Origin of the sequence: Nesterenkonia flava (genome assembly GCF_031432335.1) — a bacterium.
Classification (GTDB): Bacteria; Actinomycetota; Actinomycetes; order Actinomycetales; family Micrococcaceae; genus Nesterenkonia; species Nesterenkonia flava.
Window position 1 is genome coordinate 1 of the sequence record NZ_JAVKGT010000021.1, and the last position, 56,467, is coordinate 56,467.

The window sequence follows — 56,467 nt, forward strand, 5'->3', positions numbered from 1 at the left end:
CTTCTGAATCCCCTGGACACGCCCGGACCAGCAACACATTTATGGCCTATAACCCGGCTTCCACTCCCTGATGACTCAGGGAGTGGAAGCCTTTCCTTCATCCGCGGTGACGGTGGGATTTGAACCCACGGTACGGGGTTGCCGTACACAACGATTCCAGCGTTGCTCCTTCGGCCGCTCGGACACGTCACCTTGGTGACTCCAGCGCGGGATGAATGCTCATCCTTCATGCGCAAGAGCAGACTATAGCCTAGCCGATGCTGAGGTGTTTGCGCCAATCGACGGGTGTGCCCTCCCGGTTCGCCAACGTGGCGCGCCTCGGGATACCATGGACTCCGGCCCCACGCGTGGTGTCATCCTGCTGAACTCCCCCAGGACCGGAAGGTAGCAAGGGTAGGTGGGCTCTGGCAGGTGCGCGTGGGGCTCTTTTATGCCGTGACACGCCTCTGAGGCTGCAGTGCGTATCCGTCCCAGGGCTGATGCGCGCGCTATCGCCCTTCTTTACGCTGAGATGCCATGAGCACTCAGAATCATGACAGCACTCAGAACCAAGACACTGCGGGCCGTGCTGGTCGCTACGACTTCTGGCGGGATCCTTGGGCTCAGGGTGCGCTGAACGGAGCGCTGGCCCTGATCCCCGCCCGAAAATACCCCCGCTGGCTCCGCCGCACCCTCGTGTGGGGACCGCCTGTCGCAGGCGCGTTGGGGCTGGGCTACCTCGCGTCCAATCCCGAGCTCCTGCGGAAGCTGGGGGAGCGGTACGCAGATCCCCAGGACGCGTCCTCGGCAGAGCCGGCGGAGGCGGAGCCCTCTGGCCCCCAGGCATCCCCTGAGCCGCCGACCGGCGGAGACGCTGGAGGAGAGGAGCAGAGTCAGCATGAGGTGGCGCGATGGAAGCGGGGCGTCATCGGGGCGGTTCCCGGCGCCTTCCTCGGAACCCTGGTGGGGGCGACCTTCGCCGGGGGATTCTGGGTGGACGAGAAAGTCGACCGTGCGCTGCGGCGCTATCACGTTCCCTTCCCCCGTGTGGTCATGGGGTACTCCTCGGCGGCCCTGGGCTGGTGGCTGACGCACCAGATGAACGTCTATGAGGAGCGTCAGAAGGTGAAGGAAGCGGCCAAGCCTGCGTCCTGATCGACGGCACCCAGGAGGGTCCCGAAGGCTGCGCTGCTCGCCTCCTAGGCGACTTATACCCTGGTCGCTATGTCCAACGAGCGCTTTCAGCGTCACCTGACGCGTCATGTGAACCGTGCGGCTCGGCGGGGTATCCGCCGGAATCAGCGCGCTGCGCGAGGGCGGTCGCCGCGGCGCAGCGGCACCGGAGGTCAGGGCATCCTGGCGTGGCTGGGGCTGGTGATCCTGGGAATCGTGGCCGCGGCAATCATCAGCTGGTGGCAGCAGGCCGACCCGGACCCGCAGGATTACGCGGACGGCCAGACGGCCGAGCTCGTACGAGTCGTCGACGGCGACACCCTGGTGGTGGACGTTGAGGGTACGGAGGAGCGGGTCCGTCTGCTCAATATTGACACCCCCGAGTCGGTGCACCCTCAGCAGCCAGTGGAGTGCCTGGGGCCCGAGTCCACGGAGCGCATGGAGGAGCTGATCTCACCCGGGGATGAGCTCCGTCTTGAGTTCGATGAGGAGCGTCGAGACCGGTACGACCGGCTGCTGGCTGCCGTTTACCTCGACGACGTCTTCCTCAACGAACAGATGGCCCGTGAGGGGTATGGCGAACCGGCCTACTTTGCGCCCAATGACCGCTTTCTGCCTCAGATTGAGGAGGCGTGGGCACAAGCAGAGGCCGCCGGCGTAGGTCTCTTCGCCGACGGCCTCCACTGTGAGCCGGGCCAGCCGGTGGGCTGATTCCCGGTGATAGGCGTCTGATCTGCCCTAGGCGTTGGCCTTCTTCCAGCGGCGCGCGGCCAGGAAGCTGCGTACGCCCAGGATGAGGTAGACCACCAGCACCAGGAAGGTGATCAGGGCGGTGACACCGGCTGCGGTGTTGTCACCGTCGCCGACCAGGTTGCCGAAGATGGGATGCAGCTGGGCGATGGCGCCCAGGAGTGCGACCAGCAGGGCAATGTGGATGCCAGCCATGAGGCTCTTCAGGGCGATGGCGCCGCTGAGAAGCAGCACTGCCCCCACAATGGCGGGAATCAGGGCGGTCCAGGAGGAGAACTCGGTGACGATGTAGGCAATGACGCCCACCACCACGAGCAGGCCGCCGGTGATGAAGGTCAGACGGGGCATGGGGCTAGCGGAGTAGTCACGGGCCATGGGTGCTCCTTGTGTTGTGCGGTTGAGGCAGACTTTCTTCGCTCCAGTTTACTTCTACAGGGCGTAGAAGAAAGGGGCGGGGCGTCGTCGTCGCGAATGAGGTGTTCCTGTTCTTTCTTCCGAAGGATGGGAGCAGCCCTTGCTGTGTCATGCGTCACGTGATGTGACGTGTTTCTCAACTTCTTCGAATTCCCGAAGAAATGCAGATCTTTCCTTCGATTCGGGTGGCGAAGGGGGTTGCAAAGGGCCAAAACTGGAAGAGCCCCAACGATGTGGACGTCGAATCAAAGGAGATTCACATGACTGAGACGCTGACCAACTCCGCAGAGAAGAACGGAACTCTACAGCCGGAGAGCCGCGATGCTTTCGAGCAGAAGGTCCAGGACCTGCAGAAGGACTGGGACTCCAACCCGCGGTGGCAGCACATCACCCGCGACTACTCCGCAGAGGAGGTCGTGAAGCTCCAGGGTACCGTCCAGGAGGAGCACACCCTGGCCAAGCGCGGCGCCGAGAAGCTGTGGAAGCAGCTGACCGAGGAGCATGCTGCGGGCAAGTACACGAACTCCCTCGGCGCTCTCTCCGGCAACCAGGCCGTGAACTACGTCAAGGGCGGCCTGCGTGCCATCTACCTCTCCGGCTGGCAGGTGGCCGGTGACGCCAACCTCTCCGGCCACACCTACCCGGACCAGTCCCTGTACCCGGCCAACTCGGTGCCCAATGTGGTGCGCCGCATCAACAATGCGCTGCTGCGTGCTGACCAGATCGAGTACCTCGAGGGCATCAAGACCGTTGAGGACTATCTGGTGCCGATCGTGGCGGACGCGGAGGCCGGCTTCGGCGGCCCGCTGAACGCCTACGAGCTCATGAAGCAGATGATCGGTGCCGGTGCTGCAGGTGTGCACTGGGAGGACCAGCTGGCCTCCGAGAAGAAGTGCGGTCACCTGGGAGGCAAGGTGCTGGTTCCCACCAGTCAGCACATCCGCACCCTGCAGGCCGCTCGACTGGCCGCTGACGTGCACAACGTCTCCAGCCTGATCATTGCCCGCACCGACGCTGAGGCTGCCACGCTGATCACCTCCGATGTGGACGAGCGCGACCAGCCCTTCATCACCGGAGAGCGCACCGCGGAAGGCTTCTACAAGGTGCGCAACGGCATCGAGCCCTGCATCGAGCGTGCCAAGGCCTATGCTCCCTACTCCGACCTGATCTGGATGGAGACCGGAACCCCCGACCTCGAGGTGGCACGCCAGTTCGCCGAGGCCGTGAAGTCTGAGTTCCCCGACCAGATGCTGGCTTACAACTGCTCACCGTCCTTCAACTGGAAGAAGCACCTCGACGACGAGACCATCGCCAAGTTCCAGAACGAGCTGGGCAAGATGGGCTTCACCTTCCAGTTCATCACTCTGGCGGGCTTCCACTCCCTGAACTACTCCGCCTTCAACCTGGCCAAGGGCTACAAGGAGGAGCAGATGAAGGCCTACGTGGAGCTGCAGGAAGCTGAGTTTGCCGCCGAGGCAGATGGTTACACCTCCACCCGCCACCAGCGCGAAGTCGGCACCGGCTACTTCGACGCTATCTCCACCACCCTGAACCCGGAGTCCTCCACCGTTGCACTGAAGGGCTCGACTGAAGAGGGCCAGTTCCACTGAGCCCAGCCACCCACCGGCTAATGCGTTGACAAAGGAGTCAGCACCATGAACACCCCCAGCTCGATCACGATCAATGGAATCACTCTCGCTGCCCCGCGCGCAGCACGTCAGAATGAGCTCTTCACCGCAGATGCGCTCGGTTTTCTGGCGGCCCTGCACCGCGAATTCGGCCCTCGTGTAGCCGAGCTCGACGCCGCGGGCGAGGCCAGCGATCAGGCCGAAGGAGAATCGGAGGCGTTCGCTGAGTCCTGGCAGAAACTGCTGGACAAGCACCTGAAGGAGCCGCCGTGCACCTTCATCACCCCGCGCGGCCTGGCGCGGCGCGAGTCCCGCATTCTCTTCGACGGATCGCCGCTGTCGGCCGGACTGGTGGACTTCGGTCTCCACGTTCACCGCAACGGCCTCCGGCTCCTGGGCGAGGGGCGCGCTCCGTTCGTGTCCCTGCTGGGCCTGGAGTCTGAAGAGGAGCTGCAGCTCTGGCAGGACGTCTTCGTCCGCTCCGAGCAACTGCTCGGACTGCCTGAGGGCACGATCCGCGCCATCCATTTCGGGGACCGTGACCCCGAGGCCGGAGCAGTGCTCGCGGAGCGCAAGCCGGTTGCCGCCGCCTAGCGGACTTACCCGCTAGGGCCGGCCGGCCCACCAACGACTGTCGCCCGGGGGTTTTCGAGGTCCCCCCGGGCGACAGTTTCTTTTATGCCTTCTTCGTATCCTGAAGCGGTACCTCAACCACGCGGTGCTAAGCGAAACTGCGGATCTGCACTCCGGCAGATTCCAGAGCCCCACGCACCGCACGCGCCATCGCTACGGCCCCCGGGGTATCACCGTGAGTACAGATGGACTCAGCCTCCATCTCCAGGCGGGACCCGTCCCGGGCAATGATGACGCCTTCCTGGGCCAGGCGGAGCATATTGTCGACCACCTCCGAGCTCTCGTGCAGCACCGCACCGGGCTCACGGCGGGAGACCAGCGTGCCGTCCGGGTTGTAGGAACGGTCCGCAAACGCTTCACCTACTGCTCGCAGGCCCTGTTCGCGCGCATAGTCGAAAGCCACTCCGCCGGGCAGCAGCAGGAGCGGCAGTGCGGGGTTGTACTCAGCGAGCGCATCCACGACCACCTTGGCCTGTGTCCGATCGGCGGCCATGGCGTGGTAGAGGGCCCCATGAGGTTTGACGTACCGGACGCTCGTGCCGGCAAGGCGAGCCAGGCCCTCGAGTGCGCCCACCTGATAGACCACCTCGGCGGCAAGCTCATCCGGAGCATAGTCGATAAACCGCCGGCCGAACCCGGCGAGATCCCGGTAGCCGATATGTGCGCCGACGCTCAGGCCGCGGGCTGCGGCACCCACCACCGTTGAGCGGATGGTTAACGGATCACCGGCGTGGAAGCCGCAGGCAATATTCACACTGGAGACAATGTCCAGCATCTCGCCATCACCGAGGCGCCAGGTCCCGAAAGACTCGCCGACGTCGCTGTTGAGGTCGATAGCAGGCATGTGGTCAGTGTCTCACGCGCGCCAGCGCCCCAGGAGAGCAGCGCTTCAGGCGTTCCGCGGTGCGTGATGCTGCAGGAACTGGTAGACCTCGGTGGGATCAACCCCGGGAAAGGCACCTTGCGGCATGGCCGCGAGCAGGTGGGTGTTGGCGCGGGCAGCCGGCCAGGCCTGGCCCTCCCAGACATCGGCAAGTTCGGCCGGAGGCTGCCGGCAGCAGGTCGGGTCATCGGGGCAGCGAGACTTTGAGCGAGCGGGCGTGTCCCGGCCGCGGAACCACTTCACGTGCTCGAAGGGCACCCCGATCGACAGCGAGTAGATGCCGGAGGAATGGGCCTCGGTGCGGGCGGTGCACCAGAACGTGCCGGCAGAGGTGTCGGTGTACTGGTGGAATGAACGGAACTTGTCCTCCACGTCGAAAACCTGTCGGGAAGTCCACTGACGGCAGATGGTCTGCCCCTCGATGGCCCCGGAATGGTCGGCAGGGAACTTCACACCATCGTTCTCGTAGGCCTTGTGAATGATCCCGGACTCGTGGACCTTCTGGAAGTGGCAGGTGATACCCAGGTGCTCGGTGGCGAAGTTGGTGAAGCGGTGGGCCGCCGACTCGTAGGAGACGGCGAACGCATCCCGCAGGTCCTCGATCGCCAGTTCCTTGGCGTTCTTGGCCTGGCGGAGGAACTCCACGGTGGTGCGCTCGGGCATGAGCAGGCTAGCGGCAAAGTAGTTGGTGTAGACCCGCTGGCGCAGGAACTCTGAATAGTCCTCGGGCTCGGTATGGCCCAGGACGTGATGCCCCAGAGCCTGCAGCAGCACCGACCTGGCGTCCCAGTCCCGCGACCGCCCCTGAGTGAGGTAGATGATCTTGTTCTTCTGATCGGTCACCGAACGGGTGGAATTGGGGAGGTTCGGTACGAAGCGCAGTGAGAAGCCCAGATGCTCGGCAATATCGGCAGCCACGTGATGGCTCAGCGGCCCCGAGGTGTGCCCCACGGCGTCGAGCAGCTTCTGGGCTTCCGCTTCGATCTCGGGATAGTAGTTGTTGCGCGCTCTCATCTCCTCGCGCAGTTCCGTATTGGCCCGCCGTGCTTCCTCAGGGGTCGCGGCCTGCTGCTCCAAGCGCCGCTTCAGTTCCCGCTGGAGGGAGACCAGCGACTCCAGGACGTCCATAGGAAGTCGGTTGGAGAGCCGGACGGTGGGCAGGCCCAGTGCCGCATACAGAGGACCACGCTGGGCCTTTTCGATCTCAATCTCGAGGGCGGCTCGTTTGGAGGGCGGTTCTGCGCCAAAGAGGTCATCCAGCGTCACTCCGAAGACTCGCGCCAACTGATTCAGCTGCGAGAGTTTGGGCTCACGCTTGCCATTCTCCAGCAGTGAGAGCTGCGACGGGGCGGTCTCCAAGCGTTCGGCCAGATCGTCCAGCGTCATCCCCTGCTGCTTGCGGAGGTGGCGCACTCGGCGTCCCAGAGCAATGAGGTCCACGCCGTCGTCGTCGTGGTCAACAGCGCGAAGATGCGCGCCGCCCGGGGCTGGTGCTCCGGCCGACGTCGGTGTCAGGACCTCACGCGATGCGCGCATGCTCTCCAGTTTATGACAGGGCAGTGGCCTAGGTCATATGCACCTGCCTAGGTATCACCGGGTACAGCTCACCAGCCCACCCTCGCGAGGTCCGCTGACGGGTCAGACTGTAGGCATAGTTCCGGTGCGCGGAGGTTCTTGGCCCTTCTTGGGCCCCCGGCGCGGCACGCCCTGGCGAACATCGTGACGGCCGTGGACCCACCAGTAGATCAGAAGCGTGAGGACCACCATGATGGTGCATCCGGTGTACATGACCTGATAGCCGCCGGCTTCCACCAAGGGACCCAGGAACAGCGGGGCGAACCCGAAGCCGATGTCCATCATGATGAAGTTCGTGGAGATGCCGATACTGATGCGCGGCGTTGGCAGGCGATTGGCGATGGCCGCCTGCAGAGCCGGAAGCATGGATCCGAAGCCGGCCCCGGCCAAAGCCCCAGAGGCGATGATCGCCCACTGTCCCGGCGCCCAGGCCAGCAGTCCCATAGAACCGATGAACACGGTGATCGCCGGGTAGAGCACCCAGTTGTCACCGAAGCGATCTTGGATGCGTCCGGTGACCAGGCGGGTGGCCAGCATGCAGACGGAATAGACCAGGAAGTAGATGCTGGCGGCATCGAGCATGCCCAGACTGCGGGCGTAGCCGTTGAGGAATGTCATCACCGAGGCGAAGACGATGCCCACGAACATAGCCACCAGAGCGATGCTGAAGGCTCGCGGCTCAATAATGTCCCGGGGCCGCAGCATCAGTCGTTGCCGCATGGAGGCGCCCACGGGCTTGACCTCGGGGACTCGCATGAAGACCGCGAAGAGAAGCGCGGCGCCGGACATCGCCGTGACGGCAACGAACATGGTTTCGAAGCCGTAGGCCTCGCTGAGCTGAATAGCCAGCAGGGGGCCGAGTGCCGGGGGCAGAGCATTGGCCAGCAGATAGTATCCGGAGCCCTCGCCGCGTCGGGACTTGGGAATGATGTCGAAGACCGCCGCGGTCAGCGCGGTCTGGCCGAACCCCAGCCCGATGCCGTGCAGGAACCGCAGGGCGATGAGCAGCTCGAAGCTGTTGACCCAGATATAGGCCAGGGACGCCAGCGTGTAGAGGAGCATGCACAGGATCAGTGTGCCTCGGCGGCCAAGGGTGTTGACCCACTTGCCGGCGAAGATACGAGCGAAGAGAGCGCCCACCACAAACGCACTGGCAGCGAAGCCTGCCGCCGTCTCCCCGGCACCGAACTCACTGGCGGCGTAGACGGCCATGCCGGTGACCAGGGTGAAAAACCCTGTGGTCATCATCAGGTTGATGAGGGTGGCGAACAGAAAGTCCCTCGTGAAGAGCTTCTCCTTGTGGGAACCGCGGCGGGACTCTTCTGCACCTTGATCATTCGGGGAAGTATCCTGAGCCACAGAAAGATTCTTGCACGCGATTCTGGAAGCGAAGGACGTCAATGGTCAGTGCTGTGCACTGGGCGGGCCAACGCGCCCTCCTGCTGGAGTTTGACAGCCTGGCCGAGGTGATGCGTTTCCACGCCCACCTCACCGCCGAACCTCTGGCTGGACAGCGCGAGGCCACCGCAGCGGCTCGGACCGTGCTCTTGGACTTCCGACGCCGTCAGGATGCGGTCGCTGCGGCGCGCCAGGTCAAGCGCATCAAAGCCAAGGCGGCCGAGTATCCGGCAGCCCGCGAGCTGACCCTGGACGTCCACTATGACGGTGAGGACCTGGACTCCCTCGCGGAGGACTTGGGCATGAGCCCACAGGCGCTCGTGGACTGGCACACCTCGACCACCTGGGTGGGGGCCTTCGGAGGATTCGCCCCGGGCTTCACCTACTGCGTGCCGGAGGAGCTGGTGCGCGGAGAGAGCGGACGACGCCGGCGCGGCAGGAAATCCGAGCGCGGGAGCTTCACTGTCGCGCGGCACTCAAGTCCGCGCACCTACGTGCCGGCGGGGGCGGTGGCACTCGCCGGAGAGTTCTCCGGGATCTATCCGAGGGAGTCTCCCGGCGGATGGCAGCTGATCGGCACCACCGACGCGCCCCTGTGGGACGTCAGGCGCAGCACCCCAGCTCTGATTCGCCCCGGTGACACCGTCCGGTACCGGCAGCGGTCTGAGAAGATCGTGGTCTCGTCCCCGGCGGCGAGTCCGACGCCGTCTCCGGCGCCGACGGACACCGTAGTGGAGGTGGTGTCCCCGGGACCGCAGACGCTTATTCAGGATTTGGGCCGACCTGGTCTGAGCGATCTGGGCGTCCCCCGCTCGGGTGCTGCGGACCCGGCATCGCTGCGTCAGGCCAATCAGCTGGTGGGCAATGAGGAGGATGCTGCCGGATTCGAGGTGCTCTACGGCGGGCTGGTGCTCAAGGCGCATCAGACTACGGTGCTGGCCGTGACCGGCGCGGAGACTGAGCTGACGGTTGAGACTCCGGCCGATACGCAGCGCTCCAATATGGCGGTCTCCGGAACCGGGGCCTCCGGTGAACCGCAGGCACCTGAGGTTTCCACTCGTGAGGTGACCATGCGGGCGCCATTCTGGCTGTTCCCGGGCGAGCGGCTGCGACTGGCGGCACCCGCCCGCGGCATCCGCAACTACATTGCGGTCTCTGGGGGAGTGGCGCGTGAACGTGTGCTGGGCAGCGCCTCTACCGACGTGCTCTCTGGCCTCGGGCCGGCGCCTGTCGACGCGGGACAGCGCTTCGGTCTCAACGGCGCAGCCTCCCGTTTTGTGGGCATCGCCGACGTCTCGCGCAGCCGCCTGCCCGCTGCCGAGGGACCGACGGTGCTGCGCTTCGTGCCCGGACCGCGTGAGGACTGGTTCGCGGGACCGCGGGGCAGTAACCCGGGGCTCCACGCTCTGCAGACCATTCCCTGGCGGGTCTCCCAGAAGTCCAACCGCGTGGGGTTGCGGTTGGAGGGAGATGGCCAAAAGCTCGCGCGCACCCGCGACGGGGAACTGCCCAGTGAGCCCGTGGTAGATGGCGCACTTCAAGTGCCGCCCTCTGGAGAGCCGGTGCTGTTTCTGGCCGACCATCCCGTCACGGGAGGCTATCCCGTCATCGGTGTGGCGGTTCGAGAGGACCTCCCGCTGGCGGCCCAGCTTCCTCCCGGCACGGAGATCCGCTTCACCGCCGTGGACCCGGAGACGCTGCTGCCCGTGAGCTAGCCCCTTGACCGCTGCGAACTTTATTCAGGGTGTGGCCATAGCGCGCGGTGCAGAATGCCTCGAGTCGCTGGGCCAGTCGACTAATGCTGGCGGCACCGTGGTGTTCCGGTCGCCACGCGGCGTGGAGATGAGCGCGCAAGGGCGCGCCGTTGACCCTGATCTTGACAGGGCGCAGCTGAAAGTAGGGATCGTCGGTGACTACGGCGGCCCCGCGGCCGGCCGCGGCGAGAGCCTGCGCCAGCCGCCCGTGACTCACCTCGACCCTGCCGCGTGGCGCGAGGTCAGCGAGGTGGAGGGCAGACTCGATAATCTGGCGCGACTTAAACTCCTGCGGTACCACGATGAGCTGTTCCTCACAGAGCTCCGCGATGTCCACTGATTCCTGCCCCGCCCACCTGTGGCTTTCGGGGACGTAGGCCCACACTGGCAGGGCAGCTAGTGGGCGTGACGCGACTCGGTCTCCTGGCGGCTGGGGAGCCACCACCAGGTCATAGTCAGCGGTGATGGTCTCCTGGCGAGCATCAGCCACAACCTCGGAGACATAGGGCGCGGGATCCTCCGGTGTGAAGGTAGCGACGAAGGGCGCGACCACATCGATCAGCGTGGTGCGGGGCGCAGCGATAGCAATGCTGCGCATGGCACCTGCTGCCAAAGACTCAGCGATCTTCTCCGCCTGGGCGTGAGCCTGGACGATCTGTTTGGCCACCGTGAGAAACTCCCGCCCTTCCGAGGTGAGGACCAGACGGACTCCCGATCGTTGGAAGAGCCGCAAGCCCAACTCAGCTTCGAGTTTCTTGATTTGGCGGGACAATGCTGGCTGAGTGATGTGCAGGTGAGTTGCGGCCGCGGACACTGTCCCCTCTTCGACCACCGCTACGAAGTAGGTCAGCAGGCGATGTTCCATCGGATCATTCTATGCCCCATAGACATGCAATTAATGAAGATTAGGCATTAGACAGCATGGAAATGGGGCGGGAAGATCGAGGGGTCCTCGTGACGTCGTCGACCTTCAAGGAGCCCCCATGGCAGATGCACCCGTTCACGCTACGATCGAGCAGTCCCGGCACCTGGTGACCGAACTGCCGGGCCCGAAGGCTCGTGAGTTGGCGCAGCGTCGCAACGCCGCCGTGGCCAAGGGTGTCTCCTCGGTCATGCCCACCTACGCGGTACGGGCCCAGGACGGGATCATCGAAGATGTTGACGGCAATCGGCTGATTGACCTCGCGGCAGGCATCGCGGTCACCAATGTGGGCGCTACCTCCCCCAAAGTTGTCGAGGCCGTCCAGCGGCAGGTCGCTGAGTTCACACACACGTGCTTCATGTCGACCCCCTACGAGGCTTACGTTGAAGTGGCCGAAAAGCTCAATGAGCTGGCCCCCGTGCCGGGGGAAGCTCGTACTGCCCTGTTCAATTCCGGGGCTGAAGCCGTAGAGAACGCGGTCAAGATTGCGCGCGCATACACGGGGCGGCCCGCGGTAGCAGCCTTCGACCATGCCTACCACGGCCGAACGACCCTCACCATGGCGCTGACGGCAAAGTCCATGCCGTATAAGCACAGCTTCGGTCCCTTTGCCCCGGAGATCTACCGTGTGCCGGGATCCTACCCCTACCGTGACGGACTCACAGGTGCTGCTGCCGCGGAGCGGGCCATTGACCAGCTGGAGAAGCAGATCGGGGCCCAGAGCCTTGCGGCCGTCATCATCGAACCCATCCAGGGAGAAGGCGGCTTCATCGTTCCCGCTGACGGGTTTCTGCCCGCCATCGCTCAATGGTGCCGTGCGAACGGTGTGGTGTTCATCGCGGATGAAATCCAGACAGGCTTTGCGCGCACCGGCAGCTGGTTTGCTTCCCAGCATGAAGACGTGCAGCCGGACCTGATCACGACCGCTAAGGGGATTGCTGGTGGTATGCCGCTCTCTGCGGTTACCGGCACGGCAGAGATCATGGACGCCGCCCACCCCTCAGGGCTCGGCGGCACCTACGGCGGCAACCCCGTGGCCTGTGCTGCGGCTCTGGCCGCGATCGAAACGATGGAAGAACAGCAGTTGGCGCAGCGTGCCCGCCGTGTGGAGGAGCTCGCCCTGGCTCAGCTGCGGCAGACGCAGCAGAAGGACCCCCGTATTGGGGATATCCGAGGGCGCGGGGCGATGCTCGCTTTTGAACTGGTGGATCCGGAGACCGCAGCCCCCAATGCTGAGCTGACCAAGGCGGTTGCCTCGGCAGCGCACCGCGCGGGAGTGGTCACCCTGACGTGTGGGACGTACGGCAACGTGATTCGACTGCTGCCACCCCTGACTATCAGCGATGACCTCCTCACCGAGGGCCTCGGAGTGCTCCTCGAAGCCCTCACTGCAGCCTGATCTGGCTGCCCCTGCCCTTACACCCCCACGTACGGAAAGACCCCCAGTGTCCCAGAGCTTCACCGTCACCAATCCCGCCACCGGCGCCACGCTTGAGACGCTGATTGGCGTCACCCCCGGCGACGCCGCCGCTCAGGTGTATCAGGCTCACGCCGCCTTCTCCGCATGGCGGCAGACTTCTCCGCGTCATCGGGCTGATGTGCTGATGCGCGCCTACCAGGGCATGATGGATCAGGCCGACCGCCTAGCGGAGCTCATCGTGGCTGAGAACGGGAAGTCCCAGGTTGATGCCGCGGCTGAGGTGAAATATGCCTCCGAGTTCTTCCGCTGGTACGCCGAGGAGGCGGTGCGAGCGCCCAGCCAGTTCGGAGAGGCTCCCGCCGGCGGCGTCCGCAATGTAGTGATCCGCCAGCCAGTGGGGGTGGCGGTGCTGATCACTCCCTGGAACTTCCCCGCCGCCATGGCTACCCGAAAGATCGGACCTGCGTTGGCTGCCGGATGTGCAGTGCTGCTTAAGCCCGCGGCCGAGACTCCGCTGACGGCGCTGGCTATCGCCGATATCCTCCTGGAGTCCGGTGTGCCTGAAGGGACGGTGCAGGTAGCCCCGACCACGGATGCTGCCGGGGTGGTCAGTGCCTGGCTGGCGGACTCCCGGGTCCGGAAGCTCTCTTTCACCGGGTCTACCCCGGTCGGCCGGCGGCTACTAGCCCAGTGTGCAGACCGGGTGGTAAACACGTCCATGGAGCTGGGCGGCAACGCGCCGTTCATTGTCACCGAGGACGCCGAGATCGACGCTGCGGTGGAGGGCGCGATGCTCGCCAAGTTCCGCAACGGCGGCCAGGCCTGCACAGCAGCCAACCGGTTCTACGTCCACGCTGACGTGGTGGAGGAGTTCACCGCAAAATTTGGTGCACGCATCGAAGCCCTACGGGTGGGGGACCCCTCTCAGGGCGCCGACATCGGACCGGTCATTACTGCTAAGGCCGCGGCGGGCATCCGTGCCCTCGTGGAGCAGGCCGTGGAACAGGGCGCACAGATCAGGCACCAGGCCCAGCTGCCGGCTGAGGCGCAGGAGACCTTCGTGACTCCGGTGTTGCTCAGTGGTGTGCCCCAGGACGCGGACATCCTCACACAGGAGATCTTCGGGCCTGTCGCTCCCATTGTCAGCTACACCGACGAGGAGGCGATGCTCCGGATGGCCAACGCTGCCGAGGTGGGGCTGGCTTCCTACGTTTATGCCGGGGACCTGCGCGGTGCCATGCGGCTTGGTGAGCGTCTGGAAGCTGGGATGGTGGGGATCAACCGGGGGATCGTCTCGGACCCCGCGGCTCCCTTCGGTGGAGTGAAGCAGTCCGGAATCGGACGTGAAGGTGGGGCTTTCGGCATCGAGGAGTTCACTGAGGTCCAGTACCTCAGTGTGGACTGGAGCAGTTGAGGGGAAGCTAGGGACGGTGGCGCAGAACGACCTCAAAGGATGCGCCCCGGCGCGCCCGAATACCGACGCAAGGTTGCACAGTTCTTCCTCGGACTCGCACCTTTGCTCAGCTCTATTCGCCATAAGGAATGCTGTCTGGCATCCTCGAGGACCGGCATGGTATTCGGAGGAGTGCCCGCGCTGACCGTCGCCTATCTGAATGAAGAGGTTCGACCACGGGCTGTAACCTCACTTGGTGAGCAGTGGGATGCTTTCCGTGACGATCTCGGCCTTGGTCTGCGTGATCCTGTTCATCCGTCTAGCGCCTGCGTCGGTGCACTTTACTCGGGCGCGTAGCCGCCTGCGGGAGGCCTGAGGCACATTGGCAGGTAACCTCTCTGCGGAGTCTGCTTCTCTCTATATCCTTAGCTACTATGGTGGCTCATCCGTCCTGGGTTACGGCGGAGGCTGGTTCTACAGCTGGGCCGGTTGGTCCGGCAGCGTGGGTATGGTGGCAGGATTGGTGTTCCTCGCGGGATTTGTGGTGGCCGTCGTGCTGTCTCGTCAGACGTCACATCCGCCCACGCAGGGCTTAAAGACCACAGGAGTCAGGCAAGGCGCAGCGAAAGCATGAGAATTGCTCGATTCTGTCCGTTCTGGAGATCCATGCCGAGCAGTTCCTCGATTTTGCGCAGCCGGTAGGACAACGTATTGCGGTGAATAAACAATTCATCACAGATAGCGCTCTTGACTCCGCTGTGCTTGAGGTAGCTCTCCAGGGTCTCGCGCAGCGGGTGATGTTCAGGGCTGTTCAGGGGCGCCAGCAGCCGACGTGCCAAGCTCATGCTTCCCGGATGGCTCAGAGTGTCGACGACGGCATCGAAGTTCATGGGGGGAGCAGTCGTCACCCCGGGCGCTCCTAGACTCCGGCGGAGATGGCGCAGCGTCAGCCCGAGTTCCGCGGAGTTCTCCACCACATCAATAACGCAGGAGGTCGAAGGCGCGTTCCCCAGGGATTCGGAGACGATCAAGCTGAGCTCTGTCATCGTCATCTTCCCCTGGACGAGCACTGTAGATAGGTCTGCGTCCTCCACGAAACGCATCGTGGGGAACTCTGCTCCGAGGCGTGTGCGGATACGCCAGGACAGTGTACGGAGATAGGTGACGGACATTCCTGAATCCACTTGAAGGAGGACGACGCCGATGGGCCGGAAAGGGTCTAGCTCTGCATCCCGGGTCAGGGCCAGCAGGTCTTCTGTTTCGATGGTGGAGCGCGAGTAGATAGCTTCGACCAGCCTGCCGGCACTGCGGGAGTAGGCCATCGCCGTGGAACCAAGTGTTGCCGCCAGCTGCAGTGCCAGCACTGCGGTGGCAGGACGGATCAATGAAGTGACGAGTTGCGATGTCTGTGAGGCTTCGATGACTAGGCGGAATGCATCATTATCGGGTGAAGGTAGTGTGAACTCTGCACGCTGGATGATAGGACCAGGGCCTCCCGCGCGTAGTAGTTCTGCCCCGGTTCGGTCTTCGATGAGGGCTCGCTCGCCGACCGTGGAGGCGATGTGGTGCAGCACATCGTGAAGCGTGCCTCCGCGTGCGACGAGTTCACTGCATTGCTGGGCCAGCTCTGAACCTCGTCGGATCATGTCGTATCGCTCCGCGGTCACCCGGTCCTGGACTTCTCGCTGAACCAGGGGAAAGGGAACCTCCGGAGGGACGAGCAGGAGGGGGAGACCCTGATTTTGGCATGCATCGATCAGTCCTTGGGGTACCTGGGGATGCGCGGGGCCCACGCCGAAAACCAGGGCTGCGGCTGGAACTCGGGCTAGTCGCTCCACGTAGGCATCCCAGACCCGGACATCAGTGACGTTCATGCCGACGCCTGATGTGAGGACCAAAGTGCCCGGGGTGAGGAACTCTGTGGGATCAATTGATTCGGTGGGTACAGACCACGTGAAAGACCGTCCTAGAGCACCCTCTGGTCCTGGGACGGCGACGTCGATGTGGAACTCCGAGGCACTCACTACATCCGAAACACGCATGTAACAAACCTAGTGCAGTCTGCATTACAGCTGCGTGAATCCTGATGCACGTTGCCTAATGATTTTTTTGAGACGCGGCTCATAGACTCACTTCATGGCTGAGAGCGACATTTTCATCAACGCGGACATGGGTGAAGGTCTGGGCCTCCATTCGTTCGGTCACGACGAGACCCTGATGTCCAGTGTTGATGCCATTAACCTTGCCTGTGGTTTTCACGCCGGTGACCCGCACATCATGGCGGCCACAGTTGAGCTCGCTGCTTCATACGACGTACGAGTCGGTGCCCACCCAGGCTTGCCGGATCTTGCAGGCTTCGGCAGGCGGAGGATGCTCTTAACCCCTACTGAGGCGGCAGATCTGGTGAGGTACCAGGTCGGAGCCCTCACTGGCTTCCTCGGGGCATTTGCGATGCCGTTGAACCACATCAAGCCCCACGGAGCCTTTTACGGCATGCTCGCCGCTGATGAGGAACTCATGGCGGCTGTAGCGGAGGTCAACCTGCAATATGGCGTTCCGTTCTTTGGTTTGGCAGGAACGGCCCACGAGACGGTCTGTCGACGCAGGGGCGTGGAGTTCATACCTGAGTTGTATGTGGATCTGAACTACTCGGCCGCAGGCGAGCTCATTATTCAGCGCAAGCCAGAGATGGCAGACCCCGAGGCTGTTCGGGAGAGAGTCTCTCAAGCAGTTTCAGGTCAGCCGATCCGCGCAGTCGACGGTACAGAGATCACGATTGAATTTCAGAGTGTCTGCGTGCATTCGGATGCACCAAACTCACCTGAGGTGGCCGCCGCTGTCCGTCAAGCGCTCGCCGCCTGACTCCTTAGTTCTGTTCTTTCCAGGGCCGTCCGGTCCGGAATATCTTCACTGACGAAAGGCCGTTGCATTATGGCAGACATCATCTCTCCCCTTCCTGGTGTTTTCTACACGTCGCCGGGCCCGGACAAACCGCCCTTTGTGACAGTGGGCGACTCGATCGATGCAGGTCAGGCAGTAGGGCTCGTGGAGGTGATGAAGCAGTTCACGGAGATCCGCTCCGAGGTTTCAGGGACGGTCAAGTCGGTGGAGGTTGAAAACGGTGCCACGGTGAACCCGGGGACGGTGCTTGTTGTCGTGGATGAGGGCTGAACCACCGATGCAGAAGCTTTTGATCGCCAACCGCGGTGAAATTGCGGTGCGCATTATCCGTACCGCCCGCCGTATGGGCATTGCTACTGTGGCCGTCTGCAGCGAGGCCGATGCCGATTCCCTCGCCGTCGCGGAAGCGGACGAGCACGTGGTCATTGGTCCAGCCCCTGCCCCGAAGAGCTACCTCAATCAGGAAGCTGTGCTGCTGGCGGCCGCTGAGACCCACGCCGATGCGGTTCACCCTGGCTTCGGGTTCCTCTCCGAGAACGCATCATTTGCCCAGGCTGTGACAGAGGCTGGCCTGGTGTGGGTGGGCCCTTCGGCTGAGACTATCCGCCTCATGGGAGATAAAGTGGCTGCTCGTGCAGCGGCTGCTCAGGCCGGAGTGCCGACACTCGCTGGTTCGGAGGGGCCACTGGATCCCGACGATGATCCCCTCGGCTTAGCGCGGCGTACCGGCTTTCCGGTGGTCATTAAAGCCGCAGCCGGTGGCGGTGGCCGAGGTATCCGCGTGGTGGAGAAAGAGAGCGAGTTCCTCTCCGCTTTGGACATTACGCGGGCAGAGGCCCGTGCTAGCTTCGGCGACGACACTGTCTATCTTGAGCGTTTTGTACCCAAGGCCCGGCACGTGGAGGTACAACTGCTCGGCGACGGTATTCGCGTGGTGCATCTGGGGGATCGTGACTGTTCTATGCAACGGCGATCCCAGAAGGTTATGGAGGAGGCACCGGCTCCGGGGCTTCCTGACCATGTCCGTCGCACTATTGCTGAATCTTCTGTGCGGCTGGCTGAAGCGTGTGGGTACACCGGCGCAGGCACGGTCGAGTTCCTTTACGATCCCGAGAGGGAGGAGGCGGCATTTATCGAGATGAATACCCGCCTCCAGGTGGAGCATCCTGTCACAGAGGAGATCACCGGCATCGATATCGTCGAGCACCAGCTGCGCGTTGCCGCTGGAGAACCGCTCGCGCTGGAACAGGAGAGCATCCGCCTCTCGGGGCATGCCTTCGAGTGCAGGATCAATGCCGAAGATCCCAGCAACGGTTTCTTCCCCAGCCCAGGGACCATTAGTGAGCTGAGATGGCCGCAGTCTGAGGCAGTACGGGTCGATTCAGGGGTGACGGCGGGCTCTGTTGTGGCGCCATTCTATGACTCGATGGTGGCCAAGCTCATAGTTTCAGGCCCTGATCGCGAGAGTGCGCTGGAACGGCTCCGTGCCGCCCTGAACGGCATCGTTGTCGAGGGTATTTCCACCACGGTTCCCCTCCATCAGGCATTGGCCTCTCTGCCGGAGCTGGCAGAGGTCGCCCATCACACCAAGTTCATCGAAGACTCCGGAATCCTTACCGCATTGGAGGCATCATGAGCGTCCCATCACTTCCTGAGAAGGCCCGCTGCACTTACGGCGGGGACGAGTTCCTGTTCGTTGAGATCGACGAAGCCATGAGCCTCGCCGCCAATGTACGAGCGATGACCATTGCCCGCGGCCTGCAGGAGCAACGACCGGAGGGCCTGCTGGAAATCTGCCCGGCCAACGCCTCCCTGCTGCTGCGTGTGGACCCGGATGTGCTCGACCCTCGGCAGTTGGAGACCTTAGTCCGTGAGCTGGAGGAACAGGCCCGGCAGGCGGTCGGAACGCCCTTGCCTACGAGGATCGTTGAGGTGCCTGTGTGGTACCAGGATCCATATACTGACGCCGTCGTGAAGCGATTCCGTGAGGGGTATCACCAGGACCCTTCAGGCACTGACTTGGACTATGCAGCCGCTGTGAACGGCCTCTCTGGGCCGGAGGAGTTTATCCGCCGGCACCATGAACAGCCGTGGCTGGTCACGATGGTGGGCTTTGTTGCTGGCCTGCCGTTCATGTTTCAACTGGTGGACCAGGAAAAGCAGCTGCAGGTGCCCAAGTACCTCAGCCCGCGCCCCTCCAGCACGCCACAGCTTACCGTTGGGCACGGTGGGTGCTTTGGGTGCATCTACTCGGTGGAGGGAGCCGGGGGGTATCAGATGTTTGGGCTCGCAGCCGGCCCAATTTTTGATCCGTCGCAGCAGGCGGCTGATTTGAAAGAGTCCATGATCTTCTTCCGTCCCGGAGACATTGTGAAGTTCCGGCCGGTTGACGAAGAGGAATATCGGCTACTTCAGCAGCAGGTCGAGGCTGGTACTTTCACCTACCGCACAGCTGCCGCGGAATTCGATCCTGACGCTGCCCTGACCAACGGGGAAGCGTACAATCGCGTCCTTTTGGAGGCTCTTTCATGAGTGTGACAATTCACCAGCCTGGTCTGGCCACCACGGTGCAGGACCGTGGTCGCACCGGCTATTACCATTTGGGTCTTCCTCAGGGAGGAGCGCTGGACCAATACTCGTATGAGCTGGCCAACGCTCTGGTAGGAAACACCGCTGGGGAGGCAGTGCTGGAGTGCACATACATGGGCCCGGTGCTCTCTGTCTCGCAGGCAGTGAGCATCGCAGTGACCGGGGCCCCGGTAGAGATCAAAGTCAATGGGGAAATCCAGCCGATGTGGTCTCGTCTGCAGTTGCAGGCTGGGGACGAACTCAGCTTCGGCATCATCTCCGCCGGCACCCGGTTCTATATCGCGTTCGCCGGAGGAATCGATGTGCCGGTGGTGATGGGGAGCCGTTCCACCTACCCTCTGGGGGCTTTAGGAGGGTTCAACGGAAGGAAGTTAGAAGCAGGAGACGTCCTTCCCCTGGGCATCCCTGCACAGCGGATGGGTCCGGCAAGCCTGGCCGAGAATCACCGTCCGGAGTTTGGCGGAGCACAGACCGTGCGGGTGGTGCTGGGGCTCTATGACCATCGGCTGACGACGACCGGGCTGAAGAACCTGACGGAAAAGGAGTGGACGCTTAGTCCCGTCGCGGACCGCATGGGTATGCGTTATGACGGGCCAGGGGTTGAGTGGAAGGAACGTGAGCAGCCCTTCGGTGCGGGATCAGACCCGTCGAACATTGTCGATGCGGGATATGCGGTCGGGTCCATCCAGATACCGGGCGGAACCCAGCCCATCATTCTGCACCGGGACGCTGTTTCGGGTGGAGGCTACGCGATGGTGGCCACGGTCATTAGTGCTGACATGGATCTGGTGGCACGGGCTGCCCCAGGGACCGTGACACGATTCGAGCCGGTGGACCTTGACGAGGCACTCTCTGCTCGTCGTCACCGCCGGGAGACATTGGACGCAGCACTGGCGTCTCTCCGGTAGGCCGGGTTGGCGGGACGGGCAGGAGACCCGCAAGCGGTTCTCAGCGCTGAGTGGAAGAGCGGATGATGAGCTCAGGCTCCAGGAGCACGGGCTCACAGTCTTCGCCGGCGATGAGACGCATAAGGGTCTCCAGAGCCTGTCTGCCCATCTGGTGCATGGGGGAGTGAACCGTGGTCAGGGGGATGCCCACGGATTCTGCCAGCGGAGTGTCGTTGTACCCCACCAGGACGACGTCGTCCGGTACGCTCCGGCCCTGATCTTGCAGTACTCCCAACGCACCGATGGCGGCAAAGTCGTTGGTGGCAAAGACGGCGTCCGGTTCCAGGCCGGTCTCCAATACTTCTGCCATGGCCAGACGTCCAGCCATAGTGTCGAATCCCCGGAAGATGATGTTCTTTTCCGGTACCTCTATCCCGGCATCGCTGAGCCCGTCGATGAGTCCCTGAGTGCGATCCTGCGCGGTGGAGGCGAATTCCAGGCCCGCCAGCACCACGATGGACCGGCACCCCAGGTCCGCCAGATGCTGGGCCACGAGGCGCCCGCCGGCATAGTCATCCAGCGTGACGGAAATATGTCCGTCCTTGCGGCGCGAGGTCAGCACGAATGGCACGTGGCGCTGAGCGAGGTTTTCAAGAAAGTCATCATCCAGGTGGGCATCGCCGAAGATTAGCCCGTCTACCCGCCGTTCCAGCATGGCCTGGGTTCGAGTGCGCTGGAGGTCGACGTCGTCGTGGGAATTCATGACGTAGGTATTGACCCCGTGCTCCACCCCGGCTTCTTCGATGCCTTCATAGATGGTGGCCAGAACGAGGTCCTGCAGGCGCGGGACCATGACGCCTACGAGGTTGGAGCGGGCCGTACGCAGACTGGCCGCGTGAGGATTGCGCGTGTAGCCGTGTTCCTCAGCCAGCGACAGGATTTTTTCCACCGTGGTGGCCGAGGCCCAACGGGTGCGCTGATCGGCCGGTGCGCTGAGAACCCGGGAGACGGTGGGGACGCTGACCCCCGCTAGGGCAGCGAGTCCCCGCTGCGTCATATTGCGCTTGCCGTGCTCAGTCATCCGCTACCTCCTCCTGCCCCAGCCTACCCGGCAGAATCCCTTGCTTCCGTTGCTGACCTGGGAGACTCTTCGGCCTGAAGGATGCATCCCGCCGCAGGGCGAGCAGATGTCACAAGGAATTTACACAAACGTTATCGGCAAACGATTGCCGTAATCGATTGTGTGATGGAATCTTGTGTGTACCGATCATGACGGCCATCACACAGAAAGAGGTTCTCTTGCTCGCTGAAGCTCCCGCCCGCGTCGCTCTCCTTGCCACAGGGGGCACCATCTCGTCTCGGGCCTCGGCCTCCGGGGCCCGGGCGCAGGACCGGGCGGAGGAGCTGATCGCTGCGGCAGAACTCCATCGTGAGTCAGTGGAGGTGGAAGCTCACGACTTGGCGGTCGAGAACTCGTTCAACTTTGGCTTCTCCGACCTGGCTGCTATTGCGAGGGAAGTTGCTCGGCTGAGCAGTCGTGACGACGTCGACGGTGTCGTGGTGACTCACGGCACCGACACCATGGAGGAGACTGCAGCGATCCTGGCTCTCACACACCAGGGCGAGACGCCGGTGATCATCACCGGCGCTCAGCGAAGCGCCGATCAGTCCGACACAGACGGTCCTCGAAACCTCCGGGACGCGGTCTTGACTGCAGCATCTCCGGCGACCCGTGGGCGGGGCGTCATGCTGCTCTTCGCTGGAACTCTTCATGCCGGATGGGGAGTGCGGAAGCACCACACGCTGGCGGTCCAGCCCTTCGCGCATGTCTCCGGGGGACTCCTGGGAAGGGTTCAACAGGGTCGGCCGCAGTACTACGCGGTCAGCGATCCGCTGCCCCAGTTGCCCCTTCCTTCGGTCTCCTTCGAGAAGCTGCGTGTAGACCTGGTGATGGCCTATCCCGGGGCGGACGGTCTTCTGATCAACGCGGCTCGGGAGGCCGGTGCAGACGGAATCGTCGTCGCCGGGCAGGGAGCGGGCAACCCAGGACGATCTATGGTCCGGGCGATCGAGGATGCCGTGCAGGCGGGAGTGCTCGTGGCCGTGGGAACCCGGGCCTTCGCGGGTGAGGCCGCGCCCATCTACGGAGGGGGCGGGGCCGTCGACGCCCGGACAGCCGGAGCCTCGTTGCTTACCGATGTGCCAGTTACCCAGGCCCGTCTGCTGCTGGCATTGCTGCTAGATCATTCATCCCTGGCGGAGGCGCGCGCGCAGCTGGAATCCTGGCAGACATCCGGTCGCGGAGTGGTCCGGAGGCAGAAGAAAGAACCTCACATGCAGGACAAGTCCGGTGCTCAGTGGGAGCTGGCGCCGCTGAATCTGCAGTGATGACAGTGGAGAACCGAGAGAAGAGGAAGAGCATGCCCAAGGAGATCTTTGTAGCATTCGGCATCGACGTCGACGCGGTTGGCGGTTGGCTGGGCTCCTACGGAGGAGAGGATTCCCCCGGTGACATCTCCCGTGGAATCTTCGCCGGTGAGGTGGGTGTTCCCCGTCTGAACCGGCTGCTGGCCAAGTATGAGCTGCCCAGCACCTGGTTCTGGCCAGGGCACTCTGTCGAGACCTTTCCTGAGCAGTTCGACGAGGTCGTCGCGGCAGGCCATGAGATTGGGGTCCACGGATACAGCCACGAGAACCCCATTGCCATGACTCGTGAGCAGGAGACTGAGATCCTGGACTATTGCGTGGATCTCATCGAACGCCGCGCCGGGCGTCGTCCCACCGGCTATGTGGCGCCATGGTGGGAGTTCTCCCCGGTGACCAATGAGCTTCTGCTGGAGAAGGGCATCAAGTATGACCACTCACTGATGCACCGTGACTTCGAGCCCTACTACGTGCGCGTGGGGGACAGCTGGGAGCAGTCGAAGATCGACTATGACAAGCCCGCCAGCACCTGGATGAAGCCGCTGACCCGCGGCGAGGAGACCGATTTGGTGGAGATTCCCGCGTCCTGGTACCTCGATGACCTTCCACCGATGATGTTCATCAAGTCCAGCCCCAACAGCCACGGATTCGTTAACCCGCGTCACATTGAGGAGATGTGGAGGGACCAGTTCGACTGGGTTTACCGCGAGTCCGACTATGCGGTTTTCACCATCACCATTCACCCTGACGTCTCCGGTCGTCCGCAGGTGCTGCTCATGCTGGAGCGTCTGATCGAGCACATCAATAAGCACGACGGCGTGAAGTGGGCCACGTTCGACCAGATTGCCGATGACTTCATCCGCCGCTCACCCCGCAAGAGCTGAGGGCGGGTACGAAGAAAAGAAAAGTAAGGAACGGCCGGCGGCTGACACGGCGCCACCGCAAGCCGCCGGCCACCTCACCCACGATTGGAATCACACACCGGAATGAGGAAACCTCATGTTAACATCCACCCCTGAGCAACCGCAGCGCTTGCCGAAGATCTCCGGTAAGCAGACCGTCATTGTGGCCATCATTTGCTTTGTGGCCTGGTCCATCGCGGTCTATGACTACATCCTGTTCGGTACCCTGCTGCCCCGTATCGAAGAGAGTTTTGGCTGGTCTCAGAGCTTTGCGCTTCTGGTCTCCACCCTCGCCAGTGCCGCCATCTTCGTTGTCATCATCATCTTTGGCCCTCTCGTGGACCGCATGGGACGACGCCGGGGCATGATGGCCTCGGTGGGCGGCACCGCAGTGGCGGGCGTGGCCACCGCCGCCGTCCAGGGCGCGACCTCCGTGGTCGCTGTCCGCGGCTTCACCGGGTTGGGCCTGGCGGAGCAGAACGTCAACGGCACCTACCTCAACGAGGTCTTCGCTCAGACAGAATCCAAGAAGATCCGCAAAAACCAAGGCTTCTTTTACGCGATGGTGCAGGCTGGTTGGCCCGTGGGAGCTCTGCTGGCTGCAGGTTTCGTAGCTCTGGTCAGCACCTGGTTTGGGGCCGAGAACTGGCGCATCGCCTTCTTGCTGTCCATCATCCCCTCCATCGTGGTGTTCGCTTTGATCTGGGTCTTCCTGAAGGAGACTCCCCAGTTCACGACCATGAAGCGGATTCGCGAGCTGCGGAAGGCCGGACGTGAAGACGAGGCTGAGGCGCTTTCGGCTGTCACCGGGATCACTGTGGAGAAGGAAGTCCCGCTGAAGCGGATCTTCAATGCCAAGCACCGCCGCAACACCATTGTGCTCTCCGTAGCGTGGACCTTGAACTGGTTTGGTATTCAGACCTTCTCTGTCCTGGGAACCACTGTTCTGGAGTCCGGCAAGGGAGTCGATGCCGATAGTGCGCTGCTGATGATCGTTGGGGCGAACATCGTCGGTGCGCTGGGCTACCTGACGCACGGTTTCCTGGGAGACCGCCTGGGCCGCAAGAACGTGATTGTGGGAGGCTGGCTCATTGCCGGTATCGCCTTCGCGGTCATGATGTTCGGACCGGATAACCCGGGCTTTGTGCTGCCCCTGTACATGATCGGCCTGTTCTTCCTGCTAGGCCCCTACGCGGCCATCATGTACTTCCAGGCCGAATGCTACGACGTGGACTGCCGGGCTACCGGTTCCGCCTTCATCAGCGCGTTCAGCCAGCCCGGTGCTGTGATCGGTGGTTTCATCCTCACCGGTCTGGTTGCCGCGGCATTCAGCTTCTCCACTGCAGCTCTGGTGGTCGGCGCCCTGGGTACCTTCGCCTCGGGCCTGGTCATGCTGGCTGCCAAGAAAGTCACCCCGGAGATGCCGGCCGAGGACGCGCCTCTGCCTGCTCTCCGTCCCACCGAGGACGTCGTTCAAGGAGTGAAGGGATAACACCTATGACGCAGATGCCAGTCACACTGATCAGCGGTGCCGCCTCAGGGATCGGTCGGGAGACCGCCGCGCTGCTGGCCAGCCGCGGGCACCGGGTGGTCATCGGCCACTATGCCGCAGACCCGCATGATCCGGACCAGACGCTGAAGAAGGTGCATGAGGCAGGCGGCGAGGGGATCGTCGTCGATCTGGATGTCGCCTCCACCGACTCCGTCCAGGCCTTCGCCGAGCGTGCCATCGAAGTGTACGGGCGCATCGATCACGTGGTGGCTAACGCAGGTATCCTTCGGCAGGTTCCGTACGCGGAGATGTCGGATGATCAGTGGGACGGCATGCTGCAGGTGGACTTGCACGGAGTCATGCGGATGATCCGTGCCGCCGCTCCACATTTCAGCCGTGGTAGCAGTATCGTGGCGATCTCATCCATCGCTGGAGGGGTTTATGGATGGGGAGAGCATGCCCATTATGCGGCTGCCAAGGCAGGACTGCTGGGGTTGATCCGAAGCGTGGCGGTGGAGTTCGGCCCCCGCGGCGTACGTGCTAACTCCATTATCCCGGGCCTGATCGAGACCCCTCAGTCCTTGGACCCAGTGAACTCGCTGGGTCCCGACGGGCTCCGGGAAGCGGGGAAGGATATTCCCTGGGGGCGCGTGGGGCGTCCGGAGGAGATTGCCAGTGTCATCGCCTTCCTGCTTTCGGAGGATGCCGCGTACGTCACAGGGCAGGACATCGTTGTCGACGGCGGCCTCACGGTCGCCATGAAAGGGTGAGCCACGTGAGTACTGCCTATGAGGTTCCCTCCTACGGGGGCATCCTGAGCGGCCGCCGGGCCCTCGTAACCGGGGCTGCCAGCGGCATTGGCGCTGCCATTGCCGCGCATATGGTGGCTGCAGGAGCTCACGTGGTCCTTGCCGATCGTTCAGAGTCGGTGCGCCAGGGTGCCGCTGCCCTGGGTGAGCAGGCTGCTGCGGCCGCAGCAGCCCAGCCGGAGGCAGTGGTCTTCGATGCTACCGATGAGCAAGCAGTGGAATCTGGTGTTGCCCGAGCCCAGGAGCTCATGGGTGGACTGGATGTGCTGGTCGCCTCCCACGGCATCGCCACCCAGTCACCGTTGGCACAGATGTCTCTGCAGATGTGGAACGAAACGATCCAGGTAGATCTGACCAGCGTGTTCCTGCTCAACCGGGCAGTGCTTCCCGGCATGCTCGACGCCGGGGAGGGACGCATTATCAATGTGGCCTCTCAGCTGGGACAGAAGGGCGGTACCGATGTGGCGCACTACGCAGCCGCTAAAGCGGGTGTGATCGCGATGACGAAGTCCCTAGCTCAGGAGGTCGCGGCACAGGGTGTCCTGGTCAACGCCATCGCGCCTGGTCCTGTGGAGACCCCATTGGTGGCAGGGCTGAGCGAGGAATGGAAGCGGGCTAAACGAGCGGAACTGCCTCTGGGTCGTTTCGGCACGGTGGATGAGGTGGCCCCCACCGCAGTGATGCTGGCCTCTTCACCAGCCGGGAACATCTATGTGGGACAGACGCTGGGTCCCAATAGCGGCGACGTGATGCTGTGACGAGGGCTTTCGCTTAAATGTGTGGCGCATGCGGTTCAAACCGGCAGGACTGGGCGGCTCCCGTGCTGGCCAGTTCCTATGCGCGGCCGGTGGTGGCCCGGATGCTCAGCGGCATCTCCCCGCAGATGAGCATCCGGGCCACGGCCGCAGGCTGGACGCTGACTGCTCCGGGTCGTGCTCTGGCGGTGGCCCAGTCCGGGGCAGATCTGCTGGAGCGGGTGGCGGTAACACTGCAGCGCCAGGGTACTGGGGCTGGACAGGTGACAAAAGCGCTTGCCGGAGTCTCCGCGCACCGGCCTCTGGAGCTGCGTCGGGAGGCTTTCCCCGCCTCGCGTGTGGGGAATGCGGAGCGAGGTTCTCCCGCGGTTTCCGCGGACCAAGTGATCCCTGCTTTCCTGGGGACGTCTCTCGCCGCTGCGCTCGCAGGGGACACCGCCCCCGCCGTCGTCGTGCTGGAAAGTCCTGCCGGCCTGTGGTCTCTGGACGTTCATCTTGAGGGAGGGTTTGCTTCTCTAAAGGCCTAGCAGAGGCAGGGCATTCGTTCCTCGTCCACGGAATCCGGGCGGGGCGCGCTGGGTTATGCTGCCATCCGTCGGCTCTGAACTCTACAATCTTCCGGCTCCGCACGAGTGCAGGCTGAGAGTTCGGGCCACTGAGGTGAGCCAGAGAAGTGGGAAGATGCTCAGCTCAAAGAACCGGTTTGTCCTCCGCCAGAGCTCCTTCGAGGAGGCGCCCTACCGTTTCGGTGAGCATTGAGACTCCCGCGATCAGATCCTCATCCCGGGTGAACTCCCGGGTGTTGTGCGAGATGCCCTCCACCGACGGCACAAAGAGCATGACCGTGGGCACAATGTCCTTCATATTGGTGGAATCATGACCGGCCAGAGTCTTCACTCTGCTGTTGGAGAGCCCCAGGTCGGCTGCGGACTTCTCAGCCAGCTCCACACCTTCGATCTGATACGGCGTCACGGGCCAGCAGTGTGAGAAGAACTTCTCAATACGGACGTTGGCGGCCTTCTCGATCTTTGCGAGATGTGCGTGTAGCTCGGCGTCGGCCTGGGCGAGAACCTCTTCATCCGCGGAGCGCAGGTCCAGGAGAAGCTCCACCTGCGAGGGCACCACAACGGGGGAGTTCGGATAGACCTTCAACTGCCCCACCGAGGTGTGCACTACCCCGGGGTGAGCATCGGCGATCTGCCGTGCCGCAACCACCAGCATGGAGGCCCCCAGGAGGGCATCCTTTCGGTCCTCGATGAGCGTCGAACCGGTGTGAGCCTGCTCGCCGTGCACCCGGAAGCCGTACTTATTGGCAGCCCAGTTGGAATCCACCACTCCGATCGTGACGCCGGCGCGTTCCATGCCCCGGCCCTGTTCGATGTGAATCTCGGCGGCAAAGGCCGCTTCCGGGCCTTGTCCCGTGCCCAGACAGCCGATCGTCTCCAGCGCATCGCGCACCGTGATCCCGGCTGCGTCTGTGGTCTCGAGAGCCTTCTCAAGCGGAAGTTTCCCCGTATAGACGGAACTTCCCATCATGGAGGGCTGGAACCGAGACCCTTCCTCGTTGAACCAATTCACCACCGCGAGGTTGTATCGCGGGGAGCGCAACCCCTGCTCGACCTCCTCGACCAGCCGGAAGGCGGCATGCGCGGCAGCCAGAACACCGTAGGCGCCGTCGTACCGTCCCGCAGTGGGCTGAGAATCCAGATGGGAGCCGACGACGACGTAAGGGGCTCCGGGGACGAACTCCTTCAGCCCGAACTGGTTGCCCACATGATCGAATTCCACGTGGAAGTCGTTCTGCCGCAGCAGCTGGCTGAACCATGCTCGCTGCTGGCCGTCTGCCGGTGTTCCTGCCTGCCGGTCGACGCCTCCATCCTCAGTGGCGCCGAAGGTGCACAGGACGGCGAAATCCTCGATGAACAGGGCGTCCTGTCCGGTGAAGTTAGTGGGGTTGGGTTCTGGATGGGATGCCCCCATGACAGTCTCCTCATGATTCATAGGAATGCGGTGCTGATGTGCGAATCCGCGTCAGTCGGAAGCAGTACGGGGAGAGCGTGTCCTCGGATCCTGCAGGAGGTGGATGATGGACGGGCGACCGCTGGCCGCGGCTCTGCGGAAGGCCTCCTCGAAGTCTTCCGTGCGCTCGACCCGTTCGCCGTGGCCGCCGTGTGCACGGGCCCATTGGGCATAGTCCGGGTTGGTGAGGTGGGTGCCGCTGGGGCGCTCGGGGTAGTGCAGTTCCTGATGCTCCCGGATGGTGGCGAAGCACTGGTTGTCGACCACCAGAACGATGATGGGGCAGTCATAGCCCACGGCAGTGGCAAACTCCTGCCCGTTCATGCCGAAGTCTCCGTCCCCTTCGACGGCGAGGACTTGCCGACCTGGAAACCGCAAAGCAGCAGCGACCGCTGCGGGGACGCCCATTCCCATGGCACCGTTGCGCGGTGCCGCGAGCGAGTCTGCGGTGGTGTGCTGCAGATAGCGGGCAGCCCACAGGGCGTGGTTCCCCGCCCCGTAAGTAATGACGGCATCATCGTTGAGTTCCCGCTGCAGCACTTCCATGCACAGTCCCATATCGGCCCCGGCCCCGCCATCGGGACGTGGGGAGGTATAGGCCAGATACGCCTGGCGGCCTTCTATTAGCCACGCTGGATCAGCGGAGGTGCTGGCCGGGACAATGCCCAGTGCGCGGGCGAACTCCCGGACCCCGGCAACGATGTGCTGATCAATGCGTCCAAAATGTCCCAGGGGATCTCCGGGAAGGACGAGCACCGTCTCTGCCTGCAGGCCCTTGGTATACCCGTCGCTGAGCACATCCGTGCGTGCGCATCCGACAAAGATCAGCAGATCAGCGGCATCGTACCGCGCGGCGAGTTCGTCACTGCGGCCATATCCCAGGGAACCGATATAGCTGTTGCCGCCCTCCAAGATGTGCGGAACAGCGTCGTAGGCTCGGAAATCAGCGGCAACAGGAACACCGGCGCTGGCGGCCCAACGGACCAGGGCCTCCCCTGATGACTGATCCCATCCTTCGCCTCCCACCACCAGCAGGGGGCGTTGCGCCTCACGCAGCCGCTGGGTGAGTTCGGCCAGATCATCGGGGGATGGACCGGGGGCTGCCACGGTGCGGGGTGGTACGGCCTGGCTGCTGACGGGCTCCACGAGCAGGTCCTCCGGCAGCCCGACGACTACGGGCCCCGGACGTCCGGCGGCAGCAGTGTGAAGAGCATCCGCGACCACTTCTGCAGCGGTTTCGGCATGATCCAGCGTGATGACTTTCTTGGCCGTGCTGCCGAACCATCCGGTCAGATCGAACTCCTGGAAGGACTCCCGCCCGCGGTCTGCTCGGGGGATGAGACCCACAAAGAGCACCAGGGGGGTGGCGTCCTGATAGGCAGTGTGGACAGCGATGAACGCATTGGCTGCCCCGGGGCCTCGGGTCACCATAGCGACTCCAGGAACCTCGCTCAGGCGCCCTTCAGCCAGTGCCATGAAGCCTGCTCCGCCCTCGTGCCGGGCCACCACCGTGGTGATAGAAGAGTCATGGAGTCCGTCCAAGACATCCAGGTAGCTTTCCCCGGGAACCGCATACACGCGCTCAACGCCTGCGCGCTCCAGCTGGGCGACGATTAAGTGGCCCACCGAGGTGGTCTTCGGCTCGGGGAAAGTGGTGCTCATAGAGTGTGGTGCCTCCCTGGGGAAATCGGTGAAACCCGCGCTGCGGGCCGTTTTCATCCTGTCACTCTCCGTCGTCGAAGGGATTAGCCATTAGCCTCGGCATTCCCTGGTTATGATGTGCACATGCACACTCCGGAGCTGCCAGAGGATCGTTGGCGTGAGCTGGTCAACCGGCTGCGGGGGTCTCTTCCGCGGATGCAGGACGAATTCGTGGAACGGGTTGCCAAGGTGGCGGAGTATTCGGACGAGGCGGTCTCACTGCCGGATCTGCGGGAGACGGCCGCGGTCTCGATCGGACTGATTATCGACGCGCTCTCCGGCAAGCAGCACTACCCCCGAATGCTGCATTTTGGTAGTGAGCTGGGCACTCGTCGTGCCAGGCAGGGCCTTTCGGCCGACGCCGTCATGTCGGCCGTACGACTGGACTTTCCAGTCATCTGGTCAACCTTGCTGGAAGAGGCTGAGGACGAGGACGCGGTGCTTCTGGCCTCTCGCGCAGCAGATGTGTGGAGGGTGGTTGAGGACTACGCCCACGCTGCGCGCTCCAGCTACATCGAGACCAGAAGTCAGATGGCTCAGGAGGAGGCTGGGGTCCGGCAAAAGTTCATCGCCGCACTTTTCGGGGCGCAGGGGCGACTGCAGGAGACCCGGGAAAGATTCGCCAAGACGTTCGAGGTTCCTTCAGAGTGCCCCTATGAGATTGCGGCGGCAACAGGAAGAGGTGCGGAGCAGCTGCGCAGCATGGCCAATCTTCCCAACCGACGCTCCCGGATCTTCACCTATGAGGCTGAGGACTATGTCTACGTGTTCTGGCCAGAAGCAGGCTCCGGCGTGCGGACCCCGGACATGCGAGCTGAGCTGCGCTCAGTCCCGTGCGGACTTGCCTGGGCCGGGGGAGGGCTGAAGGATCTGCCGGCTGCAGCGCGCATCAGCGCGGCGCTGGCGGATCTCGCAGACCCCCTGCACCCGGGGCCGAGCACGGTGGAGACAGACTGGCCCCGTCTGGCCCGGACCCGTATGGACTCCATCGGCGTTGAGCTGGGGGCGGTGTTGGCCCGGCAGCTGGGACGTCTGCGTGAGGACGAACGCGAGCGGGTGAAAGAAACGGTGGAGTGCTTTCTGCGCAGTGGCAGCGTCTCAGCCGCAGCTGATGAGTTGTACTGCCACCGCAACACCATCCTGAATCGGCTGCGTCGCTTCCGCGAGATGACCGGCCTGGACGTCACCGTTCCTGTCCAGGCGGCGCGAGTCGTCGTGGCCTGTTCCTGAGGTGACGAGGAGCCTCTCACCCCCGGCAGAGTCAGCGCCTCAAATTGTGCACATGCCTAATGCGCTGCTGAAGATGCTGTGCAAGTTCTCCCTTGTGGAGCCCACACGGGGAATGAATAGTTGATGAACACCACCGCGGCACAGTGTGGAACATCACTCGCTCGATGACCCATCCGCGCTGACGCAGGTGACGCGACACACCCGTCCTACGGAAGGTACGTCATGTTCAAGAAATCACTGCGCCCCGTCGCCGTGCTCGGGATCGCTGCGCTCGGCCTCAGCGCTTGCGGGGGAGGCAACGGCGGCAGTGGCGAGGGGGACACCATCGAGCTGCGGTTGACCTCATACCAGCCGCCCAACGCCGCTGAACCACAGGCCACAGAACGATGGGCACAAGAGATCGAGGAGCGCACCGATGGGCGCGTCTCAGTCGAATTCTTCTATCAGGAAGCACTTCTGCCCGGTGGAGAGACTCTTCAGGGCGTTGCCGATGGACGCGCGGAGATGGGTTACATCGCCGATGCCTACTACCCGGCAGAGCTCCCGCTGACCAATGTGGCAGGACTGCCGTTCCTCACCCACAGCCCGGAAGCCCAGGGCCACGCGTTCGCCGAGCTGTACGAGGAGAACGAAGACTTCCGCGCCGAGTGGGAGAACCAGGGCGTGCACGTGCTGACCTGGGCTCCTGTGCCGCCGAACGTGGTGGCCGTCAAGGAGGAGCCCAGCGGTCTGGAAGACTTCGCCGGCCAGCAGATCCGGGCCATCGGATACTCCGGCCCCGCCTTTGAGATGGCTGGCATGAACCCGATTGCTCTCTCCCAGGGCGAAGTCTACGAAGCGCTTCAGCGCGGCGTGCTGGACGGCACCTCCGGTGGATCCCTGGACATCCTCATCGACCGTGACTACCAGGAGGTGGCTCCCCACTTTGTGGACCTGAACTCCGGCAACTACGCGGTCACCATGAACGTCATCAACAAGCGCGTCTGGGATGACATGCCTGAGGACATTCAGGAGATCATCACCGAGGTCAGCGCGCAGTACATGGATACGTACATCGAGGTGCTCGCCGATCACGAGGAGGAAGCCTGTGACGCGCTGCTGGAGGCAGGCGGGACGGCGACTATTCTCCCCGAGTCCGAGGTCGCCCAGTGGCAGGAGGAGGCATCCTCCCAGGTGCTGGAGCAGTGGCTCGCTGATGCAGGTAACAACTCTGACGCGGACGCGCAGGCCTTTTACGACTCCTACACGGAGCTTCTTCAGCAGTACGAGGCCGAGGCTGAGTATGAGCCGGCTCTGCAGCGCTGCGCCGATCGCCAGTAACCCAAGGTGCCCACATGACGCACAGCGAAGCTGAACAGAAGCGTCCCGGCATCGGCGGGCGCGCCGTCACTTTGATGGCGCGCCTGCTGGCGGGCGTGGCAATGGTGATCATCGTCTTCATGATGGTTGCCACCGTGGCAGATGTGCTGCGACGGGAAACCACTGGTCGGGCCATTCCCGGCGTGATCGAAATGGGCGAAGTTCTGATGGTCGCCTCAGTGTTCCTCGGGCTGGCTTTTGCTGAGACGCGTGGTGCGCACGTTCACATGAACATCGTCCTGCGGAGGCTTCCTGAGCGCACGGCCGCGGTGGTCACCAGCGTCGGCCTGGTGCTGGTTCTGCTGGTGGTGGGATGGATGGCCATAGTGACCGGGGAACGAGCATGGGCCGCGTTCCAGACGCAGGAGTATCGCTTCGGGCTGGTGCAGATTCCTGTCTGGCCGGCGCGTATCGCACTTGCTCTTGGACTGGCCGCCTACTTCTTCTCGCTGCTGCCTCGTCTCAGCGATGCTCTTCGAAAGATCAGGAGTGTGCCCTAGATGGAAGCTCTTCCCGTTGTTATCGCGATTATCCTTCTGTTCTTCCTTCTGCTGGGCGGCATTCCCGTAGCTATCGCGCTGGGGGCCACCGGCATCGCCGGACTCATCCTGATGGGCGGCTTCGAACTGGCCAGCAGCGTCATCGGCGGTACCACCTACTCCTCAGTGGGCCGAGCCAATCTTGTGGTGGTCCCCATGTTCATCCTGATGGGCATGCTCACACTGCACAGCGGCATCGCCCAGCAGCTGTTCGCACTGGCCTCACGAGCGCTGAAGAAGCTCCCCGGAGGGCTGGCGGTCTCCACCATCTTCGCCTCGGCCGGATTCGGTGCAGTGACCGGTTCCTCCCTGGCTTCTGTCGGGACCCTGGGGCGGACCGCGATCACCGAGATGATCCGCCATGGCTATACCAAGACGTTTGCTTCGGCTGCCGTCGCCGTCTCCGGCTCCCTGGCTGTGCTGATCCCGCCCAGCATCATCCTGGTGCTCTACGGCACGATGACCAATGAATCCGTTGGTGAGCTGCTGATGGCCGGCATCATTCCGGGCATTCTCTCCGCAGTGATGCTGGCAGGGTTCGCGATTCTCATGGCCAAGCGCAAGCCCGCCCTGATCAGCGTGGGTGGCACGGACCAGAGCCCCGAGACCGGACGGAAGCGCCTGGCCGAGGCCGGGATTCCCGACGACGGCGGCATCGACCTCAGCCCCGCTTCAGCGGTGCGGGCGATCCTCGCGCTTGCCCTCATCTTCACGATTGTGATCGGCGGCATCTACTCGGGTTTCTTCACCCCCAGCGAGTCGGCAGCGATCGGTGCGGTGGTCGCGCTGCTGCTGATCGTGACGCAGTACATGAAGACTCCGCGCAAACTGCTGCACAATCTCTCGCTGGCCCTGCGCGAGACGGTCTCCCTGAACTCCTCGATCTTCCTGATCCTGGTGGGTGCAGGAATCTTCTCCTACTTCCTGGTCACCGCAGGCGTCCCCACAGCGCTGTCCAACTTTGTGGTGGACCTTCCCGTGCCTCCTGAAGTCGTGGTCATCATGCTGCTGTTGGTGCTGATACCCGGTGGCATGTTCCTGGACTCCATCTCCCTGCTCGTCATCACGGTGCCTCTGGTCTACCAGCCGATCACCGATCTCGGATTTGACGGGCTGTGGCTGGGCATCCTCATCGTCAAGCTCATCGAGCTGGGCATGATCACCCCGCCCATCGGGCTCAACGCCTTCGTCACTGCAGGAACAACCCCCGGGCTGCACGTGGACCAGGTGTTCCGGGGCACCTTCCCGTACTACATCGCAGATTTCGTGATCATCGCTGTGATCTTCATGTTCCCGGAGATCGTCACGTTCCTGCCTGAAATGTCAGCCGCGTAGAGAGGGCGATGATGGCACATAACACAGACCTTCTGACATCTCTGAGCCGCGTGGAGTTTCCCACTCTGGGGCACTTTTTGGAGGACGGTTTCTGCTCACTGGCGATCAAAGCGATCGTGGATGCGCCTCGGATGGTGGGCACAGCGGCTACGCTGCGTCTGCCCGATGCCGATGCCGTAGCGGTCAACAGAGCCGTCCTCGCCCTGGAGCCGGGACAGGTGCTGGTCATCGACATGTGCGGAGACCATGAGCATGCACCGGTCGGCGCGGTCACGATCGCTGCCGTCCAAGCGCAGGGAGCTGCCGGCGTCGTCGTCGACGGTGCCGTTACTGACCGCCGGGAACTGAACTCCACCGCTGGCGGTCGGACACCGCTGCCGGTCTTCGCCCGGGGCACGACCGCATTGACCACCAAGAGGAAGAACTCCCAGGAAGCCGAATTCGGTGTCCCGGTCACCATCGACGGCGTCACCGTGCGCCCCGGTGACGTGGTGCTGGGTGACGGCAACGGTGTGGTCATCCTCAGTCCTGAGACGGCGGCGTCGGTCGTGAAGGAAGCTGAAGCCTCCGACGACGCCGAGCCGGCCATTCTGCGCCGCATCGCCGCAGGAGAACCGTTGGAGAACATCCTCTACTTGGGATAATCGTCCCTCCCGCTCAGGAAGGAAACACTGTGACCGAGCACCATGAAGCCGCAGCCGAAACGGGGTTCCGCACGCAGAATCCCGCGACCAACGAGGTGCAGGCGCGCTACGACTGCCTGACCGGCCAGGGCGTGGAAGCAGCGGTCTCCGCGGCGCACACCGCTTATGGACCGTGGGCGGCCCGGCCTATGGAACAGCGTATTGAGACTGCCCGCCGTATCGCCGAGCTCTGTGAACGCGACTCAGGGGAACTGGCCCGGATCATCACAGCGGAGATGGGTAAGTCCCTGCATGAGGCAGAGGATGAGGTTCAGACGTGCGTGGACATCTTCCGGTATTACGCCGATCATGCACCGGCGCTCACCGCGGATCAGGTGATCAAACACGAAGGCGGATTCAAAGCGGTGCTGCAGAGTCGTCCCCTGGGCGTGCTGCTGGGCATCATGCCGTGGAATTTTCCGTACTATCAGGTGGCCCGTTTCGCCGCCCCCAATCTGATCCTGGGGAACACTGTGCTGCTCAAACATGCTGAGACGTGTCCGCAGTCAGCACTAGCCCTGGAGAGCCTCTTCCGGGAGGCAGGCATTCCCGAGGGGGCATATCAGAACATCTTCGTCACACACGAGCAGATTGAGACGATCATCGCCGATGAACGGGTGCAGGGTGTCTCCCTCACCGGCTCTGAACGCGCAGGGGCAGCGGTGGCAGAGATCGCCGGTCGTCACCTGAAAAAGGTAGTTCTGGAGCTGGGTGGCTCCGACGCTCACATCTATCTGCAGGCCCGCGATATCCGGGCCGCTGCACGTCAGGCGGTGCAGAAGCGCATGTTCAACATGGGACAGGCCTGTACCTCGAACAAGCGGCTGCTAGTGGCAGAGGAGCTGTACGAGGAGTTCCTGGATGAGACGGTACGTGAGGTCAGCCGGCTGCTGCCGGGAGATCCGGCGAAGCCTGCGGCAGACACCTATTATCCGCTCTCCTCGGAACGAGCCGCTCAGACACTGCACGAGCAGATTCAGCGAGCCGTGGCTCAAGGGGCTGTGCTGCATACCGGCGGCGGACGCCCGGAGCAGCCCGGGGCGTGGGTGGAGCCCACCGTGCTCTCTGGGATCACCCCGGAGATGGACGCGTACACGGAGGAGCTGTTCGGTCCGGTTGTCATGGTCTACCGGGTCAAGGACGCGGCGGAGGCGGTGGCTGTGGCCAACAGCTCGCCGTACGGCCTCGGCGGGGCTGTATTCTCCGCAGACCAGAGCGAGGCTATTGAGGTGGCCCAGCAGCTGGACTCGGGCATGATCAACGCCAATGTGGGTGGGTCAGAGGCTGCTGATATGCCCTTCGGCGGTATCAAGCGCTCTGGCTTCGGGCGTGAGCTGGGGCCCTTGGGCATGGATGAGTTCGTCAATAAGCGGCTGCTCTACATCAGCGAAGGCGCCGAGGTCTGACGGCAAGTGCCCTAGCTGCGCCCGGCCCGCTTCCAATTGGTGCCGACCCTCTGCATATGAATGCGGGTGCGGTCGGCCCGGAAGAAGTCATTCGCGTACTCTGCGGGAGCCCCGTGCGGGTCATAGGTGACGCGACTGATCTTCAGCAGACCCGCCCCGGGCGCGACTTTCAGAAGCGCTGCCGCCTCGGGGGAGGACGCCGTAGCCTCCACCGTCTCCTCCGCGCGGTCCACTATCAGCTGATATCGGCGGGTGAGCAGCGCATAGAGGGAGCCGGTGAGGTCCTCGCTCAGAAGTCCGGGGTAGCGCCGGGCCGGGAGCACAGAGGTGTCCAGTGACCAGGATTCACCACCCACCAGCCGCAGACGGCGGATGCGCAGCACGGGTTCTTCGCGCTCGAGGCGAAGAGCTCGGCGCTCTGAGGGTGCGGGTTGAGCCATCACGGCTTCCAGGACCTGAGTCTCGACGGAGAACCCCTGACGGCGCACCATATCGGGCACCCCCTGGACGGTGTTGAGGTGGCGCTGGATCTTCCCATCATCGGCAAAGACTCCGCCGGTTCGCCCCATAGAGCGGCGGATCAGCCGCTCAGACTCCAGGCAGTCCAGGGCTTTGCGAAGCGCCGGCCGGCTCACCCCCAGAGTAGAAGAGAGGCCACGCTCGGTGCCGATGCGCTCCCCGGGCCGGAAATCCTGCTCGCGGATCAGCCTCAGCAGGCGAAGCCGTACCTGCTCTGTGCCGGAATCCTCCTGCCGATCATCCACGCCTTCATCCTAGGGCTGGCCCCCGTTGCCGGTGTTCACCGGGTCAGGACGCTCAGCGACTCATCCAGTGCCTGGGTCGCCCAGGGAATGTCCTGCTCGCTGAAAGGCAAGGGCGGGCGCAGCTTCAGCACATTGCCGTGGGGACCGGCCACCGAGGTGAGCACTCCCCGGCTGCGCAGCTCCTCCAGCATCGCCAGTGCAAGGTCCCGAGCCGGTTCCCTGGTGTCGCGATCCCTCACCAGTTCGAACCCGATGAAGAGCCCCGACCCGCGGACATCACCGACATTCTCATGCGCGGTAGCGAGCTGACGGAAGGAATCCAGCGCCTGAGCCCCGACGTCGAGCGCATGGGCCTGCAGGCCTTCACAGCGGATCACCTCCAGCACTGCTTGCGCCGCAGCCATAGACACCGGGTTCCCGCCGAACGTGCTGAAGTACGGGATGGTGTCGCTGAAGCTGGCCAGCACCTCTGACCTGGCCAGCAGTCCAGAGACAGGGATGCCGTTGCCCATGGGCTTTCCCATCGTGATGATGTCGGGGGAGACACCGTGACAGGCAAAACCCCAGAATTCTTCTCCGGTGCGGGCGAAGCCGGGCTGAACCTCGTCAGCAATGAAAACCCCTCCGGCTTCATGTACGGCGTCGATGGCCTCTTTGAGGTAGGTTCCGGGCAGCACGCCGTCGGAGGAGAAGATCGAATCGGCGATGAATCCGGCGAAAGTGACCCCCTGTGAGGTCATCTCCGCAATAGCGTCACGAATCTTCTGGGCGAACCACGCGCCGATGTCCTTCACGCCGGTGCGGTAGGAGTCCGGCGCGGGCAGTAGCCAGACATGCTCGCCGATGGGCTGGCCAGAACCGAGAGCAGGCGAGATGGAGGAGGTCAGCTCGGAGGTGCCGTGATAGGCCTCAGCAGTGGCGATGAGCCCCGTGCCGCCCGTGTAGGCCTTCGCCACGCGAATCGCCAGATCATTGGCCTCAGAACCGGTGCACATGTACATGGCCTTGTAATCGCCCGCGGTGAGGTACTCCGGCAGGGTCGTGCGCAGCTCCTCCGTGTAGTCCAGGATGCGCTCGTGGAGGTAGCGGGTATGGGTATTTAACTGCTGCATCTGCCCGTGAACGGCGTCCACCACAGCGGGATGGGCGTGACCGATGCTGGCCACGTTGTTGTACATATCCAGGTACTTATTGCCCTCGGCGTCCCAGAGGTACTGCCCCTGCCCTCGCACCAGGTGCACGGGCTTCCGGTAGAAGAGACGATAGGAGCCGCCGAGGACCTCCTGCCGGCGCTCAGTGAGCCTGCGGGTCTGCTCGTCCAGCGCTGCGGCATGCTCCGCGCGGAACGAGTTGGTGTCCATGATGGTGGAGCGAGTAGCCATGGGTGTCCTTTGCGAGTCTTGCGGAGCGGATCTCACGGAAGAAGGTGCCCAAACCCTCCTGGGTGAGTAAACGGTGATGGATTCCATCCTGTCAGCCGGTTCGCTGCTGCCGTCGACCCTGGTGTTTCAACCAGATGAACAGATCAGCCTGCTGCATAAATGGTCTGTGACAACTCTTTCCCTGTGTGACGTCGGTGTAAAACATCATGCTGGTGCCTTCCCTGGCTGCCGGAGAGCGTGCCACAGTACTTCAGTGGTGCCCAGACCTCCTCTTCGTCCCGTCAAGAGGAGAACTTTTCATGACTCAGCTCAGCTCCGCCGGACTTGTCACCGCGGACCCCTTCACGGCCTTCGCCGCCTTGCGCAGGGGAGACGCCGCGCCTGATTGGCTCATGCATGCGGTGGCGAAGGGATGGGGCCTGAACCCCGCCCGGATCACCGCACACCTGATTGCCGTCTCAGAGAACGCCACCTTCCGGCTCGATCTGGATGGGGCGCCTTATGCCGTCCTGCGAGTGCACCGCCCTGCCTATGTGGATCCGCACCAGATCGCGTGTGAGCTGATCTGGGTGCAGGCGCTCGCCGCCGAGACTGAGGTTGCCGTGCCCAAAGTGCTGCCCCTGGCGGACGGCTCACTAGTGCTCGCAGTGCACGACGACGCCGGCGCCTCCCCCTCTGACGAGGAGCCCTGGTATGTGGTGGCCTTCGCGTTCGTGGACGGTGAGGTGCTTGAGGATATGTCTGATCCGCGCCCCTATTACCGGCAGATTGGTGAGATCACAGCCCAGTTCCACGAGCAGTCTGAACGATGGCACCGTCCTGAAGGATTCGACCGGTTGACCTGGAACCTTGAGGACATGCTCGGGGTGAACTCTCGATGGGGAGACTGGCGGCATGCAGATCTCACACCTGAGCAGCGTCAGATCATGGAGGAGGCTGAAGCTCAGGCGCGCAGCGATGTGGCGCCCCTAGTAGCCGCCCCGGAGGGGAGAGGCCTCATCCATGCCGACCTGCGCCCCTCCAACATCATGAGCACACAGGGTTCCCTGACCGTCATCGACTTTGACGACTGCGGGCAGGGCTGGTTCCTTTATGACTTTGCCTCAGCATTCTCCTTCATCGAACACGAGGCCTACACCCCGAGCATCGCTCAGGATTGGTTAGCGGGCTACACGAGTGTGCGCCCCCTCAGCGAGACGCAGGTCCGCTATGCCTGCGCGCTGAGCATGATTCGCCGGCTCCAGATGGTGGGGTGGACGACGACGCACCGTCCGGACGCCTTGCCGGCGGAGATTTGGGATGCTCAGCTGCCTGGCAGCGCGGAGGTCGCACGCAGATACCTGAACTCGCCAACGTGGCTGCTGGACTGAGTTGCGTCTCCGTAACCAGGTGATAGCAGTGCCGTAACAGTCGGTTGGGACTCTGGAGAGGACCTTCCTGAAGCGCTGCAAGGAGTACACCGATGACCACGACAGCCCCGTTCGGCAAGACTGCCGCGGAACCACTGGTTCCGCTCCATCCTCTGGAGCCGCTGGCGCCGGAGGAGATCACAGCCGCTTCGACCGCGGTGAAGCAGCATCCCGACTATCACAGCGGCATGCGCTTTGTGTTCATCGAGCTGAAGGAACCCGCCAAGGAGGACGTCTGGTCCTATGAGGCGGAGGGTTCGCCCGTGGTTCGGGAGGCGTTTGTTGTTCTCCGCGACCGCGCCGCACAGCAAACTCTTGAAGCAGTGGTGGACCTCACGGCCAGCGCTGTGACTTCCCTGACCGTGATTCCTGAGGCGCAGCCGCCCATGACGGAGGAGGAGTTCCTCTTTTGCGAGGACATGATTCGGGCGGACCCCCGCGTGCAGGAGGCCCTGGCCAAGCGCGGGGTCACCGACCCGGCTCTGGCGATTGTGGACAAGTGGGCTGCCGGTTACACCACCGAGGAGGACCATCCGGGGGTCCGGCGGATCTCCCGTCCGATTCTGTTTATCTGTGAGGATGAGAACGACCCCAACGGCTATGCCAAACCGGTGGAGAACCTCATTGTGACCGTGGACCTCGACACCCGGGAGATCCTTGCCGTGGAGGATCACGGCGTCGTCCCCCTCCCGGAGAAGAAGGGAAACTACACAGCCGCAACGATCACGGATCCGGAGAACTCGCCGCATTTTGAGCAGGTGCGTGAGCCGATGAAGCCCCTGGAGATCACCCAGCCTGAGGGCCCCAGCTTCACTATGGAGGGCCATGGCATCGCCTGGGCCAACTGGAAGCTGCGCATCGGCTTCACCCCGCGTGAAGGCCTGGTGCTGCACAACATCACGTACAACGACCGCGGGACCGAGCGCCCCGTGCTCTACCGCGCATCCTTGGCCGAGATGTACGTGCCCTACGGGGATCCCGGGCATACGCACTGGAACAAGAACGTCTTCGACGAGGGCGAATATGGCCTCGGCGGGATGGCCAACTCCCTGGTGCTCGGCTGCGACTGCCTGGGCGAGATCACCTACCTGGACGCCTATGTGTGCACGCAGGACGGGGAACCAGCGAAGATCCAGAACGCCATCTGCATCCATGAAGAGGACTCCGGCGTCGGCTGGAAACACACCGACTATCGCACGGGTGAGGGCGAGGTGCGCCGCAACCGACGTCTGGTGATCAGCATCTTCACCACCGTGGGCAATTATGACTACGGCTTCTACTGGTATCTCTATCTCGACGGCTCGATCGAGTTCGAGGCCAAACTCACCGGCATCCTTTCTACGGGCGCCTTCGAGGGCGAACGACCTAAGTACGGCACGGTGCTCGCCCCGGGGCTCTACGGGCCTAATCATCAGCACTTCTTCGGCATGCGACTGGACATGAACGTGGACGGCCCCGCCAACAGCGTCTACGAGGTCCAGGCCGAGGTGGCCCCCGAGGAAGAGAACGTCTGGGGTAACGCATGGTACGAGTCGAAGACCCTGCTGGCCTCGGAGTCCGAGGCGCAACGTGTGGCGGACCCGCTGCGCGGTCGCAGCTGGATCATCACCAACGCCGGGAAGAAGAACCCGGTCACCGGCAATGACATCGGCTACAAGCTGGAGCTGGGCGGGAGTATGGCCCTGCCACTGGCCCAGCCGGGTTCCCAGCAGTATGCGCGCGGCGGTTTTGCGCGCAAGCATCTGTGGGTCACGGCTTTTGACGAGCGGGAGCGCTATGCGGCAGGAGAGTATGTGCCGCAGAACCCAGGAGGGGACGGCCTTCCCAAGTATGCTGCCGCTGACCGGTCTCTGGAAGGCGCTGACCTGGTGGTCTGGCCCATTCTGTGTGCTCATCATGCGCCCCGCCCCGAGGACTGGCCGGTGATGCCCGTGGCCACAGTGGGCTTCCACCTCAAACCCTCCAGTTTCTTCGACGGCAATCCGATGCTGGACTACCCCGCGGAGACTCCTTCCCATGGCTCATGCTGCGGCGGGTCTGGCTGCCAGTGCCACTGAGCGCCCCCTCCCTGAGGGCACGCCTGCCTGAAGTAGTGCGCCGCCTCGCGGCAGTCCTCGCCTTGGTATCGGCCCTCCTGCACGTGATGATGCTTGGAGACGGGAGTCTGGTCGCAGGGGTGCTCATCGCAGCCATGGCGGTGGTCTGTTTCCCCTGTGCCGGGCATCTGTGGCGTGAGTCGTCCCCGCGCACGTGGACGGCGCTGGCCACGATGAATGCGCTGATGCTGGGTCTTCACGTGTGGCTCCTGCTGCAGGGAGGTCATGGCTCGCATGGTCCGGGGGAGGACAGTGCCGCAGTCGGGGTGGAGCATGGCCATCACGGTCTGCCGCTGAGCCATCTGCCGCTGGATCATGAATCACTTCTGATGACGGCCTCCGTGGTTGCTGCTGCGGAGGTGGTGCTGGCCGCTGCGGCGCTCATGTGTGGACGAGTCTCCCGCGGCCTGCGGGAAGTTTCCCGCCCCGAGACGGATCGTTCATACGCCTGAAACACACATGGGGTCTACTACTGGTGTACACCGATTCCTGTCAGTGAAAGGTGCATCATGGCGGCCCCCTCGCTCAAAGACCTCGTCGCTGAGCACGAGACCAAGTTCATCCTGGCGCTGTTCGTGGACCTCCACGGCAAGCCCTGCGCCAAACTCGTGCCCGTTGAGGCTGTAGACCAGCTCATCAGCGAAGGCGTCGGCTTTGCCGGCTATGCCGCCGGGGCGATGGGACAGGAGCCCAAAGACCCAGACATTATGGCGCTTCCCGATGCCGCCTCCTTCACGCCGATTCCTTTCATCCGGGAGGGCCTGGCGATTGTGCACTGCGACCCTCACGTGGAGGGCAAGCCCTGGGGCTACTCGCCACGGGTGATCCTCAAACGCCTCATCGCCCAGGCGGCAGAGGCCGGCTATGAGCCCCACGTGGGCGCAGAAGTGGAGTATTTTCTCCTCAAACGCGATGGGGACGGCAAGCTCTGTACCGCCGACGACGCCGACACCGCAGCTCAGCCCTGCTATGACGCGCGTGGAGTGACACGCATGTTCGGCCATCTCTCCGCCATCTCCGAGGCTATGAATTTCCTGGGCTGGGGCAACTACGCCAATGACCACGAGGACGGCAATGGTCAGTTCGAGCAGAACTTCCACTACGCCGATGCTCTCACCACTGCCGACCGGGTAGTGGCACTGCGCTATATCATCTCGATGCTCGCCGAGGAACGCGGCATGATCGCGACCTTCATGCCCAAGCCCTTCAGCGACAGGACCGGTTCCGGGCTGCACCTGCACATCTCCCTGACAGCCAAGGGAAAACCCTCTTTCCCCCTGGGGCGGACAAAGAAGAAGGACCTCAACGGCTTGGGGCTGAGCGACACGGCCTACCACTTTGTGGGAGGACTGCTGGAGCACGCCAGTGCCCTCCAGGGACTTCTGGCCCCCACCGTGAACTCCTATAAGCGCACCGGCGCGGTCTCCACGACCTCGGGCGCCTCATGGGCGCCGCGGACAGCAACCTACGGCGGCAACGACCGGACCCACTACATCCGCGTGCCAGACGAGCAGCGAGTAGAACTCCGCGGAGGCGACGGCTCGGCCAACCCCTACCTCGCGGTGGCGGCAGCGGTGGGTGCGGGGCTGGACGGCATTGCCCGGAAGCTGGATCCGGGAACTCCCGGCGAGAAGCGCGACGACGCCCCCAAGCTCCCGCTGACCCTCATGGACGCCGTCGAAGCCCTCGAAGCAGACCCCGTGGTACTGGGAGTGCTGGGTGCCGTGAACCCCGACGTCGGGCCCTATTACACCCAGCTGAAACGTCAAGAGTTTTACGACTACCACGCTCAGGTCTCCGAATGGGAGCTGGAGCGGTACCTCACCGCCTTCTAGAAAGGACCCAGAACTATGTGCGGAATCGTTGGGCTTCACCTGCGCAGTCCTGAGCTCTACCCGCGGCTGGGTGAGCTGCTCACCTCCATGCTGTGTGAGATGGAGGAGCGAGGTGCTGACTCTGCCGGCGTCGCGGTCTACGGCGACCCCCGCTGGTCCCCGCCCGGCACCGTGACCGTCTCTGTGCTGGAGTCGGGCCTCTCGCAGGAGGAACTGACTCAGGCGCTCAGCGAGCGGCTGAGTGAGACCCCGCAGGTGATTCAGGCCGCAGAGACGCAGCTTGTCAGTGCCGCTGCGGAGGTTCAGGAGCTGCGGGCCGCGGTGAAAGATGCCGCCCCGGAGGCGCTCATCAGCGGCTTCGGCCGAGACCTGGCTGTTCTCAAAGGGGTCGGTCACCCCCGTGACCTCGCGCATGCCTATGGGTTGCCGCAGGCCCAGGGCTGGCAGGGAGTCGGCCACACCCGGATGGCCACCGAATCTGCTGTCACCCCCGGAGGATGCCACCCCTACGCTGTGGGGGAGGGGCAGTGCATGGTCCACAACGGCAGCTTCTCCAACCACGCCACCATCCGCCGCGAGCTGCTGCGGGCCGGAGTGGAGTTCGACTCGGAGAACGACACCGAGGTCGGTGCGCGCTTCATCGCAGAGAAGATGCGCAGCGGCGCCACTGTTGAGCAGGCTGTTCATGCCCTGGCTGAGGAGTTCGACGGCTTCTACACGCTGCTGGTCTCCAACCGGGATTCCTTCGCGGTGGTTCGTGACGCCATCGCCTGCAAGCCCGCGGTGATCGCCGAGCACGTGGACTGGGTGGCGATGGCCAGCGAGTACCGCGCCCTGGCCGACCTCCCCGGCATCGAGAATGCCCGCCTGTACGAACCCGAACCCGACCGCATCTACGCATGGTCCCGCACCGGCAACGCGCACACCAGCCACCAGGAGGCGATCCCCGCATGAGCACCGCTACCTCCACCGCCACCGTCTTCGACCTCGCCGAGACCCCCCTTCGGGAGGTCAACCACGCCCTACACCACGACATCGGCTCCGCCGCCCTTCCCGGCCCGGTGAGCATCACCAATCCCCGCGGAGCTCATGCTGTGGCCGCTGGTGTGGATGCAGACATCGACATCACCGTGGACGGCCACGTGGGCTACTACGCCGCCGGAATGAACAAGCACGCCAGAATCACGATCACCGGAAACGCCGGCGTGGGGGTCGCGGAGAACATGATGAGCGGCCGGGTCCACGTCCAGGGCAATGCCAGCCAGTCGGCCGGGGCTACGGCCCACGGCGGCCTGCTGGTGATCGACGGCGACGCCGCAGCACGCTGTGGCATCTCCATGAAGGGCGTGGACATCGTGGTGGGCGGAAGCATCGGTCACATGAGCGCGTTCATGGCTCAGGCCGGCCGCCTGGTGGTACGCGGCGACGCCGGTGATGCCCTGGGTGATTCCATCTACGAGGCGCGGATCTACGTCAAGGGTCAGGTGGCCTCGTTGGGGGCCGACTGCGTTGCCAAACCGATGCGGCCCGAGCATCACCACGAGCTAGCACAGCTCCTGGCAGATGCCGGCTATGAGGGAGAGGACACCGCGGACTACACCCGCTACGGCTCCGCCCGGAAGCTCTACCACTTCACTGTTGACAACGTCAGCGCCTACTGACGCGCCCACGAGAGGACCCAGCCGTGACGATCACCCCAGACGTGCGCGCCCAGCAGGGGCTGCGCGAATCCGCGACTTTTGACCGTACGACCATCGCCAGCATCCGGCGGGCCGCCGCCACCGGCGTCTATGACATCCGCGGAGGCGGAGCCAAACGCAGCCTGCCGCATTTCGATGACCTTCTGTTCCTCGGTGCTTCCATGTCTCGCTACCCCCTGGAGGGCTATCGCGAGCGCTGCGACACCGACGTGATCCTGGGCAGCCGCCATGCGGAGAAGCCGCTGCACCTGGACATCCCCATCACCATCGCGGGGATGAGCTTCGGGGCACTCTCTGGCCGCGCTAAAGACGCCCTGGGACGGGGTGCCTCCGCCGCCGGCACCTCCACCACCACGGGTGACGGCGGAATGACCGACGAGGAGAGGGGTCAGTCCAAGAAACTGGTCTATCAATACCTGCCCTCCCGGTACGGCATGAACCCCGATCACCTGCGTATGGCTGATGCCATCGAGGTGGTGCTGGGTCAGGGCGCCAAACCCGGCGGCGGCGGCATGCTGCTGGGTCAGAAGATCACTGAGCGCGTGGCGCGGATGCGCACCCTCCCCGAAGGCATTGACCAGCGCTCCGCATGCCGTCACCCGGACTGGACCGGACCGGATGATCTGACCATCAAAATTCAGGAGCTGCGGGAGATCACCGACTGGCAGGTGCCGATTTACATCAAGGTGGGGGCCTCCCGCACCTACTACGACGTCAAGCTCGCCGTGCATGCAGGAGCCGACGTCGTCGTGGTGGACGGTATGCAGGGCTCCACAGCGGCAACCCAGGACGTATTCATCGAACACGTGGGCATCCCCACCCTGGCAGCGATTCCCCAGGCAGCGCAGGCGCTGCGGGACCTGGAGATGGAGAAGGAGGTCCAGCTCATCGTCTCCGGAGGCATCCGCAACGGCGCCGATGTGGCCAAGGCCCTTGCTCTGGGGGCCGACGCCGTGGCGATCGGAACGGCGGCGCTCATCGCACTGGGGGACAACAACCCCGCCTATGCGCAGGAGTACGAACAGCTGGGTTCCGCCGCCGGGTTCTTCGATGACTACCAGGACGGGACCGACCCGGCCGGCATCACCACCCAGGACCCCGAACTGCAGCAACGCCTGGATCCAGAGGCCGCAGGGCGGCGCCTGGCCAACTTCCTGCACGTGATGACCCTGGAAGCCCAGACCATTGCTCGCGCCTGCGGAAAGTCCCACGTGACCCACCTGGAGCCTGAGGACCTCGTGGCGCTGACAGTGGAGTCCTCGGCCATGGCCCGCGTGCCCTTGGCCGGTACAGACTGGATTCCGGGTGCGCCGGGGAGCCAGTGGTGAGCTGATGGCAGAGAGCAGCGCCGACGTCGTCGTCATCGGTTCTGGACTTGCTGGCGCCTCCGCAGCCTGGCATCTGGCCCGCTCCGGGCGGGAGGTCACCCTGCTGGAACGATTCCACCTTGGCCATAGCAACGGCAGTTCTCACGGGACCTCACGGATTTTCCGGCGAGCCTATGCGGATCCCTTCTACGTGGAGCTGACCGGTCGTGGCGAACCCTGGTGGGACGCCCTCGAGTCAGAGGCCGGCGTGCCGCTGCGGACGGTGACGGGAGGGCTGGACAGCGGAATCAAGCGTGATGCTTCCCGGCTGCTGGAGGTGATGCGCGGCTGCGGCGTTGCTGCGCACATGATGGCGCCTGAGGAGGTGACCGAGCGGTGGCCGGGCCTGGTGGTTGATGAACCGGCAATGTTCCATCCCGATGCCGGTTGGCTCAACGCCGATGCCACGGTGGCCGCCATGGTGAACCGGGCCCAGGCCCATGGGGCGCAGTTGGTGACGGGCGCAGTGGTCGAGTCGCTGGAGCCCGCCGGGGAAGGGCTAAGGGTGCACAGCACCACCGGAATCTCATGGAGAGCGCGGCACGTGGTGCTCTGCATGGGGGCGTGGCTGCCGGAGCAGCTGCCACGCTTTCTCCGGGACCTGAACCTCAAACCCGCTCTGCCGCAGTTCACCGTGAAGCAGCAGGAGGTCTTCCACTTCCGTCAGCGGGACCCAGGCGTGCAGTATCCGGTGGTGGTGCACAAGGGGATCGCCGCCCACAACGACGGCGAGTTCTACACGCTGCCCTCCGGAGCCGACGGCGGGGAGTCTCCCGCGATGAAGATCGGGCAGTTCGACAGCGCCTTCACTACCACCGCCAGCGGTCGTGACAAGGTGATCGACCCCCGGGCTCGCCACGACGTCGACCACTATCTCCAGGAGCATTTCCCCGGCCTGGAGCCCGAGCCGACGGCGGCGATGAGCTGCCTGTTCACCATGACCTCCGACGAGGATTTTCTGATCGACACGGTGGGGCCGCTGACCATCGCCTCCCCGTGCTCCGGGCACGGCGCCAAGTTTGCCCCGCTGCTGGGCGAGATCATCGCCCAGGCCGTGGGTGGTGTGGAGCCTCCAGAGCGCTTCAGGTTCCGTCTCTGACCGGGAGTGTGAATCTATCCTGGCGTGTCAACCCTGGGGAAACGTTCGGTAGGCTGGGTGGATGAGTCCCGCCGAGACCCCCGACTCCTCCCAGCCTCTGCTGCGCAATATCGCCGGACAGGCTCGAGATCGCAGCAGCACAGCACCGCTGGCGGCAGACAACCTCGCCGAGATTATCGGTTTCAACGTGCGGGCGCTGCGCCAGCAGCACGGTCTCTCCGTGTCTGAGATGGCCGGACGCATCGGACTCTCAAAGGCGATGCTCTCGAAGATCGAGAACGCCCAGACGTCGTCTTCCTTAGCGACGCTCGCGCTGCTGGCCCAGGGGCTGGACGTGCCGGTGACTTCGTTGTTCCGCGGCGCGGAGGCTGAGCGGGAGGCTGTCTACACCGCCGCTGGCACCGGCCCTATGATCACCCGCAACGGGACCAAGGCGGGGCACGCCTATGAGCTGCTGGGTTCCCTGCGGGGGCAGCACAAGCGCCTGGAGTCCCTCATGGTGACGCTGACGCAGGACTCTGATGCCTACCCGCTCTTCCAGCATCCCGGCACCGAGTTCATCTACATGATCGAGGGTGTGATGGACTACGGGCACGGAATCTCCACCTACCGGCTGAATGAGGGTGACTCGCTGCAGTTCGACGGAGAGGCGCCCCACGGGCCCACCGCGCTTGTTCAGCTGCCTATCCGGTTCCTCTCCGTGATCGCTTTTCCCGACAACACCTCGCACTGACGATTTACTGACGTTCCCAGCGGCACCGTGTTTCAAAGGCGGTGTCGGTCGGAGCGATGGTGACGTAGGTGGTGCCTCGTGTGTTGCCGTTGGCGAGGATATCTGACAGATTCCCGGAGAATCCTGAGAGCCGTGCCCAGTAGCAGCGATCTGCGTTGGTGTAATACGTACCAGGTTGGATGTCTGTACCTACGAGGTACATCCCGGCGCCCGGAATGGCGTTCTCTTCGATCTCTCGTTCGGCGGTGGTGATGGTGTCGTTTCGCGCATCCAGTTCGGCCTCATGCTCTTCAAGTTCTTCGGCCCACGCCACAAGTTCCCTATCGCGTTCATCGAGCTCTTTGTCGCGTTCATCGAGTGCCGCCCGGCGATCATCCATATCGGCGGGCTCGACTTCGATCTCCTGCACGTCCGTCACGACAACGGTCCCAGTAATTTCCCCTCGCTCGCCGCGCGTGAGCCCAGGTGAAATGATCTGCCCACCCAACCGCTCGTGAATCCACAGGGCGCTGTCTTCACCAGCTACCGAAAATGCCCAGTTGGTGCCTGCTACATGGAATCGCTCTTCGTTCGCGGTAAGTCCAATCGCAGCTTCTAGCTCGGTGAGACTTTCAGATGCACCAGCTTCCCAGGAGTAGATGATAATTCCAGTGTGGCACTTTAGGGCTTCTCCAAATTCGCTAAATGACGGTTCTTCTTCAGCTTCGCAGTTTCCGCCTTCTTCTTCGAATGCCCGAAGTGCTTGCGCAGCATTGCGGAAATCGCTGCTTTCTTCTGAAGGCGCCTCTGAGTCAAACAAAGTTGAGCATCCACTCAACGCAAAGCCAAGAACTACCAGGAGTGCGAAATGTTTCTTCATATGTCCCCAAGTCAGAAGCGAGTGTTGATCTCAGATTAGCGTTCCGGGGGTGGGGCTGCGGATCAGGCTTGGTTTGTTTCTTGTGATGAAGAGCAGAAAAGTGGGGGCGCCGTCTCTTTCGAGACCGACGCCCCCACTTCCTGGAGGTCCCACAGATGTGGGGGTCTAAGGTGGAATCAGATCGCTTCTTCTCCGTGTTCCCCGGTGCGGACACGTACGACGCCGGAGAGCGGGGTGGACCAGATCTTGCCGTCGCCGATCTCGCCAGTGCGAGCGGCCACGGCGATGGTTTCAATGATGTCTTCGGCATCCTCCGCCGAGATGATCACATCGATGCGGGTCTTGGGGATGAAGTCCACGTTGAACTCCTTGCCGCGGAAGATCTCGCGGCGCCCCTTCTGGTTGCCATAGCCCAGGACGTCTGAGACGGTCAGGCCGCCCACTCCTTTGGCCGCCAGGGCCTCGGTGACGGCGTCGAGCTTCTTGCGCTGGATGATCGCAGTAATCAGTTTCATGGCTGATCCTTACTTGATGTCGTAGGCGGTCTGGCCGTGGAGGGTAAAGTCGAGGTCCTCCTCAGCGTCCTCCTCCACACGGATCTTCATGGTCAGGTCCATCACCTTGACCAGCACCCAGGTCACGCCGAAGGCATAGGCGCAGGTGACGCCGATCGCTGCCATCTCCCCGAACAGCAGGCTCCACTCGCCGCCGAAGAAGATGCCGCGAATGGGCTCATCAGCGGTGTAAGTGGCCCAGCCGAAGAAGACCACGAACATGGCGCCGACAATACCGCCGATGCCGTGCACGGCGAAGGCATCCAGCGACTCATCAATGCCCAGCTTGGTCTTCCAGGTGCAGGCCCAGGCCACAAAGAACCCGGCGATCAGGCCCAGAGTCAGCGCACCGAAGGGATCTACCGCATCAGCAGCGGGTGTGATGGCCACCAGGCCGGCCACAATGCCCGAGCACAGGCCAAGCACGGTGGCTTTTCCGGTGACGATCTTCTCGTAGAGCATGAAGCCCAGCATGCCGGTGCCGCCGGCAAAGAGCGTGGTCATCACGGTGTACTGGGCCAGGTAATTGGCGCCCTCAGCGGTGCCGCCGTTGAAGCCGAACCAGCCCATCCACAGGATGCCTGCGCCCAGCAGCACCAGCGGCATGTTGTGAGGGCGTTCGCCCATGTTCTTGCGCTTGCCCAGCACCAGGGCCAGGGCCAGGGCGCCGAAACCGGAAGCCATGTGCACCGCGGTGCCGCCGGCGTAGTCGTGGAACTCGAAGGTGTTGCCCATCCAACCGTCGCCGAAAACCCAGTGGCCCAGCGGGAAGTAGACGAGGGTCGCCCAGAGCACGCTGAAGATCAGCCAGGCGGAGAACTTCATGCGCCCCAGGGCGCCGGAGGCGATGATGGAGACCGTAATGCAGGCGAAGAGGGTGAAGAACGCCAGGTCCAGGGTTTCAGAGAACCCGCCCTCCAGCCCCGAGGCCTCGTAGCCCACAATGCCGAAGTAGTCGGTGGGGTTGCCGATGATTCCGCCGAGGGATTCACCGAGCACCATGCCGTGTCCGTAGAGCACGTAGATGATGGTGACGGTGCCCAGGGTGGACATCGCCATGGCGAACATATTCAGCACATTCTTGCTGCCGGCCATGCCGCCGTAGAACAGCGCCAGTCCGGGGAACATGAGCAGCACTACGGTGGCCGCGGCCAGTATCCAGGCCACGTCTGCCATTTCCTGTGGATCTACCATCCGTGCAGACCTCCATTCGTTTCAGTGCGAGTGATGGGTTTCTCAGTCCGCGGGAGCCTGGCGGTCCAGCCAGGCCACCGCGCGGTCCCGGTAGGAGAGGAAGCCTTTGTAGTCGGCCATGTCCTCCGGGAGTTCTTGGAGCACCGCGTGGGTGCGGGCTCTCCAGGGCTCGATGCGGGCGAGCTCAGAGAGGGGGAGCATGCAGGTGCGGATGAGGAACATCACCGCCCCGGTCTGCGGCAGGCGCACCAGGTGCTGCACCTCCACGCGCAGGTGCACGGCGTCCCCGAAAGTGGTGTCGTCTACGGTCTGGATCCACCCGCGATCAGGGCCCCACCGGTCATAGACCTCGGTGGCCACGTCCAGACGTCGTCCGATGGTCAGGCTCCAGTTGGTGCGGCGGTAGGGGGCACCTACCTGCAGGCGGGTGATGAATGTCTGGGCTCGTGCAATGACACCCAGATCATGTACCCGGGGTACGGGCCCGTGGATCTCCATGAAGCTCATGCCCACGTCAAAGCCGAAGGACCAGTCCGCCGCGAAGGTGATGACCCCGGCATCCACGAACAGCTCTGAGCCGCGCTGGTCCAGCAGGGCGATGTCTTCCTGCACCTGGGCCCCGATATAGGCCATCGGCTCGGTGGGCAGGCTGCTCTCATCTCCCCAGGTGAACTGCTGATGCCAGCCCAGGAGGTGGTTGATCCAGGTGAAGGTGCCGTCGGCGTTTCGGGTCAGGGAAAAATCCTGCGGATACGCCAGGGCGAGCTCCTGCATGAGGGTGAGCATCGCGTCCCAGGCTGCTGGTCGCATATGGTCCAGTACTTGCAGCCGTGAGGGGTCGCGCTGAAGGATCTCGGCCCGTTCGTTCAGCTCATGGTGGTACTCGCTGTCCACGGCGAGCATGGATGAGCCCCACTGGCCCGCGGGGGTCTCCACGGGACGTCCCGCGGGTTCCACATTAGTGGAGTAACGGTAGGTGTCCTGAGGAAAAGGAAACGGAAAAGTTGTGACCAGGTCGGCAGCGGTGCGTGTACTCACAGCGGAATCTCCAATCGGATCGGTCCTTCTGAGCCCGGCGCCGCTCGGGAGACGCAGCACATCATGGAGTCCCCGGCCTCCTTCTCAGCCTCGGTGAGGTAGTGATCGCGGTGGAGGACCGAGCCCCGGGAGACCGGAAGCACGCACTCCCCGCATACCCCCTGCCGGCACAGATTCGGGATGGTGAAACCTTGCTTCTCCAGGGCCTCAAGCAGGCTGACCCCTGAGGGGACGGTGAGGCGCTGCTGTGAGTCGGTGAGCTCAACCTCGAAAGGTTCTCCGGGCTCCAGGGCGCCAACTCCGAAGCGTTCGGTGTGAATGCGGACCTCCGGCCACCCGGCGGCGGAGGCGCTCTGCTGCACTGAATCCATGAAGGCTTCCGGACCGCAGCAGTACAGATGCGTTCCCACCGGCTGGGTACGGACGGTGCGCTCGAAGTCAGCCAGGAACGCCTCTCGCCCGGAAAGGCACCGGACCGAACCCGGCGCCAGGGCATGGAGCTCCTCGCAGTGGGCTCCGTACCCCGGGCGGTGCACGTAGAGCACTTCCACGGCATGCCCCCACTGACGTGCTGCGCGCACAAGTGAAAGGATCGGGGTCACGCCGATGCCGCCAGCGATCAGTAAATGCTTGCGAGCGGAGAGCTGCGGGGCGAACGCTGAGCGCGGTGGCCGTGCCCGCAGGCGCTCGCCGAGACCCCGCCGGTGCAGCCACGCCGACCCGCCCTGGCCATCTCTGAGCCTCAGCACAGAGATGCGATAGGACTGAGGGCTCAGCGGATCCGACGTCAGAGAGTAGGCGTTGGCGCGTTCACCGCATTCCAGCACCAAGTGGCTGCCGGGGACAAAGGACGGCAGCAGGCTGCGGTCGGGAGCAGCCAGTGTCAACGTCCGTACCTCCGGGGCGGTCTCGCTGATGCCGGTGATTTCCAGCTCCCTGGTGATGTTCATGCTGCAACCCCTGCGGTCATTCGGGCACGGGGGTGCCCGCCGGGAGTGGAGTCAGCAGGCTTGTGCGGGGGCCACGCCTCCGCATTGTGCTTGAAGCCCATGAAACTGCCTTGCCGACGGGAGAGGTGGTAGTAGATGACCAACTCGGTGCCGCAGGCGCCGCAGGGGACGACGTCGTCGATGCGTGCCTGCACCAGGAACTGGTGCTGGCAATGCACACAGAACAGGGGAATGGTCTCCACCGCGGTGGTCCAGACCAGGATCTCCCCGTCCAGGAACCCGAGATCGAGCGCCGCTGCCCGGGCTGTCAGGACCTCTGCCACCGGTCCGTGCAGCAGGAGGCGGCCGCCCACCGTTGCCTCAGCAGTGAGACGTGTGACACTATCGGTGATCTCCTCGGCGGAGGCGTCGCTCAGCCGCAGCACATCATGGGGAACGTCGGCGGAGGTCAGCTCCCGGATCCAGGTCTCCGGTGCTGACTCACGGTCAAAGGTGAGCACCCATGCACGGGCGGCCTCAGGGCCGGCGGGCTGGCGTTGGGGCCTCAGCGCCCACGAGGGTACGGAGGTGTGTGCCATGGTCACCATCTATCCCTCCCGGGCCATGTTCTCGAGGTGTTCATATTGGTGAACATCGTTGTCTCCAGGTAAACAGCTGTGTATTTCACTGGCGTGTCAGCGACGAAAGGGCTGAGTAACGTGGCGAGGAGTCTTCGCGCAGATACTCCTCGACGCTGTCGTCGAAGGCTTCCATCCACGGTGTGTGGTGGGGTGCAGCGAGCGTTCCAGTCATCACGGAGCGGTAGCAGCGGTCCCGGTAGGTGAGGATGTTCTCCTTCTTGTCCTGCTTCCATGCGAGGAAGGTCTCCACCACCGTGTCCAGGTCAAAGGACGGATAGTCGGTGAGCTCAATGAGATCGGCGATGTAATCGGCCTGGAACTGCACGTCCTCACGCACACTCTGCACGGACTTGAGCCGGGTGAGCCATGTCTGGATATCCCTCCGCTGCGACTGGGGGTCAGGCAGCACCGCACGCTGCAGGATCAGGTCGCGGACGAACCATGCCTGCGCGTCGAACATGTTGAAGGTGAACCACTGGTCCTGCATCCCGAGGAAGTACAGGTCGCGAGCGCCTTCGAAGACCACGCCTTTGTAGAGCCCGTCCGGGTACAGGGTGTTGGCGGTGACGAGCCGGAGCTCCGGAGCAAGAAAGGGGAAGTGGTGGCGATAACCGGTGGCGAGGACCACCGCATCGAAGCTGCGCGTACGACCGTCGAGGAAGTGCGTGGTGCTTCCGGTGAATCTCTCGACGAGTGGCCACTCCTGAAGCGTGTCAGGCCATCCGAAGCCCATGGGCTGGGTACGGACGCTGAAGGTCACCGAAGCGGCCCCGAGCTTATGGGCCTGGATACCGATGTCCTCTGCCGAATAGCTTCCGCCGATGATCAGGACATCCTTGCCGGCGAGGCTCTCTGCTCCGCGGAAGTCGTGAGCATGGGTGACCGGTCCTGGGAACGTCTTGATGCCTTCAAAGGCGGGGATGTGCGGATAGGAGAAATGCCCGCAGGCGACGACGACGGCGTCGAAGTGTTCAGTGCTCTGCTGCCCGGTGGGCAGGTGCTCGCTGGTGAGCAGGTAGCCGCGCTCTGAGTGACTGCTCACCTGCCGTACTGCGGTGGAGAATCGCACCGCATCCTTCAGCAGTCTCCCGGGCACCAGCTCTGCATGGTGGACGCGGCCGTTGATGTAGTCCCACAGGACGGCTCGCGGTGGATAGGAGGAGATGGGGCGACCGAAATGCTCGTCAAAGGTGTAATCGGCGAATTCCAGGCATTCCTTGGGGCCGTTGGACCACAGGTGCCGGTACATCGAGGAATGGACGGGTTCGCTGTGCTCGTCCAGCCCGGTGCGCCAGGTGTAGTTCCACTGTCCGCCCCAGTCTGACTGCTTCTCAAAGCACACGATCTCCGGGATCTCCGCCTGCTGGGCGGCTGCAGAGGCGAAAGCCCGCAGCTGGGCCATGCCGGAAGGACCGGCGCCGATGATAGCGATGCGGCGGCTCATGCGGCAAAGTCCCTGTCTCCGGTGAAGAAGCCCAGGGCGTAGTCCTTGGTCTCGAACTTCACCGGTGTGCCCTTCGGGAAGAATAGGATGTCTCCCTCCTCAGCAATGACCTGCTCGCCGGTGTTCATGTCAGTGAGGATGAACTGGCCCTTCACCACGTACTTCATTTCGTCATAGGTGTAGGTGTACTCCAGTGGTTCCCCCGCCTTCAGCTCGAAGAAGCCGCTGCACATGCGTGCACCCCGCGGGTTCATGTAGGCGTCTCCGATGAAAGCTTCCACTCCGGGCTCGTTCATCGAGGGGATGGCCTGTTTGGCGTCGCTGACCTTATGGATGTCGCCGGTGATGGTCATGGTGCCGAGAAGCTGCTGTTCCATGGGTGTCCTCTTTTCTCTGGTGGTGGGTGGGGTGTTTCGGGGGGTGCCTCTATGGTTTTCGTCAAGCGGCCAGGGCGTGCCCGGTGCCGCCTC

52 protein-coding genes, 1 tRNA gene and 1 other RNA gene are annotated in these 56,467 nt (G+C 63.6%); 34 read left to right on the top strand and 20 right to left on the bottom strand.

Annotation, left to right across the window (positions count from 1 at the left end):
* Positions 1-104: 104 nt before the first annotated feature.
* A tRNA-Ser gene (locus RH857_RS08775) sits at positions 105-192 on the bottom strand.
* 142 nt (positions 193-334) lie between these two features.
* Here RH857_RS08775 and ffs point away from each other — a divergent pair.
* The 3 genes from ffs to RH857_RS08790 all read left to right on the top strand — a co-directional run bounded on the left by ffs (position 335) and on the right by RH857_RS08790 (position 1,863).
* An RNA gene (ffs, locus tag RH857_RS08780) (signal recognition particle sRNA small type) lies at positions 335-431 on the top strand.
* Between the two features lie 85 nt (positions 432-516).
* Entirely contained in the window at positions 517-1,134 is a 618-nt protein-coding gene (locus RH857_RS08785) for a hypothetical protein (RefSeq protein WP_310537602.1), read from the top strand.
* A 69-nt stretch (positions 1,135-1,203) separates the two neighbouring features.
* Positions 1,204-1,863 carry a thermonuclease family protein gene (locus RH857_RS08790; protein ID WP_310537603.1) on the top strand — a complete coding sequence of 220 codons (660 nt, stop codon included), beginning with the start codon at positions 1,204-1,206 and terminating at the stop codon, positions 1,861-1,863.
* Between the two features lie 27 nt (positions 1,864-1,890).
* Here the strand turns inward: RH857_RS08790 and RH857_RS08795 are convergent, their stop codons facing one another.
* Positions 1,891-2,277: a hypothetical protein gene (locus RH857_RS08795; RefSeq protein ID WP_310537604.1), complete on the bottom strand. Its 387-nt coding sequence runs from the start codon at positions 2,275-2,277 to the stop codon at positions 1,891-1,893.
* A 299-nt stretch (positions 2,278-2,576) separates the two neighbouring features.
* Here RH857_RS08795 and aceA point away from each other — a divergent pair, with 299 nt between their 5' ends.
* Together aceA and RH857_RS08805 are read left to right on the top strand one after the other, a co-directional pair.
* Positions 2,577-3,926, top strand: a complete 1,350-nt coding sequence (gene aceA / locus RH857_RS08800) for an isocitrate lyase (RefSeq protein ID WP_310537605.1) — start codon at positions 2,577-2,579, stop codon at positions 3,924-3,926.
* Between the two features lie 45 nt (positions 3,927-3,971).
* Positions 3,972-4,538, top strand: coding sequence for a hypothetical protein (locus RH857_RS08805; RefSeq protein ID WP_310537606.1), 567 nt, complete (start codon positions 3,972-3,974; stop codon positions 4,536-4,538).
* Between the two features lie 127 nt (positions 4,539-4,665).
* On the opposite strand, the gene RH857_RS08810 is transcribed toward RH857_RS08805, so the two are convergent.
* The 3 genes from RH857_RS08810 to RH857_RS08820 form a co-directional block, all read right to left on the bottom strand.
* Positions 4,666-5,421, bottom strand: a complete 756-nt coding sequence (locus RH857_RS08810) for a LamB/YcsF family protein (RefSeq protein ID WP_310537607.1) — start codon at positions 5,419-5,421, stop codon at positions 4,666-4,668.
* Between the two features lie 45 nt (positions 5,422-5,466).
* Positions 5,467-6,996: a helix-turn-helix domain-containing protein gene (locus RH857_RS08815; protein ID WP_310537608.1), complete on the bottom strand. Its 1,530-nt coding sequence runs from the start codon at positions 6,994-6,996 to the stop codon at positions 5,467-5,469.
* Positions 6,997-7,098: 102 nt separating this feature from the next.
* Positions 7,099-8,394: an MFS transporter gene (locus RH857_RS08820; RefSeq protein WP_310537609.1), complete on the bottom strand. Its 1,296-nt coding sequence runs from the start codon at positions 8,392-8,394 to the stop codon at positions 7,099-7,101.
* Between the two features lie 41 nt (positions 8,395-8,435).
* On the opposite strand from RH857_RS08820, the gene RH857_RS08825 reads away from it, so the two are divergent.
* Positions 8,436-10,148, top strand: coding sequence for a 5-oxoprolinase subunit B/C family protein (locus RH857_RS08825; RefSeq protein ID WP_310537610.1), 1,713 nt, complete (start codon positions 8,436-8,438; stop codon positions 10,146-10,148).
* On the opposite strand, the gene RH857_RS08830 is transcribed toward RH857_RS08825, so the two are convergent.
* Positions 10,108-11,052, bottom strand: coding sequence for a LysR family transcriptional regulator (locus tag RH857_RS08830; protein WP_310537611.1), 945 nt, complete (start codon positions 11,050-11,052; stop codon positions 10,108-10,110). The genes RH857_RS08825 and RH857_RS08830 overlap by 41 nt on opposite strands.
* Before the next feature lie 118 nt (positions 11,053-11,170).
* Here RH857_RS08830 and gabT point away from each other — a divergent pair, with 118 nt between their 5' ends.
* Both gabT and RH857_RS08840 read left to right on the top strand, forming a co-directional pair.
* Positions 11,171-12,508: a 4-aminobutyrate--2-oxoglutarate transaminase gene (gene gabT / locus RH857_RS08835; protein WP_310537612.1), complete on the top strand. Its 1,338-nt coding sequence runs from the start codon at positions 11,171-11,173 to the stop codon at positions 12,506-12,508.
* A gap of 46 nt (positions 12,509-12,554) precedes the next feature.
* Complete coding sequence (locus RH857_RS08840) at positions 12,555-13,943, top strand: NAD-dependent succinate-semialdehyde dehydrogenase (protein ID WP_310537613.1); 1,389 nt, start codon at positions 12,555-12,557, stop codon at positions 13,941-13,943.
* A 587-nt stretch (positions 13,944-14,530) separates the two neighbouring features.
* Here RH857_RS08840 and RH857_RS08845 read toward each other — a convergent pair.
* Positions 14,531-15,964 (bottom strand): PucR family transcriptional regulator, encoded by a 1,434-nt coding sequence (locus RH857_RS08845; RefSeq protein WP_310537614.1) that lies wholly within the window; start codon positions 15,962-15,964, stop codon positions 14,531-14,533.
* 94 nt (positions 15,965-16,058) lie between these two features.
* Here RH857_RS08845 and pxpA point away from each other — a divergent pair, with 94 nt between their 5' ends.
* The 5 genes from pxpA to RH857_RS08870 all read left to right on the top strand — a co-directional run bounded on the left by pxpA (position 16,059) and on the right by RH857_RS08870 (position 20,320).
* A complete protein-coding gene (gene pxpA / locus RH857_RS08850; protein ID WP_310537615.1) occupies positions 16,059-16,784 on the top strand; it encodes a 5-oxoprolinase subunit PxpA in 726 nt (241 codons plus the stop codon).
* A gap of 69 nt (positions 16,785-16,853) precedes the next feature.
* Positions 16,854-17,093 (top strand): acetyl-CoA carboxylase, encoded by a 240-nt coding sequence (locus RH857_RS08855; RefSeq protein ID WP_310537616.1) that lies wholly within the window; start codon positions 16,854-16,856, stop codon positions 17,091-17,093.
* 7 nt (positions 17,094-17,100) lie between these two features.
* Positions 17,101-18,459 carry an acetyl-CoA carboxylase biotin carboxylase subunit gene (locus tag RH857_RS08860; RefSeq protein WP_310537617.1) on the top strand — a complete coding sequence of 453 codons (1,359 nt, stop codon included), beginning with the start codon at positions 17,101-17,103 and terminating at the stop codon, positions 18,457-18,459.
* Complete coding sequence (locus RH857_RS08865) at positions 18,456-19,355, top strand: 5-oxoprolinase subunit B family protein (RefSeq protein ID WP_310537618.1); 900 nt, start codon at positions 18,456-18,458, stop codon at positions 19,353-19,355. The genes RH857_RS08860 and RH857_RS08865 overlap by 4 nt, the downstream gene beginning before the upstream one ends.
* A complete protein-coding gene (locus RH857_RS08870; protein ID WP_310537619.1) occupies positions 19,352-20,320 on the top strand; it encodes a 5-oxoprolinase subunit C family protein in 969 nt (322 codons plus the stop codon). The genes RH857_RS08865 and RH857_RS08870 overlap by 4 nt, the downstream gene beginning before the upstream one ends.
* A 40-nt stretch (positions 20,321-20,360) precedes the next feature.
* Here RH857_RS08870 and RH857_RS08875 read toward each other — a convergent pair whose 3' ends face one another.
* Positions 20,361-21,380, bottom strand: a complete 1,020-nt coding sequence (locus RH857_RS08875; protein ID WP_310537620.1) for a LacI family DNA-binding transcriptional regulator — start codon at positions 21,378-21,380, stop codon at positions 20,361-20,363.
* Between the two features lie 188 nt (positions 21,381-21,568).
* Between RH857_RS08875 and RH857_RS08880 the strand changes: the two genes are divergently transcribed.
* The 6 genes from RH857_RS08880 (at position 21,569) to RH857_RS08905 (ending at position 27,208) form a co-directional block, all read left to right on the top strand.
* Entirely contained in the window at positions 21,569-22,687 is a 1,119-nt protein-coding gene (locus RH857_RS08880) for an asparaginase (protein ID WP_310537621.1), read from the top strand.
* 32 nt (positions 22,688-22,719) lie between these two features.
* A complete protein-coding gene (locus RH857_RS08885; RefSeq protein ID WP_310537622.1) occupies positions 22,720-23,607 on the top strand; it encodes a polysaccharide deacetylase family protein in 888 nt (295 codons plus the stop codon).
* Between the two features lie 115 nt (positions 23,608-23,722).
* Positions 23,723-25,117, top strand: coding sequence for an MFS transporter (locus tag RH857_RS08890; protein WP_310537623.1), 1,395 nt, complete (start codon positions 23,723-23,725; stop codon positions 25,115-25,117).
* Positions 25,118-25,122: 5 nt separating this feature from the next.
* Positions 25,123-25,887 carry an SDR family NAD(P)-dependent oxidoreductase gene (locus RH857_RS08895; protein WP_310537624.1) on the top strand — a complete coding sequence of 255 codons (765 nt, stop codon included), beginning with the start codon at positions 25,123-25,125 and terminating at the stop codon, positions 25,885-25,887.
* Between the two features lie 5 nt (positions 25,888-25,892).
* Positions 25,893-26,684, top strand: coding sequence for an SDR family NAD(P)-dependent oxidoreductase (locus RH857_RS08900; RefSeq protein ID WP_310537625.1), 792 nt, complete (start codon positions 25,893-25,895; stop codon positions 26,682-26,684).
* A gap of 62 nt (positions 26,685-26,746) precedes the next feature.
* Complete coding sequence (locus RH857_RS08905; RefSeq protein WP_310537626.1) at positions 26,747-27,208, top strand: hypothetical protein; 462 nt, start codon at positions 26,747-26,749, stop codon at positions 27,206-27,208.
* 163 nt (positions 27,209-27,371) lie between these two features.
* Here the strand turns inward: RH857_RS08905 and RH857_RS08910 are convergent, their stop codons facing one another.
* Together RH857_RS08910 and RH857_RS08915 are read right to left on the bottom strand one after the other, a co-directional pair.
* Complete coding sequence (locus RH857_RS08910) at positions 27,372-28,661, bottom strand: M20 family metallo-hydrolase (protein WP_310537627.1); 1,290 nt, start codon at positions 28,659-28,661, stop codon at positions 27,372-27,374.
* A 51-nt stretch (positions 28,662-28,712) separates the two neighbouring features.
* Positions 28,713-30,362: a thiamine pyrophosphate-dependent enzyme gene (locus tag RH857_RS08915; RefSeq protein WP_310537628.1), complete on the bottom strand. Its 1,650-nt coding sequence runs from the start codon at positions 30,360-30,362 to the stop codon at positions 28,713-28,715.
* A 123-nt stretch (positions 30,363-30,485) separates the two neighbouring features.
* On the opposite strand from RH857_RS08915, the gene RH857_RS08920 reads away from it, so the two are divergent.
* From RH857_RS08920 to RH857_RS08945, 6 genes are all read left to right on the top strand, one after another.
* Positions 30,486-31,631 carry an RsbRD N-terminal domain-containing protein gene (locus tag RH857_RS08920; protein WP_310537629.1) on the top strand — a complete coding sequence of 382 codons (1,146 nt, stop codon included), beginning with the start codon at positions 30,486-30,488 and terminating at the stop codon, positions 31,629-31,631.
* A gap of 222 nt (positions 31,632-31,853) precedes the next feature.
* A complete protein-coding gene (locus RH857_RS08925; RefSeq protein ID WP_310537630.1) occupies positions 31,854-32,951 on the top strand; it encodes a C4-dicarboxylate TRAP transporter substrate-binding protein in 1,098 nt (365 codons plus the stop codon).
* Positions 32,952-32,965: 14 nt separating this feature from the next.
* Positions 32,966-33,490, top strand: coding sequence for a TRAP transporter small permease subunit (locus RH857_RS08930; protein ID WP_310537631.1), 525 nt, complete (start codon positions 32,966-32,968; stop codon positions 33,488-33,490).
* The gene (locus RH857_RS08935; protein WP_310537632.1) at positions 33,491-34,864 is read left to right on the top strand and encodes a TRAP transporter large permease; all 1,374 of its coding nucleotides are present in this window, start codon (positions 33,491-33,493) and stop codon (positions 34,862-34,864) included.
* 11 nt (positions 34,865-34,875) lie between these two features.
* Positions 34,876-35,508: an RraA family protein gene (locus RH857_RS08940; protein WP_310537633.1), complete on the top strand. Its 633-nt coding sequence runs from the start codon at positions 34,876-34,878 to the stop codon at positions 35,506-35,508.
* 29 nt (positions 35,509-35,537) lie between these two features.
* The gene (locus tag RH857_RS08945; protein WP_310537634.1) at positions 35,538-36,953 is read left to right on the top strand and encodes an NAD-dependent succinate-semialdehyde dehydrogenase; all 1,416 of its coding nucleotides are present in this window, start codon (positions 35,538-35,540) and stop codon (positions 36,951-36,953) included.
* An 11-nt stretch (positions 36,954-36,964) separates the two neighbouring features.
* Here RH857_RS08945 and RH857_RS08950 read toward each other — a convergent pair whose 3' ends face one another.
* Positions 36,965-37,717, bottom strand: a complete 753-nt coding sequence (locus tag RH857_RS08950; RefSeq protein ID WP_310537635.1) for a GntR family transcriptional regulator — start codon at positions 37,715-37,717, stop codon at positions 36,965-36,967.
* A gap of 35 nt (positions 37,718-37,752) precedes the next feature.
* Entirely contained in the window at positions 37,753-39,099 is a 1,347-nt protein-coding gene (locus tag RH857_RS08955) for an aspartate aminotransferase family protein (RefSeq protein ID WP_310537636.1), read from the bottom strand.
* 299 nt (positions 39,100-39,398) lie between these two features.
* Between RH857_RS08955 and RH857_RS08960 the strand changes: the two genes are divergently transcribed.
* The 9 genes from RH857_RS08960 (at position 39,399) to RH857_RS09000 (ending at position 49,338) form a co-directional block, all read left to right on the top strand.
* Complete coding sequence (locus tag RH857_RS08960; protein WP_310537637.1) at positions 39,399-40,469, top strand: phosphotransferase enzyme family protein; 1,071 nt, start codon at positions 39,399-39,401, stop codon at positions 40,467-40,469.
* A 92-nt stretch (positions 40,470-40,561) separates the two neighbouring features.
* On the top strand, positions 40,562-42,565 hold the full coding sequence (locus RH857_RS08965; protein WP_310537638.1) for a primary-amine oxidase: 2,004 nt from the start codon (positions 40,562-40,564) through the stop codon (positions 42,563-42,565).
* A complete protein-coding gene (locus RH857_RS08970) occupies positions 42,556-43,056 on the top strand; it encodes a hypothetical protein (RefSeq protein ID WP_310537639.1) in 501 nt (166 codons plus the stop codon). Before RH857_RS08965 ends, RH857_RS08970 begins: the two co-directional genes overlap by 10 nt.
* A 57-nt stretch (positions 43,057-43,113) precedes the next feature.
* A complete protein-coding gene (glnT, locus tag RH857_RS08975; protein ID WP_310537640.1) occupies positions 43,114-44,439 on the top strand; it encodes a type III glutamate--ammonia ligase in 1,326 nt (441 codons plus the stop codon).
* A gap of 15 nt (positions 44,440-44,454) precedes the next feature.
* Positions 44,455-45,393: a class II glutamine amidotransferase domain-containing protein gene (locus RH857_RS08980; RefSeq protein ID WP_310537641.1), complete on the top strand. Its 939-nt coding sequence runs from the start codon at positions 44,455-44,457 to the stop codon at positions 45,391-45,393.
* Complete coding sequence (locus RH857_RS08985; protein WP_310537642.1) at positions 45,390-46,100, top strand: GltB/FmdC/FwdC-like GXGXG domain-containing protein; 711 nt, start codon at positions 45,390-45,392, stop codon at positions 46,098-46,100. Before RH857_RS08980 ends, RH857_RS08985 begins: the two co-directional genes overlap by 4 nt.
* Positions 46,101-46,123: 23 nt before the next feature.
* Entirely contained in the window at positions 46,124-47,467 is a 1,344-nt protein-coding gene (locus RH857_RS08990) for an FMN-binding glutamate synthase family protein (protein WP_310537643.1), read from the top strand.
* A gap of 4 nt (positions 47,468-47,471) precedes the next feature.
* Positions 47,472-48,605: an FAD-dependent oxidoreductase gene (locus tag RH857_RS08995; RefSeq protein ID WP_310537644.1), complete on the top strand. Its 1,134-nt coding sequence runs from the start codon at positions 47,472-47,474 to the stop codon at positions 48,603-48,605.
* 61 nt (positions 48,606-48,666) lie between these two features.
* Positions 48,667-49,338: a helix-turn-helix domain-containing protein gene (locus RH857_RS09000; RefSeq protein WP_310537645.1), complete on the top strand. Its 672-nt coding sequence runs from the start codon at positions 48,667-48,669 to the stop codon at positions 49,336-49,338.
* 4 nt (positions 49,339-49,342) lie between these two features.
* Here RH857_RS09000 and RH857_RS09005 read toward each other — a convergent pair whose 3' ends face one another.
* The 8 genes from RH857_RS09005 to RH857_RS09040 all read right to left on the bottom strand — a co-directional run bounded on the left by RH857_RS09005 (position 49,343) and on the right by RH857_RS09040 (position 56,374).
* A complete protein-coding gene (locus RH857_RS09005; protein WP_310537646.1) occupies positions 49,343-50,197 on the bottom strand; it encodes an Rv1352/Rv1906c domain-containing protein in 855 nt (284 codons plus the stop codon).
* A gap of 176 nt (positions 50,198-50,373) precedes the next feature.
* Positions 50,374-50,712 (bottom strand): P-II family nitrogen regulator, encoded by a 339-nt coding sequence (locus RH857_RS09010; protein WP_310537647.1) that lies wholly within the window; start codon positions 50,710-50,712, stop codon positions 50,374-50,376.
* Between the two features lie 9 nt (positions 50,713-50,721).
* The gene (locus tag RH857_RS09015) at positions 50,722-51,945 is read right to left on the bottom strand and encodes an ammonium transporter (protein ID WP_310537648.1); all 1,224 of its coding nucleotides are present in this window, start codon (positions 51,943-51,945) and stop codon (positions 50,722-50,724) included.
* Between the two features lie 42 nt (positions 51,946-51,987).
* On the bottom strand, positions 51,988-52,983 hold the full coding sequence (locus RH857_RS09020) for a heme-dependent oxidative N-demethylase family protein (RefSeq protein ID WP_310537649.1): 996 nt from the start codon (positions 52,981-52,983) through the stop codon (positions 51,988-51,990).
* On the bottom strand, positions 52,980-53,933 hold the full coding sequence (locus tag RH857_RS09025) for a PDR/VanB family oxidoreductase (protein WP_310537650.1): 954 nt from the start codon (positions 53,931-53,933) through the stop codon (positions 52,980-52,982). The genes RH857_RS09020 and RH857_RS09025 overlap by 4 nt, the downstream gene beginning before the upstream one ends.
* Entirely contained in the window at positions 53,930-54,511 is a 582-nt protein-coding gene (locus tag RH857_RS09030; protein ID WP_310537651.1) for a dimethylamine monooxygenase subunit DmmA family protein, read from the bottom strand. Before RH857_RS09030 ends, RH857_RS09025 begins: the two co-directional genes overlap by 4 nt.
* Positions 54,512-54,596: 85 nt before the next feature.
* Positions 54,597-55,997 (bottom strand): trimethylamine monooxygenase, encoded by a 1,401-nt coding sequence (locus RH857_RS09035; RefSeq protein WP_310537652.1) that lies wholly within the window; start codon positions 55,995-55,997, stop codon positions 54,597-54,599.
* Positions 55,994-56,374 (bottom strand): cupin domain-containing protein, encoded by a 381-nt coding sequence (locus RH857_RS09040; RefSeq protein ID WP_310537653.1) that lies wholly within the window; start codon positions 56,372-56,374, stop codon positions 55,994-55,996. Before RH857_RS09040 ends, RH857_RS09035 begins: the two co-directional genes overlap by 4 nt.
* Between the last annotated feature and the right edge of the window lie 93 nt (positions 56,375-56,467).

Bases quoted from the DNA above. Each gene is read 5' to 3' on its own strand.
- RH857_RS08925 (WP_310537630.1), top strand. From the start codon at position 31,854: ATGTTCAAGAAATCACTGCGCCCCGTCGCCGTGCTCGGGATCGCTGCG.
- gabT (WP_310537612.1), top strand. From the start codon at position 11,171: ATGGCAGATGCACCCGTTCACGCTACGATCGAGCAGTCCCGGCACCTG.
- pxpA (WP_310537615.1), top strand. From the start codon at position 16,059: ATGGCTGAGAGCGACATTTTCATCAACGCGGACATGGGTGAAGGTCTG.
- RH857_RS08810 (WP_310537607.1), bottom strand. From the start codon at position 5,421: ATGCCTGCTATCGACCTCAACAGCGACGTCGGCGAGTCTTTCGGGACC.
- RH857_RS09010 (WP_310537647.1), bottom strand. From the start codon at position 50,712: ATGAAACTGATTACTGCGATCATCCAGCGCAAGAAGCTCGACGCCGTC.
- RH857_RS09025 (WP_310537650.1), bottom strand. From the start codon at position 53,933: ATGAACATCACCAGGGAGCTGGAAATCACCGGCATCAGCGAGACCGCC.
- RH857_RS08880 (WP_310537621.1), top strand. From the start codon at position 21,569: ATGACGGCCATCACACAGAAAGAGGTTCTCTTGCTCGCTGAAGCTCCC.
- RH857_RS08940 (WP_310537633.1), top strand. From the start codon at position 34,876: ATGGCACATAACACAGACCTTCTGACATCTCTGAGCCGCGTGGAGTTT.
- RH857_RS09000 (WP_310537645.1), top strand. From the start codon at position 48,667: ATGAGTCCCGCCGAGACCCCCGACTCCTCCCAGCCTCTGCTGCGCAAT.
- RH857_RS08985 (WP_310537642.1), top strand. From the start codon at position 45,390: ATGAGCACCGCTACCTCCACCGCCACCGTCTTCGACCTCGCCGAGACC.
- RH857_RS08965 (WP_310537638.1), top strand. From the start codon at position 40,562: ATGACCACGACAGCCCCGTTCGGCAAGACTGCCGCGGAACCACTGGTT.
- glnT (WP_310537640.1), top strand. From the start codon at position 43,114: ATGGCGGCCCCCTCGCTCAAAGACCTCGTCGCTGAGCACGAGACCAAG.
- RH857_RS08845 (WP_310537614.1), bottom strand. From the start codon at position 15,964: ATGCGTGTTTCGGATGTAGTGAGTGCCTCGGAGTTCCACATCGACGTC.
- RH857_RS08790 (WP_310537603.1), top strand. From the start codon at position 1,204: ATGTCCAACGAGCGCTTTCAGCGTCACCTGACGCGTCATGTGAACCGT.
- RH857_RS08895 (WP_310537624.1), top strand. From the start codon at position 25,123: ATGACGCAGATGCCAGTCACACTGATCAGCGGTGCCGCCTCAGGGATC.
- RH857_RS09015 (WP_310537648.1), bottom strand. From the start codon at position 51,945: ATGGTAGATCCACAGGAAATGGCAGACGTGGCCTGGATACTGGCCGCG.
- RH857_RS08910 (WP_310537627.1), bottom strand. From the start codon at position 28,661: ATGGGGGCATCCCATCCAGAACCCAACCCCACTAACTTCACCGGACAG.
- RH857_RS09040 (WP_310537653.1), bottom strand. From the start codon at position 56,374: ATGGAACAGCAGCTTCTCGGCACCATGACCATCACCGGCGACATCCAT.
- RH857_RS08980 (WP_310537641.1), top strand. From the start codon at position 44,455: ATGTGCGGAATCGTTGGGCTTCACCTGCGCAGTCCTGAGCTCTACCCG.
- RH857_RS09030 (WP_310537651.1), bottom strand. From the start codon at position 54,511: ATGGCACACACCTCCGTACCCTCGTGGGCGCTGAGGCCCCAACGCCAG.
- aceA (WP_310537605.1), top strand. From the start codon at position 2,577: ATGACTGAGACGCTGACCAACTCCGCAGAGAAGAACGGAACTCTACAG.
- RH857_RS08885 (WP_310537622.1), top strand. From the start codon at position 22,720: ATGCCCAAGGAGATCTTTGTAGCATTCGGCATCGACGTCGACGCGGTT.
- RH857_RS08830 (WP_310537611.1), bottom strand. From the start codon at position 11,052: ATGGAACATCGCCTGCTGACCTACTTCGTAGCGGTGGTCGAAGAGGGG.
- RH857_RS08955 (WP_310537636.1), bottom strand. From the start codon at position 39,099: ATGGCTACTCGCTCCACCATCATGGACACCAACTCGTTCCGCGCGGAG.
- RH857_RS08855 (WP_310537616.1), top strand. From the start codon at position 16,854: ATGGCAGACATCATCTCTCCCCTTCCTGGTGTTTTCTACACGTCGCCG.
- RH857_RS08935 (WP_310537632.1), top strand. From the start codon at position 33,491: ATGGAAGCTCTTCCCGTTGTTATCGCGATTATCCTTCTGTTCTTCCTT.
- RH857_RS08805 (WP_310537606.1), top strand. From the start codon at position 3,972: ATGAACACCCCCAGCTCGATCACGATCAATGGAATCACTCTCGCTGCC.
- RH857_RS09035 (WP_310537652.1), bottom strand. From the start codon at position 55,997: ATGAGCCGCCGCATCGCTATCATCGGCGCCGGTCCTTCCGGCATGGCC.
- RH857_RS08785 (WP_310537602.1), top strand. From the start codon at position 517: ATGAGCACTCAGAATCATGACAGCACTCAGAACCAAGACACTGCGGGC.
- RH857_RS08870 (WP_310537619.1), top strand. From the start codon at position 19,352: ATGAGTGTGACAATTCACCAGCCTGGTCTGGCCACCACGGTGCAGGAC.
- RH857_RS08960 (WP_310537637.1), top strand. From the start codon at position 39,399: ATGACTCAGCTCAGCTCCGCCGGACTTGTCACCGCGGACCCCTTCACG.
- RH857_RS08930 (WP_310537631.1), top strand. From the start codon at position 32,966: ATGACGCACAGCGAAGCTGAACAGAAGCGTCCCGGCATCGGCGGGCGC.
- RH857_RS09005 (WP_310537646.1), bottom strand. From the start codon at position 50,197: ATGAAGAAACATTTCGCACTCCTGGTAGTTCTTGGCTTTGCGTTGAGT.
- RH857_RS08865 (WP_310537618.1), top strand. From the start codon at position 18,456: ATGAGCGTCCCATCACTTCCTGAGAAGGCCCGCTGCACTTACGGCGGG.
- RH857_RS08815 (WP_310537608.1), bottom strand. From the start codon at position 6,996: ATGCGCGCATCGCGTGAGGTCCTGACACCGACGTCGGCCGGAGCACCA.
- RH857_RS08995 (WP_310537644.1), top strand. From the start codon at position 47,472: ATGGCAGAGAGCAGCGCCGACGTCGTCGTCATCGGTTCTGGACTTGCT.
- RH857_RS08860 (WP_310537617.1), top strand. From the start codon at position 17,101: ATGCAGAAGCTTTTGATCGCCAACCGCGGTGAAATTGCGGTGCGCATT.
- RH857_RS08890 (WP_310537623.1), top strand. From the start codon at position 23,723: ATGTTAACATCCACCCCTGAGCAACCGCAGCGCTTGCCGAAGATCTCC.
- RH857_RS08920 (WP_310537629.1), top strand. From the start codon at position 30,486: ATGCACACTCCGGAGCTGCCAGAGGATCGTTGGCGTGAGCTGGTCAAC.
- RH857_RS08795 (WP_310537604.1), bottom strand. From the start codon at position 2,277: ATGGCCCGTGACTACTCCGCTAGCCCCATGCCCCGTCTGACCTTCATC.
- RH857_RS08825 (WP_310537610.1), top strand. From the start codon at position 8,436: ATGGTCAGTGCTGTGCACTGGGCGGGCCAACGCGCCCTCCTGCTGGAG.
- RH857_RS08875 (WP_310537620.1), bottom strand. From the start codon at position 21,380: ATGACTGAGCACGGCAAGCGCAATATGACGCAGCGGGGACTCGCTGCC.
- RH857_RS08915 (WP_310537628.1), bottom strand. From the start codon at position 30,362: ATGAGCACCACTTTCCCCGAGCCGAAGACCACCTCGGTGGGCCACTTA.